Here is a 57,671-nt window from a genome sequence, read left to right on the forward strand (position 1 = left end):
GAGCTGTTTTGGGATTTACGTTTTCATAATATTTCGAAAGATGTGCATAACTTGCAATTAATCCCCATAAATCGTTTTCTTGCAATCGAATTTCTAATGCCTTTTCTAAATCAGGCAACACATTTTCTTTCTTTTTTGCTAACCATTTTGTGTAGGCTAAATTGTCAATAACCCGAGCTCTTGTTTTAAAATTAATAATGGTATCTTTTAGTAAGCTATCTAAAATTTTTATTGAAGTATTATAATCCCCTAAATCTCTATAGGTATTGGCCATATTATTTTTAATTGCAATTTTATTTAGTTTTAAAAATGTTAAATCTTTCGCTTTTTTATAAAATATTAATGCATCATCTAGCTGTCCTTGTTCCTTTGAAGAAATTGCCCAGTTATTATAAACACTACTCGAGGAATTAGGGCTTTTGTTGCTCAAATAGTTTAAAGCTAAAGAGCCTAAAAAATCACTTGCAATATAATCTCCAAAAGTACGCTCAATAACAGCCATTTCTAGGAAAATATTACCATTTGTAATACTGTCATTGTATTTTAAATATTCATTTTTAACCAAATTATAATAGTAATAAGCACTATCCTTTTGTTGGTTCCTATTATAGTAATATGCTATTTTAGAATAATTTCGCCCAATAGATACTGAGTCATTATCTATTTTTGATTTTTGCAGTAATTCTTTTGAAATATAAACAGCACTGTCGTATTGTTTTAAATAACCATATAAGTAAATTTTATAAGTTTGAATTTGTTTAATTCGGGCATCAGAATTTTTATTTTCTATTTTTTGATAAGCACTATTTGCATTCGTTAAACGAGTCTTAAAATCTAAGGTATCGTTTTTCATGGCTTGCATAAAAATACTAATAGAGTCCAACGTACTTGTATTTGAAAATTTTAGTTCTTCTTTTGAAGTACAAGATACTAATTGAAAGAAACTAAAAACAAGAAAAAAGAGGAATGGGAATTTTAACTTTTTCATTCCTCTAAAATAGTATAAAACTGTTAATTGATAAAAGAATTATTGTAATATAATTAAAATAAAAAGCAATATGCTTAAGTGATTTTTTATACGCTTCTATTTGCCAATAAAGGTGGTGGTTCTCCATTAAAAGGATTCCAACGGCTAATACTTTTTGCTCCCATACCAGAGGCTCTTATAACTGCTCTATCTCCATAACGTTCTCTCATTTTATCCATAGCTTGATATAGATTTATAATTTTATCATTGTCTTCAAAAAGATTAATTTGATGACCGCCACTTACTAAATGACTAAATTTTACACCAATTAAGCGTACTAATAACCTACGCTGATACAAACTTTCGTATAACTGCATAACTACTGGTAAAATAGTATGATCTGAAGAACTATACGGTATTCGCATTTGTTTGGTATAGGTTTGAAAATCAGAATATCGAATTTTAAACGTCACACAAGCTGTTAGCTTATTGCCTCGCCTTAGCTGAAAGATTAAGTTTTCAGCCATGGCAACTAGGATACTTTTTAGCTTGGTAATATCGGTAGTGTCTTTATTAAAAGTGCGCTCTGTGGAGATAGATTTACGTTCGTGGTATTTAATTACTGGTGTATTATCAATTCCATTTGCCTTTTTCCAAATACTGGTTCCGTGTTTACCAAAAACTCTAGTCATCATATTCACGGGCATTTCCTGAACAGTTTGTATTTTTTTAATTCCTAAATCACAAAGTGAATTATAGGTTTTTTCTCCAACCATTGGAATTTTACGGACCGAAAGCGGTGCCAAAAAAAACTTTTCTGTACCCATGTTAATTTTTAATTCATTATTTGGTTTCGCTTCTCCAGTGGCAATTTTCGAAACTGTTTTATTAGTAGATAATCCAAATGAAATTGGCAAACCCGTTTCTCTAATTATTTTAGTTCGTAATTCTGAAGCTAATTGGTTGCAACCAAAAAACTGATCCATTCCTGTTAAATCAATATAAAACTCATCGATGGAAGACTTTTCATATAAAGGCACACTATCATTAATCACATCTGTTACTAGTTTTGAATATTTGGTGTAAATTCCTGAATTTCCACGTAAAACAATGGCTTCTGGACATAATTGTTTTGCCATTCGCATTGGCATAGCAGAATGTACGCCGTATTTACGAGCTTCGTAACTACAACTCGCAACTACTCCTCTATCTGAAGTACCTCCAATTAATACGGGTTTATTATTCAACCTACTATCTATTAATCGCTCGCAAGACACAAAAAAAGTATCTAAATCCATATGTACTATAGAACGCTCTAAACTACTCATACGCTTACTTTTTTTATGGTATCTACATATCTTGGGTCTTGAATAATTGCTAATTTTTCTAGTTGCTCAATTTCAATAGTTACACAATCAAATTCCTCTGTTACTTTACCTATTAACTTATACACGCCTCTTCCTTTTAATGGATATTTTTTAACTGACGGAGGAAAATGTACCGTATCAATATGCTTGCCTTTGGTATCTATAAAAGTTCCAAAATACATCATTTCACCTTTGGAAGTAATGGTTCGTTTTGCTGTTACATAATAACCGTAAACGGTGACTACTTTCCCTATGTAATTTGGTAAGTCATTGGCAAATAATTGTTGTTTTAACGGTTCTCTCAATAATTTAAACGGACTGTCTAATGTAAAACCAATATATTGCAATTCATCAAAAGCATCTTCTAATGTTGAGCTTGTTAATTGTGGTGTTTGGTAGGTTATTTTTTCAGACTTAAATAGTGTTGAAATCGTTTCTTCTAATACAACTTTGTGTACTTTCATATGTGCTTCCCATAACAGTTCTCGCTTGTTTCTTTGTGTAAATTGAAAAGCATTTACCTTTATTAAAATGGCAATTTGCTCTAATGAAATAGCAACCCGATCTATAAAATCATCTAAATCTAAAAACAAGCCATTTTTAGTTCTTTCTGTAACTATTTTTTGAGCATTTTTTAACTCAAAAGAATGCAACATTATAAATCCTAAATAAATATTTTTCCCTTCAATATAATTTTGATATTGAGCTTTATTGATATGTGGAGGATGGATAATTGCCCCATTCATTCTGGCTTCGTGTACATAATATTCTGGTTGATAAAAACCACCGAAATTATTAAGCGTTGCAACCATATATTCTAACGGATAATAGGCTTTTAAGTATAAACTTTGATAACTTTCAACTGCATACGATGCTGAATGGCCTTTTGCAAAAGCATAACCTGCAAAACTCTCAATTTGTCGCCATATTTCTGAAGTTAATTCTAACGAATGTCCTTTCTCATTACAGTTATCAAAAAACTGTTTTTTAACTTTTAAAAATTCTTCCTTAGACCTAAATTTTCCGCTCATTCCACGTCGTAACATATCAGCTTCGCCTAAAGTTAACCCACCAAAATAATGTGCTACTTTTATAACATCTTCTTGATAAACCATTACACCATAGGTTTCTGGCATAATTTCTAATAAAACAGGATGTGCGTCCTTTCTTCTTTCTGGCTTTCTATATCTTTTAATATACTCACGCATCATCCCCGATTTTGAAACTCCTGGTCGTATTACTGAACTTGCTGCAACCAAACCTAAATAATTATCAACTTGTAGCTTTTTTAATAACATTCGCATTGCAGGTGATTCTACATAAAAACATCCTATTGCTTCTGCATTTCTTAGTAAATGCTTAATTTTTTCATCTTCTTTAAATCGTTTTATGTCATGAATATCGATAGGGAAATCTTTTGGATGGTTGTATTTTACAATGTCAACTGCCTCACGTATTTTTCCTAAACCTCGCTGACTTAAAATATCAAACTTATATAAACCTATATTTTCTGCAACAACCATATCAAACATAGCTGTTGAAAAGCCTTTTGGAGGTAAATAGGTTGCTGTATAATAATGAATTGGTTTTTCTGAAATTAATATTCCTCCAGGATGTATGCCTAAATAATTTGGAAAACCTTTAATGTATTTACTATAAATCAATACCAATTTTGATAAATGATCTAGTTGGTTATGATTAAAATTATTGGTTGTTAGCTTGTCTATTTCTTCTTTTGGCAACCCAAACACTTTTCCTAATTCCCGAACAGAAGCTCTGTATTTAAATGTGTTATAAACGGCAATTAATGACGTGTTTTTAAATGTTTTGAATATATAATTCATAATATCATCTCTATCCCGCCACGAAAAATCCAAATCAAAGTCGGGCGGATTGGTACGATATAAATTAATAAACCGTTCAAAATATAAGTCCAATTCAATAGGGTCAACATCTGTTATTCGCAACAAATAAGCAACAATACTATTTGCGCCACTTCCTCTTCCAACATAATAATACCCTTTACTTCGGGCATATTTTAAAATTTTCCAGTTGATTAAAAAATACGAAACAAATTGTTTTTCTTTTATGATTGAAAGTTCTTTTTCTAATCGTGAAAAAACTCGCTTTCCAATTTTTTTATAGCGGTAATGCAACCCTTTGTATGCTAATTTTTTAAGTAACTTAAAATCTAGCACTTCTGAATTGCTATATGTTTTCTGATTTTTAGGTGAGCTTCCTAAAAAATCAAATAAAATACTACAACGCTTTAACAACGCTGTAGTATTCGTAATAATTTGAGGATATTCAGCATATATTTCTTGTAAAATATCTTCACATACCATTAAATCTGTTTCATTTCCTTGTTCTGAAATTGGCAATTTACTAAGCAAGGTATTGTTATCAATTGCACGTAATAAACGATGCGTATTAAACCCTTTTTTATGTTGAAATGACACTGTTTTTAATATCACTAATTTATCTTGTTGTAATCTCCATTTAGAAAATTTTAAATGATTTAAATCTGACGGTTTTATACCTATAAATTCGTTTTCTCTTAACTTATCAATTGTAGTAGTGAATGGGTAAATAACATACGTATCCGGAAAATATATAGCCCTTTTTGGAATGCTATAGTTTTGAATATGCAAAAAATCTGATAAATAATTATGGATACGTTCCAAGCCTTTGTTATTAATTGCAATCATAATAAACTGTTGTTGCACACCATTTCTAAAATCTACTCCAAGTACTGGTTTTATTGAGTTTTTAAGACATAATTGAACAAACTCTAAACTAGATGAAGTACTATTTATTTCTGTTAAACAAAGTGTAGTCACTTTGTTTTGCAACGCTATACCTATAAGTTCTTTAGGTGAAATAGTTCCATATCTAAGACTGTAGTATGTATGTGTATTTAAATACATTTAATTAAAAAAATTAGGTATCTCATTTTATTTTGCTAAATTAGCTCATTATTTTAGCAGTTGTTGCTCATTATTTTAGCATTATGAATTATTTACCAAATAACATTAAACAGATTAGAACTCTTAAAGGGTTAACTCAAGAACAGTTTGCAGAAGACTTAAAAGTATCTCGCTCAAGAATAAGCTCTTATGAAGAAAATAGAGCCATTCCTCCTATTGATTTTTTAATTGTTTTATCTGATTATTTTAAAATTCCTATTGATATTTTAGTTAAAAATGATTTATCTAAAACCAAAGACGCTTCGTTTATTGAGGTTGGAAATAAAAGAGTATTATTTCCTATTACAGTTGATGGCGCTAACGAAGATTTAATAGAAATTATTCCTGTTGAAGCTTCAGCAGGATATTTGAGAGGATATTCAGATCCTGAATATATTGAACATCTAAACAAAATAAAATTACCATTTTTACCAACGGGTACTCATAGGGCGTTTCCTATTAAAGGAGATTCTATGCTTCCTGTAAAAAGTGGGTCTTATATTGTTGCTAGATTTGTAGAAGATGTAACTAATATAAAAGATGGTAAAACATATATTATACTTACTTTAAATGATGGTATTGTGTACAAAAGAGTTTTCAATAAAATTGATGAACATAAAATGTTGCTATTGGTCTCTGATAATAAAAAATACGATCCCTATTATGTACCTATTGATGAAGTATTAGAACTATGGGAATTTACGTGTAGTATTAATACACAAGAATATGAGGAACACGAATTAAAAATTAGTAGTATTGCAACAATGCTAACACAATTAGGTGTTGAACTAAAAGAACTAGAAAAAACATATAAATAGTGTACGCAATTGTTGATATAGAAACCACAGGCCATAGATCAAAAATTACTGAAATTTCAATTTTTATTTTTGATGGTGTTAAGGTGGTTAACGAATATACTACACTCGTAAATCCTGAGTGCCCTATTCCTCCATTTATAACCAATTTAACAGGAATTACCAACGCCATGGTAAGTAATGCACCAAAGTTTTATGAAATTGCAAAAAAGGTAAATGAGATTACCAAAGACACCGTTTTTGTAGCGCACAGTGTTAATTTTGATTACACCATTATTCAAAAAGAATTTAAAGATTTAGGATTCGATTTTAAACGAAAAAAATTGTGTACGGTTCGGTTATCTCGTAAATTAATTCCCGGACTAAAATCATACAGTCTTGGTGCTTTATGTTCCTCTCAAAACATTGTAATAAAAGATAGACATAGAGCAAAAGGTGATGCAGAAGCCACAACTATTTTATTTGAAAAACTACTAAAATTAGATGCTAACCAAGTTGTTTTTAATTCTTTTTTAAGTCCACGCTCTAGGCAAGCAACCTTACCTCCTCAACTACCTAAAAATATTGTAGATAACCTTTCAGAAAAAACAGGCATTTATTATTTTAAGAATAGTACTAACGAAATTATTTATGTTGGAAAAGCAAATAACATTAAACAACGTGTTTTAAGTCATTTTTATGATAAATCGAAAAAGGAAATTAAAATGTCTCTTGAAATAAGTAATGTCACTTTTGTTGAAACTGGGAGTGAACTAGTAGCGTTATTAATGGAATCGTCTGAAATTAAAAAGATATTACCCAAATACAATAGAGCTCAAAGAAGAACACATGAAAGTATTGGTTTATTCAGCTATGAGGATAGAGATGGAATTATTCATTTAGCATACAACCGCTTAAAATTAATTTCACAACCTTTAATGAAATTCTATAATGAAACTGAATGCCGTTTATTTCTAGAAAAATTATGTGAACAATTTGAATTATGCCCTAAATATTGCCACTTACAATCAAACGTAAGCGCGTGTTTTCACTATCAAATTAAACAATGTAGAGGCATTTGTAGAAATGAAGAAAGCATTATAAGCTACAATAACAGATCTAAACAAGCTATTCAATCTATTCAATTTAGTACTCAAAATTTTATAGTTAAAGAAACAGGAAGAAACAACAAAGAACACTCTTTTGTTTTAATTCTTAATGGAATATATAAAGGTTTTGGGTATATAAATAAAAGAAAAAATTTAACTACAACTGATTATTTAGAATCAATACTACCTCAAAAAGATAATAATGATGTGAAACGTATTTTAAATTCATACCTAAAAAATAATAAGGAAACTGTTGAAGTAATTGATAATTACATACCCGAATTAAATTCTTTTGAATTATTTACTCGTTCATAATAAGCTAAAAAATCTAAAGTTCTTTCAAATACAACAAAACGAAGTATAAACTCATTTTATTTGAGACTAACGAAACACTTTATTTTTTTATCCGTTTTTCTGATAAACTCTAAGCCAATCAACATACATATACTGAGGAAATTTACTAGTTGAATCAGGATAACCAGCCCACGTACCTCCAACAGCAACATTCAAAAGAATAAAGAATTCTTTATGAAATTCAGACATTTCATCATCTTTTATTGACATTGATGCAAATTCTACTCCATCAACAAACCATGAAACCTTATTTTCGTCCCATTCCAATTCAAATACATGAAATGCATCAGCAAATTTACCTTGATTTAATTTGAAGGAAGCCGCACCCATACTTGCATGTGAATTTGATTTATCAGCATAGTGAATATTAGCCTCTATAACTGAATCATTTTTTGAACCATATAATTCGAAAATATCGATTTCACCAGATTGTGGCCAAGGTGTATCACCTCCATTTTCATTTATATTAGTTCCTAACATCCAAAAAGCTGGCCAAATTCCTGTGCCAAAAGGAAGCTTAGCCCTCGCTACAATCTTACCATATTTCCAAGATTGTTTATTGGCGGTATGTAATCTAGCCGATGAATAATTACCCATTCCATGTTCATCACTCTCGTGAATCGCTTTTATGGTAAGACATCCATTTTCGATATAGGCATTTTTACTACTATTTGTGTAACGTTGCCACTCACCATTGAAATGCCCTGCTTCTAATACTTGAAAATTCCAATTATTTTTATCAATAGAATCGGTTTCAAACTCATCTGACCACGCTAACTTCCAATCATTACCAGGCTCAAAAATAAATTCCTTTTTATTTATAGTGGGCTTCATAACTTTTTCTTGATCAATTTTATTCTTGTTATTTTCTTTATAAGCACAAGAAAATAAGGTGATTGAAATTAATGTGATACTTATAAAACCGAATACTATTTTTTTCATGTGTTTAAATTTATTTGTAATTAATTTATATTCAATTGATGCACTATTTAAGAACCTTAAATTAATGATGGTATTGTATTTTTTTCTTCTTCATTTTCAACGGATTCCCACCTATATAAATTTCAAATTCGCCCTCTTCAACAATCCATTTATTATCCATTCCAACAAAAGATAATCCTTTTGAAGTAATTCTAAATTTTACAGTTTTAGAAGCTCCCACCTTTAGCTTAATTTTTTGAAAACCAACTAATTTCTTTGAATCTGGAGAAACAGAGGCAACCATATCTTTGATAAAAAGTTCAACAACTTCTTTACCATCCATTTTTCCGGTATTTTTTACTTGAACACTTATTTCAAGTGCATCATCATGGCCTTTTAAAGTATCCTTTGAAATTGTAAATTTAGAATATTTAAAATTGGTATATGATAATCCATAACCAAACTCATATTGTGGGTAAAACCCATCAAATCCCCAATTTACATCGCGTATATCTGTTTTTTTATGATAATATGTTAAGTAATTCCCTGAATATTTTGGGTAGGTATAAGGCAATTTTCCACTTGGGTTTATTTTACCAAAAAGCACATCAGAAATTACTTTTCCACCTTCTTGACCTGGAAGGTACGCCATAATTACCGCATCAACTAATGGTTCAATTTCACGCATAATTCTAGGTCTTCCTTGTACCATGACCAAAATTATTGGTTTGCCTGTTTTAGAGAGTTTTTTAACTAATTCTTGTTGAACTTTAGGCAAGTCTAACTCATTAATATCAGAAGGTTTTTCAGTCGCAGGAATTTCTCCTACACAAACCACTATATAGTCAACTTTTTTAGCTTTTTTTATAGCCAACTTGGTATTAATATCGTCCAAATAACTCGTTCCTTCAGCAAACTCAACATTTGAACTTCCAATTTCCTTTTGAATAGCCTCTAAAATAGTTAATTTGGAGTGATCATTATAAAGTGTATCTCTACCTAAAAATGTCCTAGACCAAGCTCCATTCAATCTATTTATAGAGTTCGCAGCATAACCAGTTACCAACACCTTCTTCTTTTTATTTAAAGGCAAAACAACTGTTGTATTTTTTAGTAATGTAATTGCTTCGCTAGCTGTCTTATAATTTTCAGCAATATGTTTTTCACTACCAATCTTGGGAAAATCGCTTGGGTTGTTATAAGGAACATCAAATAAATTTAGTTGAAATTTAAGACGTAACACTCTCGTCACTGCATCGTCAATTCTATGTATTGGTATTTCATTCTTTTCAACTAAATCAACAATAACGTCAACTATTTTAGCATCAAAAGGATTCATAATTAAATCCAAACCAGCATTTACAGCTTGTTTAGTTGCATCTCTAAGGTCTTTAGCAGTTTGGTGAGCCTCTACTAAAAACTCCACATCACTAAAGTCTGAAATTACGACACCTTTAAATCTTAATTCGCCTTTTAATATATCTGTAATATAATATCTATTCGAGTGACAAGGAACACCATTTACTGCATTAGAGCTAATCATAACTCCCATTGCACCTTCTTTAATTGCATTCTCAAAAGGCGGCAAAAAATACTGTCTTAAATTTATTTCTGGAATAATTGCATTCGCTCTATCCTTCCCATTTCTGCCAGCTCCATACCCTAGAAAATGTTTTAGGCATACCGCCGTATTTGAAACATTCCCTACATCATTCTGCTGAGAACCTCTTACATAAGCATTCGTCATTTCAGAAACTAAATGAGGATCTTCCCCAAAACTTTCTGAAATTCGACCCCATAATGGACTCATAGCAACATCTGCATTCGGATTGAAGTTCCAAGGCAACGAAGCGGATTTTGATTCGTAAGATGTTATGTTGGCACTCATTTCTGTCAACTCTGGATTCCACGTTGCTGCTAACGCTATTTGATGTGGAAACATGACTGAACCCGCAACATAATTTGCCCCATGAATATTATCTATTCCATATAAAATAGGAATTCCTAATCGTGATTTTTTAATTGCAGCGTCTTGAATGGTTTTTAGTATTCTATACCATTCTTTAGAGTCAGCTAAATAGCCTGGCGTATTATGAATAGACCCAACATTTAAATCAATAATATATTTTTTAAACTTTTTAACATCGAAAACAGCACTATCTCTTTCATCCCAGTAATCACCTTTTAAAATAGTTGGTAAACCAATATTAAGCATTTGGCTTGCCTTTTCTTTTAAGGTCATTTTAGCCAATAAAACTTTTATCCTTTTTTCTGCTTGAGTTTCTTCTGCTACAGGTTCCATGAATATGCTTGATTTTGATTGATTTTATAAGCTGCTAAATGCATTGTCTAACCAACTCATTCGCTCAGAATACCAGCTTTTTAAATGACTAACTTCTTCTTCATAAGTATTATAGACTACCGGATTTGGCCAAACATAAATTCCTAAAGTTTCCCATACCATATCATTTTCTTGCTGAGACCATTTCAACTGATTCGCATAAAAATCCATTTTATCTAAAATGTATATTTCATTTTCTTTGAAGTAATTAAAACGTGTTTTAACTTTTTCTACAAAAGATTCATCTTCAAAAAGTCTTGAATACCATTTATGATCTTTCACCCAAAACCCTGTGGCTAACTCACATTCTGAATAGTTAACATTCCCAAAAGAAAGATCAAAATCCCAAAGCGGACCCATTTTAATTTTTTGACCAGGAATTACATTTAAAAATATACTTGAAAAACTTTTTGAGTCTTGATTCTTAGTAATTTCACTAATTAAATACCAGTCTATAAAACTATCAACATCAATATAATTGGCATACCCTTCTGTTGGATGTTTAAATTGACTGCTGTATAAATTTGTTTCAAATTCATTTAATAAATTTTTTACATAATTATACTCGTTACTATTTAATTCTAATTCTGGTTCCTTAATATTAATCAAAAAATTTCCCGTATGAAAATATACATCATCAGCATCTAACCTATCAAATTGATCTATCTCTAATAAATATCCACTACCTTCTAAATTAACTCTGCTTATTCCTTCTTCAACTTTTTGAGTTATATTATAGGTTCCGTTATAACTATCGTTCAAATAAACCTCTACAAAATTAGATTCAGGTGTCCAATCCAAATTACTTAAATAGCCCATTTCAAATGCAATTGAATTTCGCATCATAGTTTTATCAGAATATTCAGCTAAAAACAACCACTTTTTTTCAGAAGGCATACCCAGAAATTCGTGCTCATCAGATAATTTAAGTTGATATGGCTTTTTTGGGTGTACATACCAAGTAGAATTACCTCGTCCTCTAATTTTCATTGAAGAATCGTTCAAGCTGTTAAAATTTCTACCGCCATCAATTATAATACTCCCATCAACATAGTCTTCTTTAGAATCTATGGGTGCATTTTGATTGGTGCTTAGATAAATAATAGGAAGTCCTGTAAATTTCGTAACATCTATTTCATATGAAATTTGAGCACCGCTAGAAGATTTTACTGTATATGAGACAATACCCGTAAAATCATTTTTAGTAATTGCACTTGTTTGAGGAACATTGTTTACAGCTATAGATGATCCACTAAACTCGAAATTAGCAATTAACTCAGAGACATCAATATTTTGAGGAATTCTTCCAATAATTTTATTCCCTTCAATTGATAAATATACATTCGATAGTAAGTTAGGATTGTTTAAAGTTAGAAAAGAAAATTCACTAATTTCAACATTTTCAACAACATCAATTATAGGTTCACTATCATTATTACAAGCATTTAGAGCAAGAATTAAAATGATTAATCTTAAAACATATAAAAGCTTATTTTTTATAAATTCCAATTTTATGTTAAATTTAATTTACTAAAAATAGTAAAATGTGTTTTTACTATTTATTCTTCCAAACTAATTTCAGAAGGAATTTTAAGAATATTTTCTAACAAAGCTTCACTATCTCCATTGTAAGATTTGGTAATTTTATTTCCATTTCTTGTAAGTCCATTAAAAACACCTTTATCAACGGCATCCCATAAAACATATTTAGCTCTTCCATCGATTGTTATTAATCCAAAATGATTTTCAGAACCTAATGGATTTTGAGCATCCTTCCATTTTTCATCAAAAGCTTCAAAATAAAAACAAGACATGCCTTCTGAGTTTGTCCAATCTCGCATATGATTGTAATATAATTTTGCTTTATATTCATCAGCGGCGCCAGCACCTGTTGAACCATATTGGGTTGTTCCAGCAATACTAGCCCAACCTGTTTCTCCAATATGTATCGGTTTTGACACGCCAACACTTTTAATATAATTAGCCGTTGCATTATATTGAGCAATAGCATATTCTTTTGCTCTCAACATGGAAGCATCTACTTTTTCCTGAAGCGTAAGATTTTCTTGATCTTTAGGAACTTTCCAAAACGCATCATTGTAATGCGTATCATGAAAAGGGTATGTATGCATTGAAACAAAATCAACCGCATTCAATAATTTAGTTAAATCTTCCAAATGATAACTCTCATCTCCACCTCCCCAAGAAGCAAAATTATCAGAACTAGTTATCCATAAATCAGAAGGTAAATCTCCAGATTTTTTTAATTTTTGTAAATGGTTCACCCATTTTAAAATAATGGTTGGACTCACAAAGTAACTACTCGCCCAATGAACCATTGCTTCATTACCAACTGCAATAATTTTAACAATATCTGAATATTTGTTTGCCATTGTGATTGCTCTTTCTATTTCTGCTGTATTCGCTTCAATATCTTCGGCTTCATGATTTGGATTTGCTGTCCAAGCATTTTCACAATCTATCCAAGTACCCAACATGACATACATTTCAAAAGAAACATCTTCTCTTTTTAATTGAGAAATAGCCTCTAATAAATTTGAAGCTTGTTTAAGTTTTGTATTATAAGTACGTAAAACTTTAATGCCCATTGCATTTAAAATTTTCATGTCGTCCTTTAATTCTTCAATTGAAGGCTGAACATCTCTTGTATTTTCTCTATAACCACCATAAGATATTGCTAGATAATCAGGATTTCCTAAAATATCCTTAGCTGAAATTTCACTTTTTTGTACTGTTGGTGTACAGCTATAAATTGTTATTGATGCTATCAGTAATAAAATTATCTTAAAAGGGTTTTTCATAATAAATAGGTTAATATGTTTTTAGTAATTTTTGTTATTTCATTACAAGCTTTGGAGTTCTATCTACGTAATACAACCCCCAATGCTTTTCGGGCTCATATTCTTCGTCCGATCCTTTCCAAGGTTCATCAAAAGCTTCAAAAACAAATGTTAAAATATCATCTTCAGTATTCCAATTCATCAAATCATTATAGTAAATTTTCTGAAACTCTTCACTTACATTTGTGGGATCTATTCCCCTTCCATTTGAATTAGTTGCCCAACCAGCCTCAGTAATCACAACCAACTTATCAGGATATTTATTGGCAATAGCATAATAATTTTGCTTTGTATATTCTAATGCATCGTGAATATTTTTATATTCCCAAACAGGATACGTATGAATTGATATAAAATCTACTACGTCAACTAACTCTTTTAACTTATCAAGCCAAGGGACATAGTTTTCACAAAATGTAACAGGTTGCTTTGCGCTCTTTTTTATTTGTTTAACATAGTTAATAACACTTTTTACGGGTACATAGTGATCAGTCCAATCAACACAAGCTTCATTTCCAGCAGATAACGAAAAAATAATATCGTCATACTCGTCAGCTAAATGAATTAGTTTTTCAATTCTTTGCTCATTTACTAGCTTATTTTTAACCAATTCTTCTTCTGAAAAAATATGAGTTTCCCAAGGGCAACCGAAATTATTCATTTCAGCAATAATGTATGCCCCTAGCATAACTTTAAAATCTAGTTTTTCATTTTTAATAACGTTCAATACCATTTCAGCATGCTCATCACAATCATATAAACGTAGATATTTCCAATTTCCTTGAAGAATTAACAAATCTTCCTTAACCTCTTCATAACTAGGAGATAAACCTCCAGGCTGTTGTCCTTCTCTAAAACCTGAGTAGCAAATAGCCCTGCCTTTTTCTATGTTGAGTACTTTATTATATTTCATTCATTATTTCTTAGTTAGTAAATCTTTTATAGGATTATTAAAATTTAAGATTTTCATCTTTATCCCATAATCCCCAATAAGCTCCTACATCACCTTCTGCTCCTACTTTCCATGATTCATCAAACGAGGAAAAATAAAACATTTCAATATCATCTTTTGCCGACCATGCTTGTGCATTGATAAAATATTTCATAGCATTTTCGTTTGATGCAAGAGCTCCTTTAAGTCCTCCACCTTCACTTGGCCAACCAGTTTCAGTAATTATTACTCTTTTTCCATTTCCAGCTTGCGAAGCTTGACCGAACATTTCTCTCATATGATTTAAAGAATATTCTAAAGGACAACCTTCCCAATAAGGATAGCAATTCGCTAGAATAACATCACAAGCTTCCGTTATTCTTGGACGAGCAGAAAATTCATAATAGGCATCAACATAGCCTACAGGAATTCCCGGTAAAGCCTCTTTAACTCGATTTATATAGCCTATTAACTGATCTTCGGTTAAATCTCCACGATACATTACCTCATTTCCAACTGCAGCTATATCTACACAACCTTCCTTCGCTAATGCTATAAGTCCTTCTATTTCAGCCTCATTCATTTCTAAATCATCTCCTAACCATGCGCCTACCAACGTTTTTATTCCATTTTTGTGTGCAACGCGAGGAATGTATTCATTTCCTTCTACACAAGAAAATGAGCGTACCCAATTTGTATATGGTTTAATTATTTCTATTCTTCTTTGTACTTGTTCTTCAGTAATTATATCACCTGGCTTTTGACCATCTTCATACATACTAAAGCAAAGGCCGTGCATGCCATTATCTAAAGTTTTTCTCCATAATTTTTTTAATTCCTGTTCTGATAATTTACCAAAATCTACTCCACTATAATCTGAATAATCTGTTTTACTAAGTGAAAATTGACGTTCTTTTCTGTATGACATTTTTTTTGTTTTTAGTCGTTTTTATTAAAGTTCTCCTCTACGTTCTATTAATTTCTTTTTAATTTCACGTGCTCTTTTTTCATTAAGGCTATAACTCCACATTACCCATATTGCTAAGGCTGCAGTAAGCGACGGAATTAAAATATCCGCGATTCTAAGTCTATTCATAGTCTCAAATGTTTGCTCAGTAACATTTGGATCAAATCCTACAATTTTTAAAATTACACCACCTAAAACAAGTGCTATTGCTTGACCCAATTTAACCATCCACCAATAAATTGCTCCAAAAGTTCCTTCTTTTCTTGGCATTCCATTTTCTAATTCGTCTAAATCGCAAACATCAGCTGTCATAGACATCATTAGTGTGAATAATCCTCCCATTCCAAAAGCAAATAAAGGAATAGGTACAAACATTAACCATGGAATTTCATTCCCAGGATCTATTGTAAACCAAGACATTCCTATATTATCTAATAGTGGGTTTAAAGTTTCAAAAATAGATCCAATTACAGAGTTTAAACTTTTTCCTAATCCAGTTTGATTAAATGAACTATTTAGATCTTTATCAAACCCCCACCATTTTAAAAGATATCCTGCAATTGATAAAGCTGTTGAGATTATAAACGCTTTTCTCTTTCCCCATTTATTTGCCATTTTTGAAATAATTGGTATCACCAAAAATGCAGTAATCATTGCATTAATAGTATTAAACCAAGCTGGCCAAGTACCTGCCATTTCATAACTACCATTATACAAGTAAAACACAATAATAAAAACTCCAAATGCCGCTACAAGTTGAAAGCCATTAAAAACTAAAAATGTGGCTCCGCATAGCTTCATAAATGGTTTATTTTTTGAAACTTGAATAATTCCCACATACAATTCTTTCATATTTGAAGCGAGGGTCCTGAAATTAATTTTCTTTCTATTCTCCATATGTGAAGAATCAATCCCTTTACAAAATAAAGATGGAAGTATTCCAAAAACTATAGTCATAAGCCCTACAATAAGTGCCATTGTTCTAACTCCTTCCGTTTGAGTATTAAACGTATTAGAATCTGGTATGATAACATAAAGCCAAGGAACAATCATCCAAGCAATTTGTCCCATACTATTTGCAAAACTCATCAATCGAGTTCGTTCATTATAATCTGAAGTCATTTCATAACCAAGTCCTACTAACGGTGTAGCAAACATCGTATTTCCAACAAGAAACAAAATTTGAAGTACCATGACATGCCAAATAATATATGTTTGTGAGGCATTATCATCAATTTGCCACATTAAAAAGAACAAAACACCACTAATAATTGCTCCTAAAAATATATAAGGTCTTCTTCGTCCCCATTTAGATTGCGTATTATCTGAAATAAAACCCATTATTGGGTCAGTAATAGCATCAAATATCCTTGGAAGACCTCCTAGTAATCCTGCCCATAAAGGGTCTACTCCCCAAGCTGTCAATAAGAAAAATTGAATAAAAACACCCAAAGTTCCTGGCAAAATATTTAATATAAAATGACCTGCACCAAATGCAGCCTTTTGACCTACTGGAACTTTATCTTTTAATGCTGTTGTATAGTGCTTCATTCTATTAAAATTTAATTGTTTAATTATTAATTTATGAGATAGCTATTTTTTTAATGAAATTAGTTTGTATTCGTTTCTTTATAAATTTGTTGAACGATACTGTAAGCTTTTTTCTTGTTTCTATCAATATCAACAATTCCCCAATATTCTTCATTAGGGCTTCCGTCATAAGGCACTCCACTACTATTTGGTGCCCAACCTCCTGGATCTTGAGTAGCATTATCACCAGCCTTCCACCAGCCATCGGTAAATGAAAATAATGTAACACCTAACGAACGATTTTTTGACTTAAAAATAGTTTCCAGTATATTTTTGGTGGCTGCTGCTTGAGCATCTTGATTCTCTCCTTGTTCAAAATTATTTTTAGAAATAGTCATATAGCTATCAGCTCCAGCTTCAGATAAGTATATAGGTTTTGAACTTATAGCATCCCATTCTGAAAATAAACTTTCAGGATTATCCCATCGATAGACATTTATTCCCCAAATATCAATATTTGGACTTGCAGCTATAGCTAAACTATCAGGCAATTCACCATGAGCTGTCGCAACAGGGTGATTTTTATCTATGCTATGAATAACATCAGCTGCATTATTTAATGAAGTATACCAATTTGAAATATCATTTTCAAACCATTCTGGATGATAATTATATTCATTCCCTAACTCCCAAAACAAAATGGCTTCATGATTTTTATACTTGTTTATATAATCTGCAAATGAGCCCGACAGTATATCAAAATTTCCATTTTGATTATATCCAAATCCTATAATAACTTTAATTCCTGCCTTATGAATTTCATCAAGAACTGCTTTATCATCAACGGGTGAGTACACTCGAATTGTATTTATCCCTGCATCCACCATTAAAGCCAAATCATTTGTCAAATTATTAAAACTTCGCTGATCACTACCCTTTGGAACTGGGTGATAGCAAATACCCTTAATAAAATAAGGAGATTCATCAACTATTAATTGCTTATCTACTATTTTTACATCTAAATTTTCAACTACAGTTGAGCACGAAGACATAACTACTAGAAGAAATACTATAATTTTAATTTTATGTATCATTTCAAAACTTTTTAAAATTTAACACTTATATTAAATTGCTTCTTATTTTTTTAACCAACTAGATTAATTCTCTTTTAAAAAAACAATGATTTGTTCTATTTCACCTGCTCTATTAAAAAGCTGATTACTTCTTTCGTTATCAAGAACTAATTCGTCAAAATTAACAATTGAACCATTATTATTAATTACATCAATTCCATTTTTTGATGATAATTTATAAATTATAGGAACCTGGCAATACGTAAAACAAAGCGACTTTGCTTCTAATTCTATTTTCTTTAACTCTTTATCAATATTAAAATAATTGAATATTCTAGATGCTTTCAAAAATTCATGACCTCTTAATAATCGCGGGTTGAATTGAACATTTCCATTTTTAACAAAAACTCCTAATTCCCCAATTCTACTTAGGATATCTTCTTTTACTTGACCTGTCATTCCTGGTTGTTGAGCCCCTTTCCCTGCTGGAGTATGTGAGTATGGATCTGTTGAAAATGCACCATACAATTTTGGTGATTTATGCACTCCAATACCTTCATATATTTCAAAATAATGATCAAACATTTTCCCAATTAGCACATCATTTTCTTTTTGTTCTATAGCACTCAAACAAGTTTCTTGAACTGCCAATAATAATTTTGAAACCATATGCCAATAAATAGAACCAAGTCCTTCAAACCCAAAGAAAGTTCCTGATCTGCCCGTAAATGCTTTATGATTGAATATTTTTTCAAAAATATCTAATACGTGCTCAGTCTCATTTTCTAATAAGGATTTGTACTCATCTGGTAATTCATTCAAAGCTTGCTTTAAGCTATTTGAATTATTAAAACTTCCATTAAAATGATATTGTCCTGTACAATCTTTTTCAATTACTTGAACATTACCCTTTTTAACTAATTCTGTTAAAAGAGGTGATTTATTAACATCTGTTTCCAAAATATTATTTTTATCACTAAACCTTGGAAGTTCCTTATTCGGATATAAAATATAGCTATATTGATCAGGTCTAAACAATGCACTTGCTTTTAAGCTATCTAAGAGTTCTAAACTATTTTTAGATGAAAGATACCCTGAACTTAAAATGGCAACTTGACCTTCTAGCATTTCAGGTAAATATGAAATTGATACTTCATCTTTACTTTCAACCGTCATTAAATTATACGCATGGTATAAATTATCAACTCTTTTATTCGCTTCAATTGAATGATCGATATATTGCAGGGTTATTTTTGTGAAGTTTAATAAATCCTCTTTAGTGATTGTATTTTTAACACTAGAAAAACCATCAGCATAAATAGCTGATCTATAGGCACTACCTGAAACTCCAAGTCCATCTAACACCGTTTTTCGATCTTTATCTGAAACTTTTCTAGCTAATATATTTTTATGATTCTCTAACGTTTCTGTAACTCCATTAAAGAATGCAAGCAATTCGGTTGAAATTTCAACATTGTTTACTTCTGATTTTGAAATCACCTCATCGAAGAATTTTAAGAATCTCCTCAAATAATACAAGGTTACCATAGAAACTCCATTTCCTACCAACGCATTATTTGCATCATTCCATTCAGGTCTCTGAGTATTCATCCAAATACCTCCTTCAGGAATAAAATTTGATACTTTTGCTAAAACAGTTGCTAAAAGCTTCTCTATTAAATTAACTTTATATATGGACTGATCTTTACCTCTTAGTAACGCTCCATCTGCACCTATTTCCTCTTTTTGTTGAACTATTTTTTCATCTAATTCCGCATCAAATTCTATCGTGTCTTTTGAATTTTTTAAGATCTCCTGATAACTTTTAATTTTATAAGGAACGTTCGCATACACAAAAAGCTCTGTATTGAAATAATTAGCTAATTTATTCGGATAATAGTTTTCAATAAATTCTAGAAATTTCAATAAATATATAATTTGATGATCTCCCCAATACCCAATATAAGACCAAGGATTATCAGGCTCAATTGTTTCCCAATCAAATCCATCCTTTGTAACTCTATATGGGTTATATCCATCAAATGTAGACGCATTTAAAAACTTATGAATCATACTTTCAATAAACTCAGGGTATGAATGCGCTAACGCTTCCCAGTTTTGGAATATATCTCTCCAGTTCCCTTCGTAGTCTAAAATTTTAGAATCATCAACTTCATTCCTTGTGTTTATTGAAAATTTGTTCCAAGGTCTACTTGGATCACCGTGTCTTCTACTAAATTTCAAAGGCATATATTCTATACAAAGTCTTTTGAAATTTTTATCTTCGTTTTGATATACAGCATCTTTCAAGAAACTAAGAGAAAATAAATCTGGTAGCTGCTTTATAAAGTTAGTATGGTTCTTTAAAACATTCTTATTCGCTTTTTTAATATATTTTATAAAATCATTCTTTTCAATTTGGTAATTATGATCGAAAATACCACCTCGCATGATATTAAAAAGCGTATTTGAAAAATGTCTTGAGTTAATCTGATCATCATTAGTTAATTGTATACCATCTGATGCTCCAGTTAATCGAACCAATTTGCTCGTACCTCTTTCAATATTGTCTTGAATTAAGGATATTATATTTTTTTCAGTTTTAATTGTTTCTTTAATTTCATTAATTGCACTTATAGATTGGTTTACATTTGCAACCAACATCCAATTTTTATTTTCTTGTGCTTTTAACGTGAAATTTGAACACGTAAAATAGGCTCCTTTTTCAGCTTTTACATCAATTTCTTGATGAATTTCTTTTCCACGTCTAAAATTATCTAATTGTAACGATGAAACTAAATAGGTCGGTTTTTCTATTCCAACAGACCAAACAATATTTGATTTTAATGCTTCACTTGGTTCTGCCTTATCAACTATAATAGCGCTTAAAGCGTATATCCCCAATCCAACTTCAGCCTCAAGCTCGCTTCTTTTATAAGCATCAACCAAGTTACTTCTTATGGCTTGTATATCTTCTCCAACTCCATAAGGAATAATATTTTGAATTCCATCTAAAATTTTAATCGCTAAAGGTGAATTTGTATTATTATTTAAGGTTGACTTTTTTACAAATCCATATTTACTGCTCGAACACCATTCATATTTAAAAGTTAATCCTAAATCATTATTGGTTTCCTCAAAAATAACTTTGTTCCCAAACTTATTCTTGTACAAATTTCTATTAATTTTATAAATACCTATGTACTTACTAGAAAATGGTTCCCATAAATAGGTTTTCCCTTTAATTTCAACTTGTAAAATAGTTTTACTACCTGTAATCTCGGCTGATTCCGTAATTTTATCATCTGTATAATACGGAAACAACGCATGATTGCTATTTTTTCTACCTGCCGATAATCCACCATTACTTGAGATAAACATCCAATGGTCTGAATTACTCACAATACTCATAAAAAAAGGTCTCATTTCATCTACATTTGAAATTTTATTAAAAATTTCTCCATCAATAGTGACTGTTGTGCCTTTAACTTCATTCTTTTCAAATGAAGCTTTTCTATCTCCTATATACATACTTTTAGTATTATTCGTTTATTATATTTTTTCTAAACCTACTTTTGTAGGACTATTTTTATACTTACTATATTCTAAATTACTTTAAAAGGGATATTAGCAGTTGCAGCGTTTTTACCCTCATCATACACATAAATGAACAACCTATATACTCCTTTTTTATTTGGTGCCTTAAAATTTAAAACACCATTATCGACAGTTATTATTTCTATTTTTTCTGAAGCAGGTTTTTGTTCAAAATCTCCTCCATCACTTACATTTGTAGCTTCAAATAATATCTCCCATTTATATTCTAATTCATCATTCTCAATATCTTGAATTTGTAAATTTGCAACATATGGTTCGTTCGCTTTTAAATTTACATTTTCATAAGCTGTTTTATTATTTAAATAAAACGACTGAATTTGGGGTGCTCTATTTATTGGCCATTCTCCATTCCATAAATAATGCATAACGTCAACTGATTCCGTTTTACTTCCATCTTCTAAAAATAGACCATACCAAGTAGGTGTTCTTTCTTGCTTGTTCCCCCAAAGGAAAACATAAGAACCAATACACTGATTAGTATCTTGCTGAATTCCGTACTGATATCTTTTTAAATAATTGGCTGCTTTTATTGTACTATTTTCTTCAATTGGGGCTCCCCAATTTGTTTTTGGAACCTCCCAATGCCCAGTTGCTCCCCACTCTGTTACTATATAAGCTCCTTCCCATTCGCATTGCTTTATTAACTTTGGTAGTTTAACTAAATCTCCATAAACTTGAAAACATAGAAGATCTAAGTCTGAACTTCTTTCTTTTATTAATTTAACTTCTCTCTTCGGAACTCCAGCAAGTGTTGTAGTTGTTAAATGATTTGGATCAATTTTGTGAATCATCTTAGAAATATCATTTACTGCATCCCAAACTTTTGGATTTGTATAACGTAAGTTTAGTTCATTTCCAATTGCCCAAATTAAGAGTGCAGGATGATCCTTTAAAGCTAAAACTTCTTGTTTTATTCTTTCTAATTGCTTTGCAACTGCAGTTTCATCATTATAATCAAAACCATGCCTTTCTCTAGCAACTTCAATTCCCATTGTTACCATTAACCCATTTTCATAGGCTTGGTCTAATACTTCTCTTCCACTTTTTTGACCATTCTCAGTTCTCCAAGTTCTAAAAGAATTTCCGTGATGCTCAGCCACTGCTGAAATATTTCCAAATTCAAGTCCAGCTCCTTTAATGTAGAATGACTCTTTGTCAACTAACAATTCAAATTTACCGTTAGAATTCACCAATTCTACTTTTGCAGATTTCTTTTCTAATACGGTTTTCTCCATATTTTTCTGTTGATCTTTACAGCTGAATACTAAAGAAATAAAAATTAATATTTTCACTATAATTTTAATCATTTAATATCTTTTACTATAATAATCTTATTTAGTTTTTTACTAAATCAAATTCAATTTGTTCTAAGGATTTTCCTTTTGTCTCAGGAAGAATTTTTAATAAAATTAAAAATCCAACTACTGCAATTATGCCAAATATCAAGAAGGTTAATGCATTACCAAGCGTAGATAATTCCCAAGGAAAAATTTGTTGAATAAGCCAACTAACAAAAGAGTTAATAAATCCAATCACACCAATTGCTAAACCTCTATATTTGTTTGGATATAACTCTGAAAGTAACACCCACATAACTGGTCCTAATGAAAAAGCAAAACAAGCTATAAAACCTAAAATACCAACTAAAACTAATACAGGATTCATATCAGTAGCAGCTTCTAAAATTGCACCTTCATTTTTTGCATAAACCTGATTGCCCAGAGCTGATTTCATATCTCTCTTAAATTCTAAATCACTTTCATATAATTTATTTTCAAATGCTTTTAATTTATTTCCGTCAAAATTTTCAAAAGCTACTATTTCTTGTGGTGTTAATTTGTAGGTCGCTTGGTTAAATCCAAAAGCTATCATTAATAAACTTATGGATATTCCTGCCATTCCTATTAATAACAGTGGACGCCTCCCCATTCGATCTATTAAAAGTATTGCAACAATCGTAAAAATTACTGATGTGAAACTTAACAAAACTCCTGAAGAGAATGCAGCATCTGTTCCAATTCCTGTTTGTTTAAAAATTGACGTAGCATAGAAATAAACTGCATTTATTCCAGTTATTTGTTGTAATACCCCTATCACTAAACCAACAATTAATATAAAACGTAATGATGGTTTTAGCAGTTCTTTAATCGATATATTCGAAGACTTTTTACTTCTTTTAATATTATCACCAATAGTACTAATTTCTATTTCAGCTTGTTTCGCACCATATATATTTCTTAATATCTTTTTTGCTTCTTCTAATTTACCTGACATATACAGCCAACGTGGACTTTTAGGCACAAAGAATAAGAAAATGAAATACAAAACAGCCGGAATTAATTCTACACCTAACATCCATCTCCAAACATTTTCATCAGTAAAAATAGAATCGCCAGTTGTATTTAATTTATTAAAGTAGTAGTTACTTAAAAATGCTGCAAAAAAACCAAGAACAATATTTAATTGCTGAATAGAAACTAATTTACCTCTATTCTTTGCGCTAGAAATTTCAGCAATATATGTTGGGGCCAAAATAAGTGCGGCACCAAAAGCAAAACCACCAATCATTCTGGCTATATAAAGCATTTCATACGAAATCGCATAAGCTGATAATAGTGCTGATAATGCATAAGAAAATGCAACAACTATTAATATCTTTTTTCGACCAATTATATCGCTCAATCTTCCAGAAATAAGCATGGCAATCATCGCAGCAAAAGAAGGTGAACTTACCACCCATCCTGTTTGACCATCGCTTAAATTAAATTCAGGCCCAGCGTACGACATGACTCCAGAAATTATTCCAGCATCAAAACCAAATAAAAAACCTCCTAAGGAAACTACAAATGCGATAAAAATTATTTTTTTTGACATAATTAATTATTGTTTTCCTTTAAAATTTAAGTTAGTTAAGTATAATTGTCTGTATGGAGTGTGCTGGCATTTTTAAATTTGCAGTTTTTACATCAATTGATAATAAGTAATTTAACTCCTCATCACTATCATTTAAAGCTACCACAACAATACTTCCATCTGTGTTCATAAATGAAGTAGCGCTTAAATGATTTGCTGTTGTTCCTGTAGATAATCTTTTAGCTCCAGGTCTAATAAATTTTGAAAAATGACCAATATAATAATACGAATTTGTAAATGTTAAAGCATCTGTTTGTGTATCACCATGAACTGGAGCAAAACAAAGGTTTCCAACGTGATTTGGCCCTCCAGTTTCATCTAATAAAATATTCCAATCTGTCCAAGCTACAGTTCCATTATTAAAATCATTAATCATAGATTTTCCATAACGTTCAGCCAGTTTTGGATCATTTATTCTATTTATGTCATAACCTTCATTACAGCCTTCGGTAAAAATCAACTTCTTATCTGGAAACGCTTCATTTACTTTTGCAACATTCGTGTATATTGGAGTTCCATCTTTCCAATCTTCATACCAATGAAAACCAGAACCCCAAACATATTTATTTGCATCTGGGTCATTTAAAATAATAGTTGATCTTTCAAATAATAAATCCCTATTATGATCCCAAATAATAATATTTTTATCTCCCAAACCTTCTTTTTCTAAGGTAGGGCCTAAATAATTTTTTAAAAAATCTCGTTCTTCTTCAGCAGTATATATACAAGATTCCCATATTTGCACAGCCATAGGCTCATTTTGAATTGTTAGTCCCCAAATTGGAATACCTTCTTTTTCATAAGCTTTGATAAATTTTGCATAATAATTGGCCCAAGGTTGGTAAAATTCTGGTTTTAATTTTCCACCTTTAAGCATATTATTGTTTGTTTTCATAAATGCAGGTGGACTCCAAGGACTTGCGTACATAGTTAATTTACCTCCTGCAGCTTCAATTGCTTTTTTTGTAAATGGCAATCTGAATTCTCTATCGTGATCAATTGAGAATGTTTTTAATTCAGTATCTCCTTCATCTATATATGTATAGCTTTTAGTTGAAAAGTCACAACTATGAATTATGGTACGAGCTAAAGAATAGCCGATACCATTATCTATAGTAAAATATGACTGGAGAAATAGTTCTTGGTTTTTTTCGCTTAACTTATAAAAAGTTTCTGCAGATGCATCTGTAAGAGCTGCACCAATTCCTACCAACGTTTGATACTTCTTTGTAGGATTAATTAATATAGAAGCTTGAGTTTCCAACGGCTGTTGAAAATCATTAAATTTTACAGAATCTGTAAACGCTAATTTTAAGTCTGTATTTTGGGCGGTTGTATAAACTTTACTATTCAAAATTGAATAATCTATTTTATGATTAGGAATTTCTTTTATTTCTTTTGTTTCATTTGAAGTGCAACTAACAATTAATCCAAAAACTCCAAACAAAAATACTTTTTTAACTAATTTCATTTCAATGGTATTTATTGATACACACGCACATAATCAATTTCCATAGTAGATTGGATAAAATTAGGATTGATTGTACCTCCTAGATTTCCTCCCATTGCAATATTAAGAATAAAGAAAAAATCAGCATTAAAAGGCATACTACTATCAGTTGTCATTACGTAATATTCATCATCATCAACAAAAATTCGAATCGCTCCTCCTTGACTCCATACTAATTTATAAACGTGGAAAATACTAGATGAATTTGTGATTGATGTTTCTAAACCATAACCAGCGTAATTACCATTATTTGACCAATGGCAGGTAGCTAAAACCTTATTTTTATCCCAGCCAGTTTGTTCCATAATATCAATTTCTCCACAGTTAGGCCACCCCACTTGTTCAAAGTTTGCACCTAACATCCAAATAGCTGGCCAAGTACCTTGCGCTGATGGCAATTTTGCACGCACTTCAACCGTGCCATAAGTAAATTCAAATAAATTTTCTGATTTTATCCGTGCAGAAGTGTAACCTCCAGAACCATCACTTCTTGCAATTATTTTAAGCACACCATCTTCAACAATAACATTTTCTGAACTATTTGTATACGTTTGAAGTTCATTATTACCCCAGCCTCCAGCACCAAGATTGTAATTCCAATTTTTAGGATTTGGTGCACCATCTTCAACAAACTCATCTGCCCAAATAGGAGGTGTTCCATTATAAAATGCAACTGCAACTGTTTTACTTATATTTATTGAATTGTTAGCGCTAAAATAGGCGATAACTTTTATTTCATGATTTTCAACTCCTTCAATATCGTTAAATGTATATTGATAAGTACCATTTGTAGTTTCTTGTTCTGATTGATTGTCAATTATAAACCCATATTTTACAGCATTAGTTGCTGTAGCTTTAAAATTTACAACCCCTGATCCATCTCCATAGCTATTGCTATCATTTGCACCTTTAATACTTACATCTAAAGATAAAATTACGTTAGTATCAGTGTCACTATCACCAGAACATGATAATACCAATGTTGACAATGAAAGAGATAGTAAAAAAAATGCGAAAACAGTATATTTTTTCATAAAAAAGTTTTAAAACTAAAAAATAACTTTTATAAGAAAGGGCTGAACTTATCAACCCTTTCTTATCTTATTTAAATTAGTCTATTAATTAAACTATGCTGGTATTAATGTGAACCACCAATTAAAAGATCCATTTCCATCAGTAGATGTTAAAATCATTTCATTAGCAGAACGCATATGAATTCTATACTTATGATCACCACCAATGTAGTATCCCATAAAAGCAGTACCAGTTAGACTTATTGTTTCAGCTCCACCTGGTGCAGTTAAAGTCCAATTTTCCGTATAAGAATCTAGTACATATTGTATAACATCAGCACCTTCTGCTTCTCCACCAGAACCACCTAATTCATTAATTAAAACCTCACGACCAAATACAGTACCATCAGGACCTACATCGTGCGTAAATGTTCCATCAACATTAAACGTATATCTATCATCATACATACCTGTATGAGCCTTTTCACCAGGACCAGCACCATACCATTCTGCCTGAATTGAACCATTTACTGGACCCAATCCGAAATGCTTAGGAGAATCTGATGCAATTTTCCAAGTTCTTGAACTATTTGCATGTAACATTTCCTTTAAATCTGCTGGTGCCTCATAAAGCGCTAAAGCTTGAACTTCAATTGTTTTACTTGTTGAAATTCCTCCTGTACCATAAGCAATTACGGTTACAGCATAGGTATTATTTCCTAATGTAGTAAACGTATGCTCTAGAGCCCCATTCGTTTGAAGTCGTGTAACATTTTGTATAACATAATGAAAAGATGAAGCATTACTTGCAGTAGCTGATAATTTAACTACACCACTACCTAATCCGGGAGCTGCTGTTTCTTCTGCAACACCATCACCATTGGTATCATCCAAATAAGTTACAGATATTTCAATATTAGTAGGAGCTACAAGATCTCCTATTGTAAGGTCATCTTCCTGACAGCCAGTCATTATTGCCAGCGTAAGAAAAATACCTAGTATATATTTTATGTTTTTCATTTTATATAATTTTATTATTAATATTCTCTTACGATTTAATTAGTAAGGGTATAATCATCAAAGTAATATACTGAACCATCTCCAGCAACACCAAAATCAAAGAATACTACAACTCTTACATAATCTGCAGGTGCAGCTCCGCTAAAGTCATATTCTAAAACTTCCCAACCATCTGATGTTGTTGTATTCATATCTACTTCATGTGTGATACTAGCATCAGCATTCTCAATTTTTACTTTCACAACGGCACCAACCTTTTGAGACCATGTTTTTACACTTATTTTATTATAAGTATCCAAATCTAATGTAGTACCTAATTCTCTAGTAACTCCTGCCCATACTTCTGCTCCACTCGTTTTTGTGAATTGAGCAACGCTTGCATTAACAAGTCCTAAGCCGGTAGGTAAATCATCAAGAGTAATAACTCCAGCTGAGGCATTTCCAAAAGGAAGTAATTCTGCTGCTCCCTCAAAGTCTTCAAATACCGTTGGTGGAGTTCCATTATTACTTAACTCTATATTATCGTAATAATATACTGAATCATCTCCTGAAACACCAAAATCAAAAAATACTACAACTCTAACATAATCTGCATCTGCAGCTCCACTAAAGTCATATTTTAAAACTTCCCAAGCATCCGATACTGTTGAATTCATATCAACTTCATGTGTAATACTAGCATCAGCATTCTCAATTTTAACTTTTATTACGGCCCCAACTTTTGGAGACCAAGTTTTTACGCTAATATTACTATATGTAGCAATGTCTAAAGGTGTACCTAGTTCTCTTGTAACTCCTGCCCAAACTTCTGCTCCATTTACTTTATTAAATTGAGCTACATTATCAGTAACTATTCCTAAACCTGAAGGCAAATCATTTAATGTAACAACTTCTGCAGAAGCATTTCCAAAAGGAAGTAATTCTGCTGCTCCTTCAAAATCTTCGACCATTACTTTAGCAAATGCACCTTCTGACAGAAAATCTTGTCTAATGTTATCAATGTAAAAAGTCCAATCTGCACTTCCATCTCCAGATAATCCTATATCAAAAAACAATACTATCTTTTGATATGTTTTAGAAAGGTCAATACCACTAACATCAAAAGTTACTGTTTCCCAAGCACTGTTACCTTGTGTTGTCGCTTCTACTTCGTAGAAAATACCACCATCATCAAGATTTTCTAATTTTAACAATACTTTTCCTCCAGATCTTGGCGACCAAACATCCATTTTAATAGCATTCTTAGTTGAAAAATCTATAGGTGCTGAAAGTGTAATAACATTACCTGCCCATACCTCTGGTGCACCCTTTACAATTTGACCAACTGTACTTGAACTATTACCATCAGTATCTGGGTTGTCTATAACAGCATTAGAAGCTCCTCCAAATCCTTGAAAAACACTTGCATCAAAAATTTCAAAATCAATTGGTAATTCTACCGGTGAAGATATTGTAACAACTTGAGTTAATTCCGAAGATGCAGTTCCCCCACTAAGAGCTACTACTTTTATAGTAAAATCTCCTACACTTGGATATTCAAAACTCACTGAACCATCTGCACTTAGAGGTGTAGGTACTTCAGCATCATTTGATGTGTCAAAATATACTAAAAACGAAGTAGCAAAATCAGCAGTTGCAGATACATTCATAAGAAATGGATTAGCCCCATCTATTGTAGCATTTATTTGTATATTCTCTGGTGCTCTGAATGACACTACTAGATCTTGTGAAACGGCTGTTTTTAAACCAGTAATCCCGGTAGCTTCTATTCCAATTGGATAAGAACCCTCAGCATAGGTATGCTGAACGCTTTCTCCTTGATTAAGGCTTGCAGCATCACTTGAACCATCACCAAAGGTTACACTATAGGATACTCCTCCTTCAGAATTAGGCGTAATTGTTACCAATCCTGTATTGTCTTGTGTTATTAAAAACTGTGCAGATACATTTGCAGGTGCCTGAATGTTATCAACAAAGTTTGCGTCATTAAGATCGTCTGAGCAACTAATAAAGAAGATCAAAGCAAAACTTAAAAAACTTACTATATATTTTAATGTTTTCATATCTGATTATTTAATTTTAATATCCAGGATTATTTTCCCATTGATTTCCTGATAATAATATTTCTTCAACAGGTATTGGGAACAATTCATGTTTTCCTACCTGAAATCCATCAATTTCAGCTCCAGCTCTACCCGTCCTTACTAAATCAAAGAAACGATGACCTTCACCTACTAATTCAACTCGGCGTTCTTTCCAAATAGCAGTAGTTAAATTATTTCCTGTTGTTGTAACATCACTTAACATTGCTCTATTACGAACCTCATTTAAATATCCTTGAGCTCTTGAATCACTGATTCCACCTCTATTCAAAGCTTCTGCAGCCATTAGTAACACATCAGCGTATCTAATCGCTCTATAATTATCTGGATTAGTTAAAGCAGCATCTCCATTATTTAAATCGCCTTGTCTAGCCATTATTTTTCTATTGAAATAACCTGTTTGCTCATAGCCTTGAGTATTATCCCATGACGATCCTGGATTATCTTCAATATATTTTGCCATATCTAAGATAGAATATTCTAAACGAATATCTCCGTCTTCAAATGCATCAACAACTTCTTGAACAGGTACATTAAAACTGTAACCATTATCAAAGAATCCAGTAGAATCAAAAAATCCTCTTGGCCCATTAAAAAATGCTGCATAATTACCTTCAAGACATTGGAAACAACCATAGCTACCTCCATCAACATCTGAATACTGAATTTCGAACACTGATTCTATATTATTTTCATTATAGCGTTCGAACATATCAGGGTATTCTTCTGTAGTTAATAATCTGTGCGGTCCGTTGTTTATTAAATCTTCTAGTACATCTGCAGATTCTGCAAATTTGTCTTGATATAAATAAACTTTTCCTAATAAGGCTTGAGCAGCTCCTTTAGTTACGCGTCCCGTTTCATATCCCGTATAATTTAAATTGTTAGCAGCAAAAATTAAATCTTGCTCAATTAATGCATACACCTCTGATTTAGGAGTTCTAGGAATACTAAACTGATCTCCAAATCGGATTCGTTGATCAACCAACATTGGCACATCACCCCACCATTTTACTAAAATGAAGTTGTAATAAGCTCTTAAAAATCTAGTTTGAGCAATCACATTTGTTTTATTTGAAAAATCAGTTTTATCTTGAAATTCCATAATATAATTACAACGATTTACGGCCTCATACATCCATTGCCACATCGTTCTTAATCCACCGTCACTTTGACCAACTGCAGAATGAATCATATCATCTATTTGCTGAACATAAGGTGAATCTGTTGCGCTTTCTCCTCCACACAATGTATTATCTGAAGCTATCTCTGCAAATTGAACAAATTTAGATGTTGATTGCAAATAATCATAGGCGGCAACTAATGCATCCTGATAATCTTCCTCTGTATTAAAAAAGTCTTCAGAGTTTGGGTCTAATGCATCCACATTTACAAAATCATCACTACAAGAATAGATGACAAAAACCGTAAAGAGGATATAAATAATTTTTAAATTTTTCATAATTCTTGAATTAAAATTTTAAGTTAACACCTAATAATAATGACGCTGCATTTGGGTAAAACCCTTGGTCTATTCCACCACCAATTGGTGCACCTGTTCCTGCTGTTGGATCATACCCACTATACTTAGTTAAAGTAAGTAAGTTGCTCCCTGAAAGATATACACGTAACTTATCAACACTTGAATCTTCTGAATCTGTATTAAAAGTATATCCTAATTGTACGTTTTGTAAACGAACGAATGAACCATCCTCTACATAAAAATCAGAAAACAGCGTACTTGGAGTCGCTCCAGCTGTAACTCTTGGTGCGCTATTAGTTGTTCCTTCTCCAGTCCAGCGATCTAAATAGGAATTAGGCTTATTAACTGATTGTTGGTTACGTTCGTAATTACGAACAATTTCATTTCCTACTGATGCAAAGGCATAAGCAGCAAAATCCCATCGTTTATAATCAACAGAGATATTAAGACCCATTGTAGCAGCTGGTAAAGGATTTCCAAGATCTACTCTATCATCTAAATTTATTACGCCATCTCCATTTTGATCTACAAATCTAAAATCTCCTGGTGCAGTTGCAATATCAGTAACTGCGGCATTGTCTATTTCGTTTTGATTTTGGAAAATACCATCAGTTTCATATCCAACAAAATAACCTAAAGGATATCCTGCTTCCATTCTTGAAATAGCTGGTTGTGAAATTCCAAATCCTCCTCCTTCAAGATATTCACCATCCCCACTTACAGCAACTACTTCATTTTTTATTGCAGTAACGTTGTACTTGATACTAAATTTAAAATCATCATTCAACTCGTCTGAATAACCAATTGCAAATTCAATACCTTCATTTTCTACAATTCCTGCATTTACAAATGGTGCTGCACCTGTACCTAATAATCCAGATATTTGCGGAGACACCAATAAATCTTCAGTTCTTCTTTTAAAGTAATCTGTAGTTATATCAATTTTATTATCTAAAAGTCGTAAATCAAATCCTATATCCAATGTTTTTTGTTTTTCCCATTTAATTTCTGGATTAGAAATTGGACCACTTGCAACTCCAAAATATTCATCTTCTCTATCATTCCCTCCAAAGAAATAAGTTCCTTCACCGGTAAGTAATGATGTAAATCTATAATCACCAATTCTATCATTACCTAATATTCCATAAGAAACTCTCATTTTTAATAATTGGAAAAGATTATTATCACTCATAAAATCTTCATCTGAGATAATCCACCCCACTGATCCTGAAGGGAAATATCCAAACTTGTTACCTGGACCAAATCTTGTAGAACCATCTCTACGTACTACTGCAGATAATAAATATTTACCTTTATAATCATATTGTATTCTTGTAAAATAGGATAGCAATCTAGCATCAAAAGTTGGGTTTCTTCCTAATTCTTCGTAAATATTCTCTGTTTCTAAAGCTTGATCTACAAATGCATTTGCTACATTATTATCTGTAATATCACGACCTATCCATCCAGAAAATAAACCTGTTGTTTTGAAAACTGAAGTACCTAAAAGCACATTAAGTTTATGTTCATCATTAAATGTATTATCATATTTAATGAAACCATCAAAAGTGTAATCTCTAAAAATATTAGCACCTTCAAAAACACTACTTCTAAAAGTATTAAAAACCTTACCAGCACCGTAATTATCAATAGGGTCGAAACTTGTTGAATTTACTTCAGCATAATTAAATTGAATATTAGCCTCAGCCGTAAAATGTTCTAAAAAAGTATATCCTACTCCCGCAAAACCGTTAAATTTCACTACTTTATTTGTATTGTAGGTATTAGCCATTTGAGCTATTGGATTAATTACTTCCGCACCTAATCCATCAGCTAATGAAAACTCTCCATTTCCATCTCTAACAGGAATGTTCGGAGCCATATTCAATGAGTTGAAAAGGACAGATCCTAAAGCGTTTTCTGGCAGATTTTTTTTGTTTGTTATGGTTGCAGTAATTCCAGACTTAAATTTAAAATTCTTTAAGAAATCTAAATTATAACCTAAAGCGGAAGTATATCTTGTAAAATTTGATTTACTACCTCCAACAATACCATCTTGAGTAAGATAAGAAGTACTATAAGAATAAGATGATTTTTCTCTACCTCCTTTTAATGAAAGGTTATGACTTTGAATTGGTGCAGTTTCAAAAACTTCATTTTGCCAATTTGTTCCAACACCTAAATTTGATACATCCGTAAATGGAGGTACACTACCACCTGCAGCAAAAGCTTCATTTACTATTAATGCGTATTCTGTAGCATTAAGCACTGGCATTTTACGAGTTGTTCTCTGAAAACCCATATAAGCATTATATTCAGCAGTTAATGGCATTTCTTTTCGCCCTGTTTTTGTTGTTATTAAAATAACCCCATTCGCAGCTCTCACACCATAAATACCTGCTGTAGCATCTTTTAATATGTTCATACTTTCAATGTCGTTAGGGTTTACTACACTAAGATCCTCAACAACGTTTCCATCTACTAAAATTAAAGGTCTACTGTCTCCGTTTGTCGATACACCTCTAATACTAATGGTTGAACTTCCACCAGGAGAACCTGAATTAGTAGTAACATTTACACCTGCAACTTGTCCTTGCAAAGCTTGCTCAACCTGAGTGGGTTTAAGCTTTTCAATAGTTTCTGCACCAACAACCGTAACGGCTCCTGTAATTTCCTTTTTAGTTTGTGTTCCATACCCAATAACCACTACCTCATCAAGAGATTGTGTGTCATCAGTTAAAACAACTTGTAAAAAATCTGCACTGTTTACAACAACTTCTTTTGTTACAAACCCTAAATATGAGAAAACTAACACTTCCCCATTTTGTACTTCCATAATTGTAAAATTACCATCAAAGTCAGTTGAAACACCTTTGGTGGTATTTTTAACGACTATTGAAACTCCAGGTAAAGGACCTCCACTGGCATCAGTTACAATTCCTTTAACTTCATAATTTTGCGCGTAAGAAAATACGCCGGCAAAACATAAAAAAATTGATAATAAAAATGATTTCATATATGATTGAATTAAGTTTGGATAAATATAAGGTTAAAATTGTGTTAATAGTTAAAATTTAACCTATACAAAAAACATACAAGGTCACAAATAAAAACACAGAGCTATAAATATGCAAGGCTATCGGTTTAATTTTAGGGTTATTTAACATTAACATTTAACCATAAATAAGGCAATATTAAGTACAAGCTATAACGTTATAGTTTTCATTTTGTTGAGGTAATGTTGTAGTAAATATCCGTTTTGTTGTGATATTATTTATTTAAATAGCTAAAATATAAGCTACAAGACTCTTTTTATGAGCTAAACTCATCTTTTTTCGTAAGCGATAACGTTTAATTTCTACGCTTCTAACTGAAATATTTAAAAGTGGCGCAATCTCTTTTGAAGTAAGATTCAATCGTAAATATGCACAAAATCGTAAATCATTTGGTGTTAACTCTGGATGTAATATTTTTATCTTTTTCAAGAAGTCTTTATCCGCATTATTGATTGCTTCTTCTAAAAACTCCCAATCTTTTTTATTATTTATATTTTTATCAATAGCACTTATGGCTTGCTTATTATCTTGAGCTCCTTTTGACGATATTAATTCCTTTTTAATACTATTTAATATTTCATTCTTTTTAATAATACTCATTGTAGAAATTGTTAACTCTCTATTTTTACTTTCAATTTCTTGATTTAATTGTTCATTTTTAATTTTCATTAATCGTTTTTCCGCTTCTAATTGGTTTAGTTCAAATTCACGGTGATTTTTCTCTATTAATAATATTTTTTGCCTTGTGTAATATTTTTTGTAGAAAAAATGAATTAGAATTAATAACAATAAAAATAAGACGAAATAAACAAATATCATTACATAAGATACTACCCAAGGTCTAGAAATTTTAAAAGAGTAGGTTGCAATATTTGTTGATAATTTATTATTAATCTTAGCTTTTACTTTAAAAGTATAATTTCCATAAGGTAAATTTTCAAACGAAACCTCAGAAAAGGTAGACCAACTTGTCCAATCAGTATATATACCTTCTAGTTTATACTGGTAATTTACTTCAGTATACCTATCATATTCGGGAACACTAAAAGAAAAAAATAAATTATGCTCTTTAAATTCAAAAGTGCCATCTACTGTTAGCGGAACACTAATTTTACTTTCATTTATAACTCTTTTATCAACCGAATTTATGTTAACCTCGAAGTCTTTATCTCTAAATTTTTCTAAATCTATAATAATATACCCTCTTAAAGTACCTAATAAGAACTTTTGATCCTCTATATGAGTAATGCTTTCATAGCCAGTAACATTACTTCTTAAAGATGCTGGCAACCATAATTTAGTTACTTGTGGAATATTATTTAATTTTCCTTGAGAAAAATAAACTAAATTGTTGTTCGTAAATCCCCATAAAGTTTGGGTTTGATTGTTAGGTATTAACTTACCAGATATATATTCACCAGCACTAAATAGTTTTTTAGTAAAAACTGAATCTTTCTTAAAAATATCTTCTGAATCATCATACTTGAAAATTCCTTTTTCAGATGTGTAATATAAATTGTTATTGTAAGCCGCTAAACTAGACTTTAGTCCTTTTGGCACAGTATTTTCAGTAGCATAGCTATAAATTTTAGTGAGTGTACTATCAACTTTAATCTTAAACACTCCTTTATATTCATGACTTACTAATATGGTGTTTTTTGAAACCACTTCAAAATATCTACTTGAAATATCAAACCCTTTAATTTTATTTCTAAATTTCCATGTATTATTCTTCTTTTCTAAAACATTTAAGCCATTGTAATTACCTTGCAGTAAAATATTTTTATTGCTTTTAACCTGTTTAATATCCCAAGTTCCCATCAAATCAGATATCAATGAGACTTTATCATTTTTCACGATAAATGTTCCTGAATTATGCCCACAAAATAAGGTGTTATCGAATTCTTTCAATGTCCAAACTTGCCCTTTGGTTCCTTCAATAAACTTAAATTTTTGATTGCTCTCTCTCTTTTTAAAAAATAAACCTTGATTTGTTCCTAAATAAAGATTTCCATTAAAAATAGCTGAAGCATAAATGGTACCTAATTCTCCATTGATGTCATTATAAACACTAAAAGGTGAGTCCAGATTAATTACACTCACTCCATTATCTAAACCTAACCACACATTTTTAGTTGAATCTTCAAAAATCGATAAAACGGTGTTGTTGTTTAATCCATTTTTTTGACTTATTTGATAAAGAATATTACCATTTTCATCTAAATGAAATAAACCATTTGCTATCGTCCCTAAAACAAAACTCCCATCACTCAATTGCAAACTACTATAAACACTGATAGAGTTAATCCTAGTATCAGCATCAATTTTCCATCTGTGCAATTCATCATTTTCCAAATAATAAAACCCTTTATCTTGTGTTTGAAATAGAATTCTTCTGTTTACATAAAAAATATTAACTAATATACTATTTTGTAAAATAGGGTTGTTTGATATTAAAACCTCTTTCCCATTCTCAATTTTATATACACCATCATTCATTTTTTGAAAATAGATACTATCCTCTACTTTAAATATTTTAGGTAATTGAGTATCAGACTTTATTATTTGAAATGATTCATCAATAGTGTTAAAAATATAAATTCGATTTAGTGATTGAAATAATACCCAAGTATCATATTCAATAATATTCCAAAATTCCTCTTCAACTAATCTATCTTCAATTTTAGCACTTAAAGAAAAGTAGTCTAAACTCCCAAACTCATTTTTCTCCCAATATCCAAACTCCATATAACTTCCGGTATAAATGCGAGAATTTATAACACTTACAGACCTAATAATTGTATTGTTTGGTGATGGGTACAACTTCCATTTTGCACCATTAAAAGCAAGTAAACCACTGTTATTAGCAATGTAAATTTGCTGGTCGAAAGATTGAGATATGGACCAATTTTGATTTTCTGCATTATACAGCTTAGGTGAATAATTTTCAATTGGAGGCAATTCTTGGGCTTCAAGAACTGCACAACTCAAAACAATAAAAATGTTTAAATAGGTTTTAAAAAATGTCACTTATAAACTAAATTTAGGATTTATTAAACTAACAAAATAATAGCAGTTCTATAATGTATTTATTTTAAATACTATAAAAATACAGAATAAATTCTAAGGCATGCTTTTTTATGATTGTACACATTTTAATTTATCAATCATTCATCAAACAAATAAAACGTTTTATAAAAAATTAGTTATTTAAATCTGGTTTTCAAATCAACCTAAAATTTGATTTGTATGTTCTTTTGTTTTAACTTTAGTAATTACCTCTTCAATAATTCCATTTTCGTCAATTATAAAAGTAGCTCTATGAATACCATCATATTCACGCCCCATAAACTTTTTTGGACCCCAAACTCCAAAAGCATTAATAACAACTTTGTCTTCATCAGCAAGTAATGGAAAAGGAAGTTCGTTTTTAGTTATAAAATTTTGTTGCCTTTTTGCTGAATCTGCACTCACTCCTAAAATATCAAAACCTTTATTTAGAAAATTCTTATAATTATCTCTTAAGTTACAAGCCTCTGCTGTGCAACCCGGAGTGCTCGCTTTTGGGTAAAAAAATAAAACTAATTTTTTTCCATTATAATCTGAAAGTTTTATTGTATTTCCTTGTTGATCTAATGCTTCAAAATCTGGTGCTTTATCTCCTGTTTTTAATGTTATCATAATTTGTATTTTAGCTTTTTGTAAAGATACTAAAAATGACAAAACAAGAAAAAGTACAATTTGTAATAAATACACTCGAAAAATTATACCCTGAAGTACCAATACCTTTAGATCATATAGACCCTTACACCTTATTAATTGCAGTTTTGCTATCTGCACAAAGTACAGATAAAGGTGTGAATAAAATTACACCTCTTTTATTTGCTAAAGCAGATAACCCATATGATATGGTAAAACTAACAGTGGATGAAATAAGAGAAATAATTAAACCTGCTGGTCTATCCCCTATGAAGTCAAAAGGTATTTATGGATTATCAAAAATACTAATTGAAAAGCACGGAGGAAAAGTACCTAAAAATTTTAAAGACTTAGAAGAATTGCCGTCTGTTGGTCACAAAACAGCAAGTGTTGTAATGAGCCAGGCTTTTGGAGTACCGGCATTCCCTGTTGATACCCATATACATCGATTAATGTATAGATGGAACTTGACAAATGGAAAAAATGTTGCACAAACTGAGAAAGACGCTAAAAGGCTATTCCCCAAAGAATTATGGAATAAACTACATCTTCAAATCATTTTTTATGGTAGAGAATATTCTCCAGCTCGTGGTTGGAACGTGGAAAAAGATATTATTACTAAAACAATTGGGAGAAAATCTGTTTTAAAATGAAAAACCCACTTTTGGTTAAAAGTGGGTTTTAAAAGAACATTAATTCAAATGTAATTCAATATAGTCGTTTTTGTTGGTTTTAACCACTCTTAATTGCTTGGAGTAGTTGAACAAATATTGAATTATTTCGTTTCTAGGTTGCTCCAAAATTGGAGACTTTTCTGAGTAAAGTTTCATCATATATAGTTGTTTTATAATAAATAAACGATGAACTTTTATTTTTATTGCAACCTAACATTAATTGACTAAAATAATATGATGTTTTTCAACTAATTTTCTCAAATTTATAAGTGCATAACGCATCCTACCTAATGCTGTATTAATACTTACGTCTGTATTTTCAGCAATCTCTTTAAAGCTCATGTCTTTATACATGCGCATTATTAATACCTCTTTTTGATCTTCAGGTAATTCTTCAATTAAGCTTTTAACATCTCCTAATATTTGCTCTTTAATTAATTGGTTTTCAACAGATAACATTTCATCACTTAACACATCAAAAATATCAAAATCATCTGTATTATTAAATTTCGGTATTCGCTTAATACGTCTAAAATGATCTATAATTAAATTGTGTGCAATACGCATTACCCAAGGTAAAAACTTACCTTCCTCGTTATACTTTCCTCTTTTCAAGGTATTAATCACCTTAATAAAAGTATCCTGAAAAATATCTTCTGCTATTTCTCTATCTAATATTTTAGAAAGGATGAAACTAAAAATTCGTTGCTTATGACGAACTATTAAAATCTCTAAAGATTTTTCATTTCCTTGTATATAATTGCTGACTAATACGCCATCAGTAGTATGTTTACTTTCCATAATTGTAAATACATTTAGGGGTTAAATGAGTTGTATTTCTTAAAATTTATAAAAAGTAAAATTGTTGAATAGGCGCTTTTATTATAATGAACATCAAATATGAGATGTTTTTTTTAAAAATCCAACTATTTTTTAAAAAAATAAGGTAATTATCTCTTTTTTTTATTCAACATAGCAAATTATAAAAAAATAAATGATGAATTAGGATGTCTAAATTATAAAATTTTGTGATTACATTTGCATTTATTCCCTATTTGGTAAAAATGACAAAAAATATAGCAACACTTAACCCAAAAGAAAATATTATTATTAAGGGGGCTCGACTCCATAATTTAAAGAATATAGATGTTGCTATTCCAAGAAACAAATTGGTAATAATTACAGGTCTTTCTGGCTCTGGAAAATCAAGTTTAGCAATTGATACGCTATTTGCAGAAGGACAACGTAGATATGTAGAAAGCTTGTCGTCATATGCTCGTCAGTTTTTAGGTAGGCTTCATAAGCCTAAAGTTGATTATATTAAGGGAATTGCTCCTGCTATTGCAATTGAACAAAAAGTAAATTCTGTAAATCCGCGATCAACAGTTGGGACTTCCACAGAAATTTACGATTATTTGAAATTATTATTCTCTCGAATTGGAACAACCTTTTCTCCTGTTTCTGGAAAAGAAGTTAAAAAGCATACTGTTACTGATGTTCTTAATTACATTAAAACTTTAGAACTGAATAGCAAGCTTTTATTACTTTCACCTGTTCATATTCTTGAAGAAAGAAGTGTTGTAGATACGTTAAAAATTTTAGCACAACAAGGCTATTCAAGGATTAAATATAAAGGTAAAATTATAAGAATTGAAGAAATAACGACAGAAATAGAACACGATTTCTATTTAGTTGTTGACCGAATTATTTTAAAAGATGATGAAGATTTTTTTAATAGACTGGGAGACGCTATACAAACTGCTTTTTTTGAAGGGAAAGGAAAATGTATACTAGAAGATTTAAAAACAAATAAACAAAGAAGCTTCAATAATAAATTTGAATTAGATGCTATTTCGTTTTTAGAACCAAACACTCATTTATTTAGCTTTAATAATCCGTACGGAGCATGCCCAACTTGCGAAGGCTATGGAAATGTAATTGGAATTGATGAAGATTTGGTAATTCCAAATACATCATTATCCATTTATGAAGATGCTATTTTACCTTGGAAATCAGATTCCTTTTCAGAATTTAAAAATGGTCTTATTAATAATGCCTACAAATTTAACATTCCAATTCATAAGCCTTGGTTTGAGCTTTCTTCAGCTCAAAAAGAGTTAATTTGGAATGGGAATAAATCATTTGAAGGGCTTCATTCTTTTTTCACATATTTAGAAAGCAAAAGTTACAAAATACAATATAGAGTCATGCTTTCACGCTATCGTGGAAAAACAAAATGCACAACTTGTAACGGTAAACGACTTCGTGAAGAAGCTAACAATGTTAAAATTAATAACAAAAGTATAAGTGAATTAGTAGATTTACCATTAGTTGAGTTGGTTGACTTTTTTGATAGTTTAAAATTAAACACGAACCAACAAAATATTGCTAAACGCCTATTAATTGAAATAAAAAATCGGCTACAATTTCTTACCAATGTAGGTTTAAGCTACCTTACATTAAATAGAACTTCAAATACTTTATCAGGTGGTGAAAGCCAACGAATTAACTTAGCCACTTCTTTAGGAAGTAGTTTGGTGGGCTCAATGTATATTTTAGATGAACCTAGTATTGGATTACACCCGAAAGATACAGAACGCTTAATAAAAGTGTTAAAAGATTTACGAGACCTTGGAAATACTGTTATTGTAGTTGAGCACGACGAAGATATTATGAAAGCTGCTGATTTAATTATTGATATTGGCCCAGAAGCAGGAACTTTTGGTGGTGAAATTGTTGCTGAAGGAACTTATAAAGACATTTTAAAATCAAGTTCGTTAACAGCAAAATACTTAAATAAAAAACTAACAATTGAAATACCACAAAAAAGGAGGGTTTCAAAAAATAGTATTGAAATAATTGGCGCTAGAGAACATAACTTAAAAAATATAAATGTAACCTTCCCATTAAATAATTTAACTGTTGTTACAGGAGTATCTGGAAGTGGAAAAAGTACATTAGTTAGTAAAATTTTATATCCTGCAATTCAAAAGAAAATTGGTGGGTATGGAGAAAAAGTTGGTCAATTTACTGAGTTAAAAGGAAATATCTCAGCAATTGAACATATAGAATTTATTAACCAAAATCCAATTGGACGTTCAAGCAGATCAAATCCAGTTACTTATATCAAAGCTTATGATGATATTAGAGCTTTATTTGCTTCAGAAAGATTGTCTAGAATAAGAAATTACCAACCTAAACATTTTTCGTTTAATGTTGAAGGTGGCAGATGTGAAGTTTGCAAAGGTGAAGGGGAAGTGACGATAGAAATGCAATTTATGGCAGACGTTCATTTAGAATGTGAAGTTTGCAAAGGTAAACGATTCAAAAAAGAGGTATTGGAAGTTAAATTTCATGACAAATCTATAAACGACCTATTAAATAGTACTATTGATGATGCAATTGTATTTTTTAAAAAGTATGAAGAAACTAAAATTGCAAAAAAACTACAACCTTTGCAAGATGTTGGATTAGGGTATGTAACTTTAGGACAGTCTTCTTCAACTCTTTCTGGTGGTGAAGCTCAACGTATTAAACTAGCTTCATTTTTAGTAAAAGGCACACGCCAAAGTAAATCACTATTTATTTTTGACGAACCAACAACAGGTTTACATTTTCATGATATAAAAAAATTAATAAACTCGTTCAATGCCTTAATAAAAAATGGTCATTCAATAATTGTAATAGAACATAATATTGAATTAATTAAATGTGCCGATTATATTATTGATCTTGGAAAAGAAGGTGGAAAAAATGGAGGAAACCTTATTTTTCAAGGTACACCTGAAGATCTCGCTAATTGTACAGCCTCATATACTGCACCTTATTTAGTAGAAAAATTAAAATAGTACTGCGTAAAGCTATTCTTCAGTAGATAACGTTTCTAACTTACTTTTAGCAAGAACAAAATCTGGAAATATTTTAACAGCTGCTTCAAAACTTAGCTTTGCCTCTTTATTCTTGTCCAAATTTTGTGCAATAATCCCTTCCAAATAAGCTATGGCAGCTTTTAATTTAACATTTTGATTGTAGTTCTTATTTACTTGAAAAGTAATTTCTACTGTTCCATTATCTGATAATTGATTCGCTTTTTTAACTGAAGCATGAGCCAAATCATATTTTTTCATTGCCAATTGCAACCCTGCCAACTTATATGCATGATAATTATTATTAGTAATAGCCAAGAGAGCCTTGTAAGATTCACTAGCTTTTTCCATAGCGCCCATAGACTCTAGAGAAACCGCTTGCATTTCTAGTAATTCAATATTATTAGGTTTATTTTTTAAAATATCATTGGTTACTAAAAAGCATGAAACATAATTTCTAGCGTTAAAATATAAATATGCTAAACTATCTTTATAAGTACTTTGTGGTCCTTCTAAACTAATAATGGAAAACATACTACTAGCAGCCACAAGCTTATCTCCATAAGCCAAAGCTTGCTTTAACTTTTGTTTTTCAAAAGTTAAAGAATTAGATGTTTGAGCAATTGCAGTCGTTGTAAGTATAAACGCACATATATATACTAATTTTTTCATTTGATATAATCTTATATTTACTTGGCTAAAGTATTACAATAATTTAAAAAAACTTTAAAATATTTGATTTAATAACCTTTTATAAACAAAAAAAGATCTGTAAAACAGACCTTTAATTTTGGGTGGAAGACCGGATTCGAACCGGCGACCCTCGGTACCACAAACCGATGCTCTAACCAACTGAGCTACAACCACCATATTGCGGATGCAAATGTAAAACATTTATGTATTATTACAAACATTTTTTAAATTAAATTATTAAAAGATTTTATTGCTACATACCGCTCTGCTGTAAAGCCTTCTGCATTATCAACACCTATTAGTCTGCCTAAATCTTGTGACCTATATATTATACTGTCTAGAAAGTTTTTAGTCGAAATAGGAGAACTTGGCTCATCACTATTAGGATCATAAAATTGAGAACTATAAGCTTTTACAGATTTTAGCTTAGTTTCTATAAATCCTGATACATCTATAACAAAATCAGGTTCTAAATTTTTCCATTGTATATAATGATAAACTTGCTTTGGTCTCCAAGCTTCTTGCTTTTCACCATCAAATTCCGTTTCTATCTTCATTAATCCTGATAAAAAGCAAGAGTCAGATACTAAATTACTACCCTTTGGGTGATCAATATGTCTATCATCAATTGCATTACAAAGCACAATAGTTGGTTTGTATTTTCGAATAATCTTGATAATTTCAAGCTGATGCTCCTTATCGTTAACAAAAAAACCATCGGAAAAAGCTAAGTTTTCTCTTACAGAAACATTTAAGATTTTGGCAGCGTTTGACGCTTCCATATCTCTGATTTCAGCTGAGCCTCTAGTTCCTAATTCTCCTCTAGTTAAGTCTAGAATTCCAACTTTTTTACCTAAATAAATTTCTTTTGCAATAGTTGCTCCACATCCTAACTCAACGTCATCTGGATGTGCTCCTATTGCCAAAATATCAAGCTTCATAATTGTTATCGTTTAGTAAATTTCCACAAAGATAGTGATTTTTAACATCGATTTTTATTTACAATAACACTCATTAAATTAAGTATTTACAAATCACATTCAAAATTTAAAATACACGTTATTTTAAATAAATGGTAATTTTTTTACCATAAATAGTAATTTTTATTTGTGTATGTAAATATATTTTTTTACTTTAGCCTAAAGAAATTTAAAATTAAACCCTAACTAACCCCTAGAATCATGAAAAAAGTAACCTTAATAATAATTCTTTCGATACTTACTTCTCCCGTTATTTTTTCACAAATTTCAACTGTAGAAAAAAATGCTTTAGTTGATCTTTATAATTCTACAAACGGAGAAAATTGGAATACTACTTGGAATCTAAATGAAGCGCCAAATACATGGTTTGGAGTAACAGTTGAAAACAATAGTGTTACTGAAATAAATTTGAGTATGAATAATTTGAATGGAACTATACCTTCAAGTATTGGAAATTTAAAATCTGTTAAGCATTTAAATTTAGGTTTTAACAAAATTCAAGGAATGATTCCGAACGAAATTACATCAATTGAATCTTTAGAAGTATTAGAATTATTTATGAATCAGCTAGAGGGAACAATTCCAAATTCTATTGGTAATTTAAAAAACCTTAAACAATTAGTACTTTTTAACAATTTAATTACAGGTTACCTTCCTGAGTCAATTTATACTTTAAAAGAATTAGAGATATTACATATTAGTAGTAATAAACTTAAAGGTTTAATTTCATCAAATGTTAAAAATTTAACCAACTTAGAAACTTTGAGTTTATTTGATAATGCAATGTTTGGAAATATTCCTCCAGAAATTGGGGATCTTATTAATTTAAACGAACTTACTTTAGCCAATAATTTATTTGAAGGAGAAGTTCCTAATGAATTAAGTAAACTTAAAAACTTAGAAATACTGTTACTTAATAATAATAGGTTTATTGGTTCTATTAGCCCATCGATTGAAAATATGCCTCAATTATTGAATTTTGAATACACGAACAATTCTTTAGATGTTGGAGCTATAGATGATATTTCATCCCCAACAACATACAAGACTATTTTACCACAATAATTTATAGTTGTTTTAGTTAAACTTTGTTAAATAAAAAGAGACCTTATCGGGTCTCTTTTTATTTAACAAATTATCAAAATTTTAACTAAGTGTTAAAGTTACCTAAAATTTGAATAGTTATATTTGCATCGATTACAAAAAAAATCAACTAAATTAGCCGCCAAAATTTACCTTAAAAAATGAGAAAAATAATATTAATTGTACTTTCTGTTATTTTAATAGCTGGATCAATATTTTTTGCAAAATATCTAATTGATTCAAAAAATAAGCCTAAACAGAAATTAGAAAAAATTGTAAAAACTGTATTTACTGAAGTTGTAACTAATAATACTGTACCATTGGTAATTAGTACAAATGGTAATTTAGTTGCTAAAAATAAAATTGAATTATATGCTGAAGTTCAAGGAGTTTTGCAAAAAACTTCAAAAGATTTCAAGCAAGGTACATCCTACAGTAAAGGTGAAACTATTATTAAAATTAATAGCGACGAGTTTTACGCAAATCTACAAGCTCAAAAAAGCAACTTATTCAATCTTATAACTGCTATCATGCCAGATATTAGATTAGATTATCCTAGTGAATTTGATAAATGGCAAAATTATTTACAAAATTTTGACAATAATGGTGGAACCAACAAACTTCCTGAGTTTGCTTCAGAAAAGGAAAAGTTTTTTATTTCAGGGCGTGGCATAAATACTGCTTATTATAATGTTAAAAATTTAGAAGTTAAATTAAATAAACACAACATTAGAGCACCATTTAATGGAATTTTGACCGAATCTTTAGTTAATCCCGGAACATTAATCAGAGTTGGTCAAAAATTAGGAGAATTTATCAGCCCGTCCGTTTATGAAATAGGTGTTTCTATAAAATCTGAATTTAAAGATTTACTGCAAGTTGGAAAACAAGTGAAATTACATAATTTAGAGAAAACAAAAACTTGGACAGGTAAAGTAATTAGAATAAATGGAAAATTAGATACTGCAACACAAACAATAAAAGCCTTTATTGAAGTAGTGGGAAAAGATTTAAAGGAGGGTCAATATTTGGAAATTGAGTTACAAGCGAAAGCTGAAGAAAATGCCTATGAAGTGCAAAGAAATCTTATTGTTGAAAATTCGAAATTATACATTGTAAAAGATTCTGTGCTCGACTTAATTTCTGTTAATCCTATTTTCGAAAATGAAAATACTGTTATTGTAAAAGGTTTACCAAATGGTACAGTTTTATTATCAAAACCTGTGCCTGGATCATATGCTGGTATGTTAGTAACTATATTTAATGAAAATAAAAAGTAATAATGAAAAAAATAATATCTTATTTTATTAAATTTCCTGTTGCTGTTAACATTTTCATACTTGCCTTTATAGGTTTTGGTTTGGCCGGAGCCTTATCCATGAAGTCTTCCTTTTTTCCATTAGTTGATTCTCAAAATATTTCAATATCGGTGACCTATCCTGGGGCTTCTCCTGAAGAAATGGAAGAAGGTATTGTGTTAAAAATTGAGGATAATTTAAAAGGAATTGTTGGAGTAGACAGAGTAACTTCTGTTTCAAGAGAGAATTCGGCATCCATAAATGTTGAGATTTTTAAAGATAAAAATATAGATGTCGTTTTATCTGATGTCAAAAATGCGGTAGATAGAGTTCCCTCTTTTCCTTCTGGAATGGAGCCTCCTATAATTGCTAAAATAGAAAATATAAGGCCAACCATCAGTTTTTCAATAAGTGGTGACAATATACCTTTGGCTACGCTAAAACAATATGCGAGAAATGTTGAAAATGATTTAAGAGGTATTGAAGGAATTTCGCAAGTAAGTCTATCTGGGTTCCCCGATCAAGAAATAGAGATTGCAGTTCGTGAAAACGATTTACGTGCATTTAATTTATCTTTTACTGAAGTAGCAAATGCTATTAGTAGAACTAATTTACTAATCTCCGGAGGTAATATTAAAACAGCTGATGAAGATTATTTAATTAGAGCCCGCAACAAAAATTATTATGGTATTGAATTAATAAATTTAGTGGTAAGAGCAAATTCTGATGGAACCATCATTAGATTAAATGACATTGCAGATGTTAGAGATACTTGGTCTGAAAACCCTGATAGACAATATTTTAATGGTAAAAAATCTATTGACATCACAGTTAGTAATACCAATAGTGAAGATTTACTTTCAACAGCTGATAGTGTAAAAGAATACATAAGTAAATTTAACGAACAGCACGATAATGTTGAAATAAATATTTCTAGTGATAGCTCTGTTACATTAAATCAACGGACAGAACTACTAATTAATAATGCTGTAATGGGTATTTTACTAGTACTCTTCTTTTTGGCATTATTTTTAAACATTCGTTTAGCATTTTGGGTTGCTTTTGGACTTCCAATTGCATTTTTTGGTATGTTTATTTTTGCTGCTAATTTGGGAGTTACTATTAATGTATTATCCCTTTTTGGGATGATTATAGTAATTGGTATTTTAGTAGATGATGGTATTGTTATTGGAGAAAATATTTATCACCATTTCGAAAAAGGAAAAACGCCTATACAAGCAGCAATTGATGGAACTTTAGAGGTAATACCACCAATAATATCTGCAATTTTAACTACTATTATAGCCTTTTCTACTTTTTATTTTCTTGATGGTAGAATTGGAAACTTTTTTAGTGAAGTTTCTTCAATAGTAATATTAACATTATTAGTTTCATTGATTGAGGCACTAATTATTCTTCCAGCGCATATAGCCCACTCTAAAGCTCTTGAAAAGAAAGAAAAAAAGCGTAATAAATTAAATACCTTCTTTTTTAATGTAAATCAAAAAGCAGAAAAAATATTATTCTACTTCAGAGATACTTATTATAAACCATATTTAATTTTCTTTTTAAAAAACAAAGTACTTGGATTTGCAATTCCAATATCATTACTAATTTTAAGTATTGGGGCCTTAGGTGGTGGTATTGTAAAAACTTCATTCTTCCCTTCTATAGCTAGTGATAGAGTTAGCATTAATTTAAAAATGTTACAAGGAACAAATGAGATGATTACTGATTCTATTATTTCAAAAATTGAAAAAGCAGCGTGGGAAGTAAATGATGAATACACAAAAAAACAGACAGGAAATGTAGCTGTAGTTCAAAATATTATAAAAAGAGTCGGTCCTGGAACATCTAATGCAAGTCTAACTGTAAATCTACTTCCAGGAGAAGCGAGAGATTTTTCATCTCCAGAATTAACTAATGCCATTCGAGAAAAAGTAGGAAAGGTTTATGGTGTTGAAAGTTTAACTTTTGGATCAGGTGGTAATTTCGGTGGTAGCCCTGTTGCTGTTTCATTATTGGGAAATAATATTAAAGAATTAAAAGCTGCTAAAAATGAACTTAAACAAGTATTAATGAATAATGCTGAGTTAAAAGATATTTCAGATAATGATCCTGCCGGTATTAAAGAGGTTCAAATTAAATTAAAGAACAATGCTTACTTGCTTGGTTTAAATTTACAAACTGTAATGAGTCAGGTACGTTCTGGTTTCTTTGGTTTGCAAACACAGAGATTTCAAAGAGGGCAAGATGAAATTAAAGTATGGGTTCGTTATAAAAAAGAAGATCGATCATCTCTGAAAGATTTAAACGATATGTGGATTACCACACCTTTAAATGAAAATGTCCCATTTTCTGAAATAGCTACATATGAAATTGAGCGAGGTGATGTTGCAATAAATCATTTAAGCGGTAAACGAGAAATTCAAATAACGGCCGACATGAAGTCTCCTGGTGAAAGTGCTACAGATATTTTAGAAGATATAAAGTTGAACGTTATGCCAAAAATATCTTCTAAATACCCAACGGTTAGTGCTGCTTATGAAGGTCAAAATAGAGAAGCTCAGAAAACAATTACATCGGTTAAAAAAGTTGGTTTCATAATTTTAGCATTAATCTATTTCGTTATAGCGTTTACATTTAGATCTTATGAACAACCATTGTTGTTAATTTTTCTAATTCCTTTTAGTTTAATTGGAATTATTTGGGGACATTGGATTCATAATTTTCCAATTAATATTTTATCGTGGTTGGGAATTATAGCATTAATTGGAATTATGGTTAATGACGGCTTAGTGCTTATTGAAAAATTTAATGGATACTTAAAACAAGGCCTTAAGTATGACGAAGCTTTAATACAAGCCTCTTTATCAAGGTTTAGAGCAATTCTATTAACTTCTATTACAACTATTGCAGGTTTAGCACCACTTTTAGCTGAGAAAAGCAGACAAGCACAATTTTTAAAACCAATGGCGGTTTCAATATCCTATGGAATTGCAATTGCAACAGTTCTAACCTTAGTTATGCTACCTTTATTACTCTCTGTATCAAACTCTATAAAAGTATTTTTTAAATGGCTTATTACAGGAGAAAAGGTTACAAAAGAAGAAGTTGAAAGAGCAATTATTGAATTAAAAAGTGAGGAAGATGACCTACGTAAATAAAATATTACTACTATTTTTACTAAGTATTTCAACAAGTTTTGCTCAAGAAACTTTGAGTAAAAAAAATGCAATAGATATTGCCTTAGAGAATAATTATGGTATTAAAATAGCCGAAAATAATGTTAAGATTGCTGAAAATAATAGTAGTATTTTGAACAATGGTTATTTGCCTAGAATAACGGCTAATGGAGGAGCAAATGTTAGTTTAAATAATACTGAACTTACTTTTAGAGATGGTGAAATTAATGAAATTAATGGTGCGGAAGCGCAATCATACAGTGCATCTATTGGTTTAGCTTATACCCTATTTGATGGCTTTGGAAGATCTTATAATTTCAAAAGATTAAAAGAAACTTACAATTTATCAAAACTAGAGGCTCAAACAATTATTGAAAATTCAATTTTACAAATTTTCACTGTTTATTATCAAGTAGCTCAGTTAACTGAAGATCGGAAAAATATAGAAGCATCACTGAACATTTCCAAACAACGACTAGAACGTGCAAAATATAGTTTTGATTATGGTCAAAGCACTAAACTAGAGTTGTTAAATGCAGAAGTAGATGTTAATAATGACAGCATTAGATACATTAATTCGCAACGATCACTACTAAATGCTAAACGCGATTTAAATTTATTATTAGGTAGAAGTGTATCTGAAAATTTTATTGTGGATACAAATATTTCATTCAATTTAGCTTTTAACTATGAGAATCTTCTAGAAAAAGCTAAAAAACATAATGTTGAGATTTTAAAAGCGCAAACTAGTATTGAATTAAATAATTACAATCTTAAATTTAATAAATCATTGCTTCTGCCAAGTATTATATTTAGTGGTTCTTATGGTTATAATAAATCCAAAAACGATGCCAGTATATTTATCAATCAATTGTCTAATGGATTAAATACGGGTGTAAATTTAACTTGGAATTTATTTGATGGAGGAACTTCAAAAATACGAATAAGAAATTCTAAAATAACAGCAGATAATTTAGAAGTTCAAAAAGAACAAATAGAAAATGAATTAGAACGTACTATTGCAAATTCTCTTGAAACATACAATAACGCACTATTCATTTTACAAGCAGAAGAAAAAAATGTAGAAACTAATAAAAGAAATTTTTCTAGAACTGAAGAACAATACAAATTAGGTCAAATTACAACTATAGAATTTAGACAAGCGCAAGTAAATTTATTGAATGCTCAGTCTAATTTAAATATAGCAAAATATGATGCAAAAAATGCCGAGTTAATATTATTGCAGCTAACTGGTGATTTACTAAATGTAGAATTTTGATTAGAACAAAATTAAAAACTTAGATAATTGAGATAACGTGACTTTTATTTAAGCAAAAAAAAAATATAGTATTGAAAGCTAAAACGTTTTCGTGCTAAAAATCAATGATATAAATCATAAAAATCTGATGGAAAATCAGTAAATTTGTGACCTCATTTTAAGAAAAAAATAATATAATTAATATAAAGTTAAATTAACGATGGAGATGAAACAAACAGACAAAAGAGTCTATAAATTTGGAGGCAAAACAGCTGACGGAAATAGCACTATGAAAAACCTATTAGGTGGTAAAGGAGCTAACCTTGCTGAAATGTGTTTAATAGGAGTACCTGTTCCTCCAGGATTTACAATTACAACTGATACTTGTACGGAATATAATAAATTAGGAAAAGAACAAGTTGTTGCCTTACTAAAAGATGAAGTTGAAGCTGCAGTTGCAAATGTAGAAAACTTAATGGGTACAAAATTTGGAAGCAATGAAAACCCTTGTTTACTATCAGTTCGTTCTGGTGCAAGAGTTTCAATGCCAGGAATGATGGATACTGTACTTAACTTAGGTATGAATGATAATTCTATACAAGGTCTTATCGCAAAAACTGGAAATGCCCGCTTTGCTTGGGATTCATATAGACGTTTTGTACAAATGTTTGGTGGTGTTGTTTTAGGTGTTGGTGCATTATCAAAAGAAGATCATGATCCATTTGAAGAAATTATTGATAAAGCTAAGGAAACAAAAGGTGTAGAATTAGATACTGATTTAGATGTTGAAGACTTAAAACAAATGGTAGCTGATTTTAAAGCTGCTTGTGTTGCTCAAACCGGAGAGCCTTTCCCTGAAGATCCTTGGGATCAATTATGGGGAAGTGTTACAGCTGTATTCGATAGCTGGATGAACCCAAGAGCTAAATACTATAGAAATATGAATGGTTACCCAGAAGAATGGGGAACTGCTGTAAACGTTCAAGCAATGGTTTATGGTAATATGGGTGATAACTCAGGAACCGGTGTTGCCTTTACAAGAGATGCTGCTACTGGTGAAAATATCTTTAATGGTGAGTATTTAATCAACGCACAAGGTGAAGATGTTGTTGCTGGAGTTAGAACACCTCAACAAATTACACTTGAAGGTTCAAAAAGATGGGCTGTTTTAGCTGGAGTTTCTGAAGAAGATAGAAAATCGAAATTTCCTTCTTTAGAAGAATTAATGCCAGTTATTTATAAGGAGTTAAATGAAACTCAAGACATTCTTGATAGACATTATAATGATATGCAAGATTTAGAGTTTACCATTCAAGACGGAAAGCTTTGGATGTTACAAACTCGTAATGGTAAACGTACTGCTGCTGCAATGGTAAAAATTGCAATGGATTTACTTCATGAAGGCAGAATTGATGAGAAAAAAGCAGTTATGATGCAAGAACCTGCAAAATTAGATGAACTTTTACATCCAGTTTTTGATGGTGACGCAATAAAAGCAGCTAAAGTTTTAGCAAAAGGTTTACCTGCATCTCCTGGGGCTGCAACTGGACAAATTGTATTTTTTGCCGATGAAGCGAATAAATATCCAGTATCAATTCTTGTTAGAGTTGAAACTTCTCCTGAAGATTTAGAAGGAATGAACATTGCCAAAGGTATTTTAACTGCTCGTGGAGGTATGACATCTCACGCAGCTGTTGTTGCTCGTGGAATGGGTAAATGTTGTGTTTCAGGAGCTGGAACAGTTCAAATAAATTATAAAACTAGAGTTATGACCATTGAAGGTCAAGAATTTAAAGAAGGAGATTGGATTTCTTTAAATGGATCTACTGGTGAAGTTTATGAAGGTAAAATTGGAACCAAAGATGCTGAATTAAGTGGTGACTTTGGAAACATTATGAAATTGGCTGATAAATTCAGAACTCTAAATGTTAGAACAAATGCTGAAACCGAAAGAGAATGTAAAGTAGCAGTTGAATTTGGTGCTGAAGGTATTGGTCTTTGTAGAACAGAGCACATGTTCTTTGAAGGTGAACGTTTAGTGCGTATGCGTGAAATGATTTTAGCAGAAGATGAAGCAGGAAGAAGAGAGGCATTAGATAAATTACTACCAATTCAACGTAAAGATTTTAAAGGTGTATTTGCTGCTATGGCAGGTTTACCTGTAACAGTTCGTTTATTAGATCCACCTTTACATGAGTTTGTTCCTCACGAGGAAGAAAATCAAAAGGAAATGGCTGCTGAAATGGGCATTTCTGTAGAAGCTATTAAACAAAAAGTGGAGGACTTGCACGAATTTAACCCAATGCTAGGTCATAGAGGTTGTAGATTAGGAAATACATATCCTGAAATTACTGAGATGCAAGCTAGAGCTATTATTGAAGCTGCAATGGAATTAAAAGCTGAGGGTGTAAAAACATTCCCAGAAATAATGATTCCACTTATTGGAACTGTTAAAGAATTCAAATTACAAGAAGAAATAGTAAGAAGCGTTGCTGCTGAGGTATTTGCTGAAAAAGGTGATTCTATTGAGTACTTAGTAGGAACAATGATTGAAATTCCACGTGCTGCATTAACGGCCGATCAAATTGCTGAAGTAGCTGAGTTTTTCTCTTTTGGAACTAACGATTTAACTCAAATGGGATTCGGATATTCTCGTGATGATGCTGGTAAATTCTTACCAATCTATATTGAAAAAGGAATTTTAAAAGCTGATCCTTTCCAAGTACTAGATCAAGAAGGAATTGGGCAATTAGTAGAAATGGGAACATCAAAAGGACGTTCAACAAATGCTAAACTTAAAGTAGGTATTTGTGGAGAACACGGTGGTGAACCAAGTTCTGTTGAATTCTGTCATAGAGTAGGAATGAATTATGTTAGTTGTTCACCTTTTAGAGTGCCAATCGCACGTTTAGCTGCTGCACAAGCTGCTCTTAGAGAAGCATAAACAACTTTTTTATATACTATTAAAAACTCCAGCTTTTCGAAGTTGGAGTTTTTTTTATAACTCAATTCAATTATCTTCGCACTATGATTAAAGTTGTAATTCTTGGAGGAGGCAATGTGGCTTATCACTTGACTAATGAGTTCTTAAAAAACACTTCTGTAAAACTGGTTCAAGTTTATAATAGAAATCTTATAAATATTGAATATCTAAAAAACAAAACTTCAATTACAAATCGTATTACTGAATTAAAAGATGCTGATATTTATATTATTGCTGTCTCAGATAACGCAATTACTCAGCTTTCTTCAAAATTAAGTTTACCCAATAAATTAGTTGTTCATACTTCCGGAAGTTCAGGAATAAAAGATTTGTATTCTAGTTCAAATAAGGGTGTTTTTTATCCGCTTCAATCTTTTTCAAAAAATAGTTTGCTTAACTTTTTAGAAATACCTATTTGTATTGAAGCTGAAAATGAAGATGATGAAATGCTACTTGAAAAGTTAGCTAAATCAATTTCAACTAATTGCTATAAAATTAATTCAGAGCAACGAAAATATTTACACATGGCTGCTGTTTTTGTAAATAATTTTGTAAACCATCTTTATCAATTAGGAAATGAAATTTGTGAAGAAAATAAAGTCCCTTTTGAAATATTACTTCCTATAATTAAAGAAACTGCAAATAAAATAGTTGAATTATCACCTTATGAAGCGCAAACCGGACCTGCAAAACGTAATGATACCAAAACTATTGAAAAGCAACAGTCACTTTTAACAGCTAATAAACAAGAAATATATACCTTGCTTTCAAAATCAATTTATAAAACATATGGAGAAAAGTTATAAAGAAATAATGCCCCAAATTACAACACTTATTTTTGATGTTGATGGAGTACTAACAAATGGAGTAGTAACAATTTTTCCTGATGGAGAAATGGTAAGAAATATGAATATTAAAGACGGATATGCCCTTAAAACTGCTATAAAAGCAGGCTTTAATGTATGTATAATTTCAGGTGGAACAAATGAAGCCGTTAGAAAACGTTTTGAAACTCTTGGAATTACTGATGTTTATCTAGGTGCCCACAATAAATTAATTCAATTTAATGAATATATAAACCTTCATAATATTAATCCGAAACAAATTTTATATATGGGAGATGATATTCCAGACTATCCAGTGATGAAAGAAGTTGGATTACCTTGCTGCCCTAAAGATGCTGCTCCTGAAATTCAAGAAATAGCTGCTTATATTTCTCATAAAAAGGGTGGTACTGGCTGTGTTCGTGATGTTATAGAGCAAGTTCTAAAAGTTCAAGATAAATGGGATGGACAATTTGATGCAAAGTATGATTAAATTAGTAAGTATGTATAAATCTTCTTTTAACTTCATAGTAATTGTGCTTACCATAAGCTTTAGCAGTTATTCTCAATCCATTTTTGGAAAATGGAAAACTATTGATGATGAAACTGGAAAAGAAAAATCCATTGTTGAAATTTATCAATCAAGAGATGGTAAAGCTTATGCCAAAATTCTTGAATTATTAGAAAAAGATAAGCAAGATAAGTTATGTACAAATTGCAAAGGTAAATACAAAAATAGACCTATTAAAGGCTTGGAAATTATAAATGGCCTAATTAAAGATGATGATGAATGGAATGGTGCTAAAATTTTAGACCCAAAAACAGGTAAAGAATATAAATGTATAATCTCTTTAGAAGAGCCAACCAAATTAAAAGTTAGAGGTTATATTGGATTTGCTTTAATTGGACGCACCCAATATTGGCATAAAGTTGAAAATTAGTTTTAAAAACTTTAATTTTTTTTCTTCAACATAGGAACAAATCTAAATTTCCCTAATTCAAGTTTTTCGAAATCTTTCTCCGCTGTTCTAGTAAATAAAGTCATTATTTGAACATCATCGCCAATAGGAATAACTAACCTTCCTCCTATCTTTAGCTGACTTAGTAATGCTTTTGGAACCATTGGAGCTCCTGCTGTAACGATAATTCCATCAAAAGGAGCATTTTCTGGTAACCCCTTATATCCATCACCAAAAACCATTTTTTTTGGATTATAACCAATTTTAGGTAAGAACAATATTGTTTTTTTAAACAAATCTTTTTGTCTCTCAATGGTATACACTTTTGCACCCATTTCAATCAAAACTGCAGTTTGATAACCAGAACCAGTACCAATTTCTAAAATTAAATCTCCCTGACTAACTTTTAACAACTCTGTTTGAAAAGCAACTGTATAAGGCTGAGAAATTGTTTGCTCTGCAGCAATTGGAAAGGCTTTGTCTTGATATGCAAAATCTGCAAATCCTGAATCCATAAATAAATGCCGAGGTACTGCAGCAATTGCTTTTAATACATTCTTATCCTTGATGCCTTTCTCTTCTATAGTTTTTACTAATTGATTTCTAAGACCTTGATGTTTATGTGTATCCTTCACTAATTATTAAAATTTGAGTTGTTAAAAATAGGAATAAATGCTTAAAGATGCTTACTTTTGTGTATCAAAAAAAAATATTCTTATGATGCTAAAAGCTGGAGTTTTAGGTGCTGGACATCTTGGTAAAATTCATTTAAAATTATTAAACCAATCAAAAAAATATAATCTAATTGGTTTTTACGACCCTATAAAAGAAAATGCCGAAAAAGTTGAAAAAGAATTTGGCTACAAAGCTTTTAATTCAATACAAGAACTAATTAATGCTGTGGATGTTGTAGATATTGTAACTCCTACCCTCTCTCATTTTGATTGTGCAAAAGAAGCAATTGAAAAAGGAAAACATATCTTTATTGAAAAGCCTATCACTAAAACTGTTGAAGAAGCTGATGCTCTAATTGAGCTTTCAAAAAAATATAATGTAAAAGGTCAAGTTGGACACGTAGAACGTTTTAACCCAGCATTTACTGCCGTAAAAAACTCAATTACAAATCCAATGTTTATTGAAACACATCGATTGGCTGAATTTAACCCAAGAGGAACTGATGTGCCTGTTGTATTAGATTTAATGATACATGATATAGATATTATTTTAAGTGTTGTTAAATCAAAGGTGAAAAATGTGAATGCAAGCGGTGTTT

General features: G+C 30.8%; 39 protein-coding genes, 1 tRNA gene and 1 pseudogene (1 of these 41 running past the window's edge). 13 read left to right on the plus strand and 28 right to left on the minus strand.

The features are described from left to right. The 3 genes and pseudogenes from HKP59_RS00005 to dnaE form a co-directional block, all read right to left on the minus strand. A pseudogene (locus HKP59_RS00005) lies at positions 1 to 988 on the minus strand (hypothetical protein); the annotation flags it as partial. An 86-nt stretch (positions 989 to 1,074) separates the two neighbouring features. Further along, entirely contained in the window at positions 1,075 to 2,295 is a 1,221-nt protein-coding gene (gene dinB, locus HKP59_RS00010; RefSeq protein WP_291802391.1) for a DNA polymerase IV, read from the minus strand. Beyond that, complete coding sequence (gene dnaE, locus HKP59_RS00015) at positions 2,292 to 5,261, minus strand: DNA polymerase III subunit alpha (protein WP_291802393.1); 2,970 nt, start codon at positions 5,259 to 5,261, stop codon at positions 2,292 to 2,294. The genes dinB and dnaE overlap by 4 nt, the downstream gene beginning before the upstream one ends. A gap of 83 nt (positions 5,262 to 5,344) precedes the next feature. Between dnaE and HKP59_RS00020 the strand changes: the two genes are divergently transcribed. Next, positions 5,345 to 6,118, plus strand: a complete 774-nt coding sequence (locus HKP59_RS00020) for a LexA family transcriptional regulator (protein WP_291802395.1) — start codon at positions 5,345 to 5,347, stop codon at positions 6,116 to 6,118. Next, positions 6,118 to 7,518 (plus strand): exonuclease domain-containing protein, encoded by a 1,401-nt coding sequence (locus HKP59_RS00025; protein WP_291802396.1) that lies wholly within the window; start codon positions 6,118 to 6,120, stop codon positions 7,516 to 7,518. Before HKP59_RS00020 ends, HKP59_RS00025 begins: the two co-directional genes overlap by 1 nt. A gap of 87 nt (positions 7,519 to 7,605) precedes the next feature. On the opposite strand, the gene HKP59_RS00030 is transcribed toward HKP59_RS00025, so the two are convergent. The 19 genes from HKP59_RS00030 to bcp all read right to left on the minus strand — a co-directional run bounded on the left by HKP59_RS00030 (position 7,606) and on the right by bcp (position 38,577). Then, the gene (locus tag HKP59_RS00030; protein ID WP_291802397.1) at positions 7,606 to 8,499 is read right to left on the minus strand and encodes a glycoside hydrolase family 16 protein; all 894 of its coding nucleotides are present in this window, start codon (positions 8,497 to 8,499) and stop codon (positions 7,606 to 7,608) included. 61 nt (positions 8,500 to 8,560) lie between these two features. Beyond that, on the minus strand, positions 8,561 to 10,780 hold the full coding sequence (locus HKP59_RS00035) for a glycoside hydrolase family 3 N-terminal domain-containing protein (RefSeq protein WP_291802399.1): 2,220 nt from the start codon (positions 10,778 to 10,780) through the stop codon (positions 8,561 to 8,563). Positions 10,781 to 10,804: 24 nt separating this feature from the next. Beyond that, the gene (locus tag HKP59_RS00040) at positions 10,805 to 12,328 is read right to left on the minus strand and encodes a CotH kinase family protein (protein WP_291802400.1); all 1,524 of its coding nucleotides are present in this window, start codon (positions 12,326 to 12,328) and stop codon (positions 10,805 to 10,807) included. 50 nt (positions 12,329 to 12,378) lie between these two features. Then, complete coding sequence (locus tag HKP59_RS00045) at positions 12,379 to 13,641, minus strand: glycosyl hydrolase family 17 (RefSeq protein WP_291802402.1); 1,263 nt, start codon at positions 13,639 to 13,641, stop codon at positions 12,379 to 12,381. Positions 13,642 to 13,675: 34 nt separating this feature from the next. Continuing rightward, positions 13,676 to 14,593 (minus strand): hypothetical protein, encoded by a 918-nt coding sequence (locus HKP59_RS00050; RefSeq protein WP_291802404.1) that lies wholly within the window; start codon positions 14,591 to 14,593, stop codon positions 13,676 to 13,678. Between the two features lie 37 nt (positions 14,594 to 14,630). Beyond that, the gene (locus HKP59_RS00055; protein ID WP_291802405.1) at positions 14,631 to 15,539 is read right to left on the minus strand and encodes a glycosyl hydrolase family 17 protein; all 909 of its coding nucleotides are present in this window, start codon (positions 15,537 to 15,539) and stop codon (positions 14,631 to 14,633) included. Between the two features lie 24 nt (positions 15,540 to 15,563). Continuing rightward, complete coding sequence (locus tag HKP59_RS00060) at positions 15,564 to 17,129, minus strand: MFS transporter (RefSeq protein ID WP_291802407.1); 1,566 nt, start codon at positions 17,127 to 17,129, stop codon at positions 15,564 to 15,566. Positions 17,130 to 17,188: 59 nt separating this feature from the next. Beyond that, the gene (locus HKP59_RS00065; protein ID WP_291802409.1) at positions 17,189 to 18,202 is read right to left on the minus strand and encodes a glycoside hydrolase family 2 TIM barrel-domain containing protein; all 1,014 of its coding nucleotides are present in this window, start codon (positions 18,200 to 18,202) and stop codon (positions 17,189 to 17,191) included. 63 nt (positions 18,203 to 18,265) lie between these two features. Beyond that, the gene (locus HKP59_RS00070; protein WP_291802410.1) at positions 18,266 to 21,712 is read right to left on the minus strand and encodes a hypothetical protein; all 3,447 of its coding nucleotides are present in this window, start codon (positions 21,710 to 21,712) and stop codon (positions 18,266 to 18,268) included. A 74-nt stretch (positions 21,713 to 21,786) separates the two neighbouring features. Then, positions 21,787 to 23,106, minus strand: a complete 1,320-nt coding sequence (locus HKP59_RS00075; RefSeq protein ID WP_291802412.1) for a glycoside hydrolase family 2 TIM barrel-domain containing protein — start codon at positions 23,104 to 23,106, stop codon at positions 21,787 to 21,789. A 28-nt stretch (positions 23,107 to 23,134) separates the two neighbouring features. Beyond that, complete coding sequence (locus HKP59_RS00080) at positions 23,135 to 24,673, minus strand: sugar porter family MFS transporter (protein WP_291802414.1); 1,539 nt, start codon at positions 24,671 to 24,673, stop codon at positions 23,135 to 23,137. A gap of 31 nt (positions 24,674 to 24,704) precedes the next feature. Next, complete coding sequence (locus tag HKP59_RS00085; RefSeq protein ID WP_291802416.1) at positions 24,705 to 26,183, minus strand: glycoside hydrolase family 30 beta sandwich domain-containing protein; 1,479 nt, start codon at positions 26,181 to 26,183, stop codon at positions 24,705 to 24,707. Positions 26,184 to 26,194: 11 nt separating this feature from the next. Then, positions 26,195 to 27,256, minus strand: a complete 1,062-nt coding sequence (locus HKP59_RS00090) for a glycoside hydrolase family 16 protein (RefSeq protein ID WP_291802417.1) — start codon at positions 27,254 to 27,256, stop codon at positions 26,195 to 26,197. Between the two features lie 93 nt (positions 27,257 to 27,349). Beyond that, a complete protein-coding gene (locus HKP59_RS00095) occupies positions 27,350 to 28,255 on the minus strand; it encodes a glucan endo-1,3-beta-D-glucosidase (protein ID WP_291802419.1) in 906 nt (301 codons plus the stop codon). A gap of 35 nt (positions 28,256 to 28,290) precedes the next feature. Next, the gene (locus tag HKP59_RS00100; protein WP_291802421.1) at positions 28,291 to 30,318 is read right to left on the minus strand and encodes a hypothetical protein; all 2,028 of its coding nucleotides are present in this window, start codon (positions 30,316 to 30,318) and stop codon (positions 28,291 to 28,293) included. 16 nt (positions 30,319 to 30,334) lie between these two features. Next, positions 30,335 to 31,819, minus strand: coding sequence for a RagB/SusD family nutrient uptake outer membrane protein (locus HKP59_RS00105; protein ID WP_291802423.1), 1,485 nt, complete (start codon positions 31,817 to 31,819; stop codon positions 30,335 to 30,337). 10 nt (positions 31,820 to 31,829) lie between these two features. After that, a complete protein-coding gene (locus tag HKP59_RS00110) occupies positions 31,830 to 34,856 on the minus strand; it encodes a TonB-dependent receptor (protein WP_291802425.1) in 3,027 nt (1,008 codons plus the stop codon). A 262-nt stretch (positions 34,857 to 35,118) separates the two neighbouring features. Continuing rightward, a complete protein-coding gene (locus tag HKP59_RS00115) occupies positions 35,119 to 37,926 on the minus strand; it encodes a triple tyrosine motif-containing protein (protein ID WP_291802426.1) in 2,808 nt (935 codons plus the stop codon). A gap of 198 nt (positions 37,927 to 38,124) precedes the next feature. Then, positions 38,125 to 38,577: a thioredoxin-dependent thiol peroxidase gene (gene bcp / locus HKP59_RS00120; protein ID WP_291802427.1), complete on the minus strand. Its 453-nt coding sequence runs from the start codon at positions 38,575 to 38,577 to the stop codon at positions 38,125 to 38,127. 35 nt (positions 38,578 to 38,612) lie between these two features. Here bcp and nth point away from each other — a divergent pair, with 35 nt between their 5' ends. Then, the gene (gene nth, locus HKP59_RS00125; RefSeq protein WP_291802428.1) at positions 38,613 to 39,248 is read left to right on the plus strand and encodes an endonuclease III; all 636 of its coding nucleotides are present in this window, start codon (positions 38,613 to 38,615) and stop codon (positions 39,246 to 39,248) included. Positions 39,249 to 39,287: 39 nt separating this feature from the next. Here the strand turns inward: nth and HKP59_RS00130 are convergent, their stop codons facing one another. Together HKP59_RS00130 and HKP59_RS00135 are read right to left on the minus strand one after the other, a co-directional pair. Next, positions 39,288 to 39,428 (minus strand): hypothetical protein, encoded by a 141-nt coding sequence (locus HKP59_RS00130; protein ID WP_291802430.1) that lies wholly within the window; start codon positions 39,426 to 39,428, stop codon positions 39,288 to 39,290. A gap of 57 nt (positions 39,429 to 39,485) precedes the next feature. Beyond that, entirely contained in the window at positions 39,486 to 40,070 is a 585-nt protein-coding gene (locus HKP59_RS00135) for a sigma-70 family RNA polymerase sigma factor (RefSeq protein WP_291802432.1), read from the minus strand. 263 nt (positions 40,071 to 40,333) lie between these two features. On the opposite strand from HKP59_RS00135, the gene uvrA reads away from it, so the two are divergent. Beyond that, complete coding sequence (gene uvrA / locus HKP59_RS00140; RefSeq protein WP_291802433.1) at positions 40,334 to 43,117, plus strand: excinuclease ABC subunit UvrA; 2,784 nt, start codon at positions 40,334 to 40,336, stop codon at positions 43,115 to 43,117. A gap of 12 nt (positions 43,118 to 43,129) precedes the next feature. Here uvrA and HKP59_RS00145 read toward each other — a convergent pair whose 3' ends face one another. From HKP59_RS00145 to bshB1, 3 genes are all read right to left on the minus strand, one after another. Next, a complete protein-coding gene (locus HKP59_RS00145) occupies positions 43,130 to 43,807 on the minus strand; it encodes a hypothetical protein (protein ID WP_291802435.1) in 678 nt (225 codons plus the stop codon). Positions 43,808 to 43,927: 120 nt separating this feature from the next. Then, positions 43,928 to 44,003: transfer RNA gene (locus tag HKP59_RS00150), tRNA-His, on the minus strand. A 49-nt stretch (positions 44,004 to 44,052) separates the two neighbouring features. After that, positions 44,053 to 44,769, minus strand: coding sequence for a bacillithiol biosynthesis deacetylase BshB1 (gene bshB1 / locus HKP59_RS00155; RefSeq protein ID WP_291802436.1), 717 nt, complete (start codon positions 44,767 to 44,769; stop codon positions 44,053 to 44,055). A gap of 240 nt (positions 44,770 to 45,009) precedes the next feature. Between bshB1 and HKP59_RS00160 the strand changes: the two genes are divergently transcribed. The 8 genes from HKP59_RS00160 to HKP59_RS00195 all read left to right on the plus strand — a co-directional run bounded on the left by HKP59_RS00160 (position 45,010) and on the right by HKP59_RS00195 (position 56,380). After that, positions 45,010 to 45,873: a Two component regulator three Y domain protein gene (locus HKP59_RS00160; RefSeq protein ID WP_291802437.1), complete on the plus strand. Its 864-nt coding sequence runs from the start codon at positions 45,010 to 45,012 to the stop codon at positions 45,871 to 45,873. Positions 45,874 to 46,052: 179 nt separating this feature from the next. Then, positions 46,053 to 47,171, plus strand: coding sequence for an HlyD family efflux transporter periplasmic adaptor subunit (locus HKP59_RS00165; RefSeq protein WP_291802438.1), 1,119 nt, complete (start codon positions 46,053 to 46,055; stop codon positions 47,169 to 47,171). A gap of 2 nt (positions 47,172 to 47,173) precedes the next feature. Then, a complete protein-coding gene (locus HKP59_RS00170) occupies positions 47,174 to 50,356 on the plus strand; it encodes an efflux RND transporter permease subunit (RefSeq protein WP_291802439.1) in 3,183 nt (1,060 codons plus the stop codon). Then, positions 50,340 to 51,653: a TolC family protein gene (locus HKP59_RS00175; protein WP_291802440.1), complete on the plus strand. Its 1,314-nt coding sequence runs from the start codon at positions 50,340 to 50,342 to the stop codon at positions 51,651 to 51,653. Before HKP59_RS00170 ends, HKP59_RS00175 begins: the two co-directional genes overlap by 17 nt. 199 nt (positions 51,654 to 51,852) lie before the next feature. Further along, entirely contained in the window at positions 51,853 to 54,576 is a 2,724-nt protein-coding gene (gene ppdK / locus HKP59_RS00180; RefSeq protein ID WP_291802441.1) for a pyruvate, phosphate dikinase, read from the plus strand. 83 nt (positions 54,577 to 54,659) lie between these two features. Then, on the plus strand, positions 54,660 to 55,421 hold the full coding sequence (locus HKP59_RS00185; RefSeq protein WP_291802442.1) for a Rossmann-like and DUF2520 domain-containing protein: 762 nt from the start codon (positions 54,660 to 54,662) through the stop codon (positions 55,419 to 55,421). Beyond that, positions 55,405 to 55,932: an HAD family hydrolase gene (locus tag HKP59_RS00190; protein ID WP_291802443.1), complete on the plus strand. Its 528-nt coding sequence runs from the start codon at positions 55,405 to 55,407 to the stop codon at positions 55,930 to 55,932. Before HKP59_RS00185 ends, HKP59_RS00190 begins: the two co-directional genes overlap by 17 nt. Continuing rightward, a complete protein-coding gene (locus HKP59_RS00195) occupies positions 55,925 to 56,380 on the plus strand; it encodes a DUF2147 domain-containing protein (protein WP_291802444.1) in 456 nt (151 codons plus the stop codon). The genes HKP59_RS00190 and HKP59_RS00195 overlap by 8 nt, the downstream gene beginning before the upstream one ends. Before the next feature lie 11 nt (positions 56,381 to 56,391). Here the strand turns inward: HKP59_RS00195 and HKP59_RS00200 are convergent, their stop codons facing one another. Next, positions 56,392 to 57,033, minus strand: coding sequence for a protein-L-isoaspartate(D-aspartate) O-methyltransferase (locus HKP59_RS00200; protein WP_291802445.1), 642 nt, complete (start codon positions 57,031 to 57,033; stop codon positions 56,392 to 56,394). An 85-nt stretch (positions 57,034 to 57,118) separates the two neighbouring features. On the opposite strand from HKP59_RS00200, the gene HKP59_RS00205 reads away from it, so the two are divergent. Beyond that, a protein-coding gene (locus HKP59_RS00205; protein ID WP_291802456.1) for a Gfo/Idh/MocA family oxidoreductase crosses the window boundary here: on the plus strand, positions 57,119 to 57,671 show its 5' portion. Its footprint extends 407 nt past the window's final position; only the first 553 of its 960 coding nucleotides appear in the window; its start codon is at positions 57,119 to 57,121; the stop codon falls past the right edge of the window.

The organism is Lutibacter sp. (assembly GCF_013041805.1).
GTDB lineage: Bacteria > Bacteroidota > Bacteroidia > Flavobacteriales > Flavobacteriaceae > Lutibacter.

Bases quoted from the DNA above. Each gene is read 5' to 3' on its own strand.
- dinB (WP_291802391.1), bottom strand. From the start codon at position 2,295: ATGAGTAGTTTAGAGCGTTCTATAGTACATATGGATTTAGATACTTTT.
- dnaE (WP_291802393.1), bottom strand. From the start codon at position 5,261: ATGTATTTAAATACACATACATACTACAGTCTTAGATATGGAACTATT.
- HKP59_RS00020 (WP_291802395.1), top strand. From the start codon at position 5,345: ATGAATTATTTACCAAATAACATTAAACAGATTAGAACTCTTAAAGGG.
- HKP59_RS00030 (WP_291802397.1), bottom strand. From the start codon at position 8,499: ATGAAAAAAATAGTATTCGGTTTTATAAGTATCACATTAATTTCAATC.
- HKP59_RS00035 (WP_291802399.1), bottom strand. From the start codon at position 10,780: ATGGAACCTGTAGCAGAAGAAACTCAAGCAGAAAAAAGGATAAAAGTT.
- HKP59_RS00045 (WP_291802402.1), bottom strand. From the start codon at position 13,641: ATGAAAAACCCTTTTAAGATAATTTTATTACTGATAGCATCAATAACA.
- HKP59_RS00050 (WP_291802404.1), bottom strand. From the start codon at position 14,593: ATGAAATATAATAAAGTACTCAACATAGAAAAAGGCAGGGCTATTTGC.
- HKP59_RS00055 (WP_291802405.1), bottom strand. From the start codon at position 15,539: ATGTCATACAGAAAAGAACGTCAATTTTCACTTAGTAAAACAGATTAT.
- HKP59_RS00060 (WP_291802407.1), bottom strand. From the start codon at position 17,129: ATGAAGCACTATACAACAGCATTAAAAGATAAAGTTCCAGTAGGTCAA.
- HKP59_RS00065 (WP_291802409.1), bottom strand. From the start codon at position 18,202: ATGATACATAAAATTAAAATTATAGTATTTCTTCTAGTAGTTATGTCT.
- HKP59_RS00070 (WP_291802410.1), bottom strand. From the start codon at position 21,712: ATGTATATAGGAGATAGAAAAGCTTCATTTGAAAAGAATGAAGTTAAA.
- HKP59_RS00075 (WP_291802412.1), bottom strand. From the start codon at position 23,106: ATGATTAAAATTATAGTGAAAATATTAATTTTTATTTCTTTAGTATTC.
- HKP59_RS00080 (WP_291802414.1), bottom strand. From the start codon at position 24,673: ATGTCAAAAAAAATAATTTTTATCGCATTTGTAGTTTCCTTAGGAGGT.
- HKP59_RS00085 (WP_291802416.1), bottom strand. From the start codon at position 26,183: ATGAAATTAGTTAAAAAAGTATTTTTGTTTGGAGTTTTTGGATTAATT.
- HKP59_RS00090 (WP_291802417.1), bottom strand. From the start codon at position 27,256: ATGAAAAAATATACTGTTTTCGCATTTTTTTTACTATCTCTTTCATTG.
- HKP59_RS00095 (WP_291802419.1), bottom strand. From the start codon at position 28,255: ATGAAAAACATAAAATATATACTAGGTATTTTTCTTACGCTGGCAATA.
- HKP59_RS00100 (WP_291802421.1), bottom strand. From the start codon at position 30,318: ATGAAAACATTAAAATATATAGTAAGTTTTTTAAGTTTTGCTTTGATC.
- HKP59_RS00105 (WP_291802423.1), bottom strand. From the start codon at position 31,819: ATGAAAAATTTAAAAATTATTTATATCCTCTTTACGGTTTTTGTCATC.
- HKP59_RS00110 (WP_291802425.1), bottom strand. From the start codon at position 34,856: ATGAAATCATTTTTATTATCAATTTTTTTATGTTTTGCCGGCGTATTT.
- bcp (WP_291802427.1), bottom strand. From the start codon at position 38,577: ATGATAACATTAAAAACAGGAGATAAAGCACCAGATTTTGAAGCATTA.
- nth (WP_291802428.1), top strand. From the start codon at position 38,613: ATGACAAAACAAGAAAAAGTACAATTTGTAATAAATACACTCGAAAAA.
- HKP59_RS00130 (WP_291802430.1), bottom strand. From the start codon at position 39,428: ATGATGAAACTTTACTCAGAAAAGTCTCCAATTTTGGAGCAACCTAGA.
- HKP59_RS00135 (WP_291802432.1), bottom strand. From the start codon at position 40,070: ATGGAAAGTAAACATACTACTGATGGCGTATTAGTCAGCAATTATATA.
- uvrA (WP_291802433.1), top strand. From the start codon at position 40,334: ATGACAAAAAATATAGCAACACTTAACCCAAAAGAAAATATTATTATT.
- HKP59_RS00145 (WP_291802435.1), bottom strand. From the start codon at position 43,807: ATGAAAAAATTAGTATATATATGTGCGTTTATACTTACAACGACTGCA.
- bshB1 (WP_291802436.1), bottom strand. From the start codon at position 44,769: ATGAAGCTTGATATTTTGGCAATAGGAGCACATCCAGATGACGTTGAG.
- HKP59_RS00160 (WP_291802437.1), top strand. From the start codon at position 45,010: ATGAAAAAAGTAACCTTAATAATAATTCTTTCGATACTTACTTCTCCC.
- HKP59_RS00165 (WP_291802438.1), top strand. From the start codon at position 46,053: ATGAGAAAAATAATATTAATTGTACTTTCTGTTATTTTAATAGCTGGA.
- HKP59_RS00170 (WP_291802439.1), top strand. From the start codon at position 47,174: ATGAAAAAAATAATATCTTATTTTATTAAATTTCCTGTTGCTGTTAAC.
- HKP59_RS00175 (WP_291802440.1), top strand. From the start codon at position 50,340: ATGACCTACGTAAATAAAATATTACTACTATTTTTACTAAGTATTTCA.
- ppdK (WP_291802441.1), top strand. From the start codon at position 51,853: ATGGAGATGAAACAAACAGACAAAAGAGTCTATAAATTTGGAGGCAAA.
- HKP59_RS00185 (WP_291802442.1), top strand. From the start codon at position 54,660: ATGATTAAAGTTGTAATTCTTGGAGGAGGCAATGTGGCTTATCACTTG.
- HKP59_RS00190 (WP_291802443.1), top strand. From the start codon at position 55,405: ATGGAGAAAAGTTATAAAGAAATAATGCCCCAAATTACAACACTTATT.
- HKP59_RS00195 (WP_291802444.1), top strand. From the start codon at position 55,925: ATGATTAAATTAGTAAGTATGTATAAATCTTCTTTTAACTTCATAGTA.